The following is a 57,671-nucleotide window of genomic DNA, read 5'->3' on the forward strand; positions in this document are numbered from 1 at the left end:
AACTTACGCATCAGGTAACGATGGATTTTAGATGGCAGTCCCCATGGCTTGAGTGTGGAAGGCTTTAAGATATTAACCTGATGTGTCATATAGATGGATTTCACTGTTTTACTTCTGCAACTAAAACGGTTATCAGAAAAAACAACCCGAACGTTATGTCCCTTTATGAATGTCCTGATTCTGGATGCATCGCTAGCATAAACACGAATAAAGTGTGGCAGTTGCCATAATAGTCTTAAAACCTGTGATCCGCTGCGTGAATATGTAGGTTCATATGGCAAAAGACTAAGCAGTTCAACATCAGGTAACTCCTTGCTTAAATACGAATTAAACAAATAGGGACTGGTTGCAATCGTTACTTTACAGCCTTTCTTAAGGAGCATTTCTATTAATGGTATTGATCTTGCAGCATGCCCAAGTCCCCAGTCAAGGACACAAAATAATATGTGTTTCTGGTCTGACATCAGGCTATCTCAAACGCAATATTATTTTCTGCCAGACGCTTCCCAATTTCTAATAATTCATCTTTACTTACCTTTTTAATTGAATTTATGGGCGTATCTCTCGAAATAGAGTATATCATTACATACTCAGGATTAATCGCCCTGAGTGCTACTATCCATTCCGTAAGTTCTGATTCGGTTGTATTATCAAAATGTTTTCCATTCACCTCGCCCCTGCAAAATAAAGTCTGAATGATAAGTTTCCCCTTAAAAACCTTAAGCTGTTCAATACAATCCGTTATATTAAAACTGCCATTGGGATCATTTATTAATTTTACTGTTTCTTCAACAGCAGAATCCAGTTTCAGAATATTCATATCTACCAGGTTCAGTGCGTCAATAACATCCTTATTCCATATCCGGGTTGAATTGGAAAGCACTGAGACTTTAGCACCGGGACAATACGCATTTCTGGCAGAAATGGTATTTTTAATAATCTTAAGAAAATCCGGATGCAACGTTGGTTCACCATTTCCTGCAAAGGTTATGACATCCGGTTCATTATTTTCATGCATCAACGTCTCAAGCTTTAACCGGAGTTCTGCATCAATCTCTCTGGCAGCAGGTAATCGTTTTCTATCTGGTTTGCGCTCTTCATTCAAACCACATTCACAATATATGCAGTTAAATGAACAGATTTTACCTGATGTCGGTAACAAATTTATACCAAGTGAAGTACCTAAGCGCCGGCTTTTAACCGGGCCGAATACAATTGAATCAAAAAGAAAAGTTGCCATCGTACAAATGAATTACTGCAAAAGTAAAAAAGTAATCGATTGAAGATAGCAATTTACAACTCATTAACCAATGGGAATTTCGCGCTTAAATCTTTGTTCCAGTGAAATGAATGTTTCTGTGGCGGAGATGCCTTTTATGGCCTGAAGTTTTTCGTTCAGTACATGCTTCAGATCTTCATTGTCTTTGGCAAAGACCTTTGCAAAAATACCATACTGACCAGTAGTGTAATGACATTCAACAATTTCAGGAATCTTACTGAGCTCTTCAGCGACTTCTTCGTACATCCAGCCTTTTTCAAGAAAGATACCAATATAGGTACAGGTTCTGTAGTTTAATTTTTTGGCATCTACGTTATATCCTGATCCGGTTATAACTCCCATGTCAATTAAGCGCTGAACTCTCTGATGTATTGCAGCTCTGGATACACCGCACTGAGCTGCAACGTCTTTAAACGGGATTCTTGCATTTTTTGTTATAATGCTAAGTATCTTTTTATCAAGAGAATCTATTTTTCCTTCCATGATTCAAAAGTAATAATGAATAAAATACCAATTTGTAAACAAAAGTAGGATATATTATCCAAAATGACAAAACCATATTTGTAAAATAAGAATCAATTTGATATATTTGCAACGGCATTGCAAGACATTTGAATATATTTTTGACATTTTTCAATCATATTGCACATTATAATTCAAATTGTCAATGTTTTTTGAAATTTTTCGGGTCTTTTTAAGCCAATGTCTTGCAAAATGTCAAAACTGGGAAAACAAATATTAATAATAATCAAAACTTATCATGAGCAAAATTAAACAACGTTGGCTTGTCATATTCCTGTTGCTTGTTGTTTCCGCAATTTTAGGAGTAGTTTTCAACTTTGATTTTCCGCACACAAAGAGTGCAGATCTCAACACAGGTGATATCGCCTGGATGCTTACTTCAACAGCTCTCGTTCTTTTAATGACACCCGGGCTTGCGTTTTTTTACGGTGGCATGATTCACGCCAAACACATTATCTCGACCATGCTTCAGAGCTTTATTGCAATGGGCATCGTAAGTGTAATCTGGATCATCTTCGGTTTCAGTCTGGCCTTCGGGGACAGTATTGGCTGGGAAGGATTTGGTTTATTTGGCAACCCGGGAACGTTTTTCATGTTCCGTAATGTTGGCGGCGACCCTGACGGCACACTGGTCACAACAATTCCGCTCGCGCTGTTTGCCATGTTCCAGTTGAAATTTGCAATAATTACACCGGCACTTATAACAGGCTCTTTTGCAGGGAGAGTCAGGTTTGCAGCATACATGCTTTTTCTCACATTGTTTACCATATTTATATACGCACCGCTGGCCCACTGGACCTGGCATCCAAATGGGTTTCTGCGCAACTGGGGTGTACTGGACTTTGCAGGTGGTACGGTCGTTCATATGTCTGCGGGTTTTGCAGCACTGGCAGGTGCACTTTTCCTCGGAAGAAGAAAAGATGCCAACAAACCCATACAACCTTCCAACATACCATTTGTACTGTTAGGTGCAGGAATGCTCTGGTTTGGATGGTTTGGTTTCAATGCAGGATCAGCCCTGGGCGCAAATTCGGACGCTGTTCTGGCACTTGTCAATACCAATACGGCCTCAGCAGCGGCCATGCTTACATACATCTTCTATGATGGAATAATGGGACGAAAACCTTCAGCAATGGGTGCAGCCGTTGGACTTGTTGTAGGTCTGGTTGCCATTACACCGGCAGCCGGTTTTGTTAATATTGGCTCCAGTATAGCCATTGGGGTGATTGCCTCTATTGTTAGTAACTATGCTATTCATCGTAAAGAAAGAACAAACGTAGATGATACGCTGGACGTTTTCCCGGCTCATGGTATGGGCGGTATTTCAGGTATGATACTAACTGCCGTATTCGCCAGAAATGTTGGACTGGTATATGGTGAGTTCACAACATTTCTGTATCACCTCCTCGCTTTGGTAATAGTTGGTATTTTCACCTTTGGTGGTTCGTATCTCTTATACTGGATTACGGACAAGATTGTCCCGATGCGCGTTGACGAATACAGTGAGAAACAAGGTTTGGACATCAGTCAGCATGACGAACAATACGCATTTGAATACAAGAATTCAGACGATTAATTTTTAGTTATAGCTATCAAAGCCCGGCATTTTGTCGGGCTTTTTTTGTCTATCTTTGTAACGATGAATATTGAAGAAATCAGACTATACTGCCTGTCACTTCATCCTTCGGTAACTGAAGACTTTCCGTTTGGTGAAGCTACACTGACATTCAGAATCGGGAATAAAATTTTTGCTTTATTATCTCTCGATGAAGTACCTCCCACTATAAATCTAAAATGCGAACCGGAAAAAGCTATTTCGTTAAGAGAACATAACGACCTTATTATACCGGGATTTCACATGAATAAAACACACTGGAACACGATAACCGACACAACTGAAATTGACAGTTCCCTGTTAAAATCAATGATATCGGATTCTTACGTTCTAATAAAAAATTCTCTACCTAAAAAGATTAAAGACAGTTTGTAATGCTCTATACGTCAAAAGCGATCGTCTTAAAGAAAATCAGATATTCTGACAATTCATTTATCACGCATATGTTTACAGAAGAACATGGGCATCAGACATTTTTAATATCAAAAGGTTCAGGCAAAAACAAAAAAGCTTCTGCATTGCTTTTCCCCCTGACCATACTTGAAATATCTTCAGACCTGAATCCCAAAAGAGATATTCAACGGATCAAATCCATGCATATTGATATTCCATTTCAAACAGTTCCTTTTGACCACAGAAAGAGTGCCATAGCACAATTCCTTTCCGAGGTATATTTTGAATGCATCAAAACCGATATAGAAAACAGACAACTCTTTAACTTTTTGAAAACATCTATTGAAATACTGGACATTATAGAACATAATATTGACCTGTTCCATCTTAAGAATATGCTGGAATTATCAAGGCAAATGGGATTCTTTCCAACAAATAATTACTCAGATTCTCATCCGTATTTTAATGTTGCGAACGGAAAGTTCACCAACAGAAAAGAAATGGGGTCTGCAAACAAGGATGTTTCTTTACAGTTATCCCTACTGGACACTTTTTCAGACATTGAAAATTTCAGGCCGGAAATAAAATTTGAGGTTGGAGAAATTCTGAATGTGCTTGTAAACTATTTTGAAATTCATCTGGAGAGTTTTAAAAAGCCAAAGTCAATGGATGTTTTCAGAATGCTGATCTGATTTAAATAAACGCTTTATTGAAACCTGCATTTCTTTTGTACTTTCAGCTTAGCAAAAACTACTAAGTGGAAATGCTTTTAAAAAAGACAGCTATTTGTTTTTAAATCCAAATAGATTACTTTTGCCGGCAGGTTTTAGATTAACCTGAAATACTACAGGGCCTCGTAGTTCAATGGATAGAATAGCGGTTTCCTAAACCGTAGATCCAGGTTCGATTCCTGGCGGGGCTACAAATTAAAATAAATCTGAAATATTACTTTTCCAATTTTAATCGTTTGTTAACTATTTTGTGATTATCAAAGAAATAACTCCGTATTTGCCGGATATTTTACACGAAAATGGATGGACTGAAATGTTAAAAAACAGGTTTTATGTAAATTTCATGAAACTATATTGTTTATATAACAAATAATTTACGTAATTTTAACACCTGAAAAATAAAAATTTTCAGGCATAAAGAATAATTTAAAACTAAAATCGTTTCATTTGTAGTCACAAAAACAAGGAGCATAAAATAAGAAATGCAATTTAAAACCGGACTACAGTAGTGATACATTATAATATAGGTAAGCAAATATTAAACAGGGTAAAAAATGGCAGTGAAAACTACATTCTGAATAGCATCATATTCGCTGCATTTATATTCTTTTTTAACTTACAGAATACAAATGCGCAGATGGATCCGCAATTCAGTTCAAACATGTTTAATATCTTATCTTCAAATCCTGCAGCGGCAGGTCGAAATGGTCAAATGAATGTATTTGGTCTCACAAGGCAGCAATGGGTTGGTTTTATCAATAATCCGCAGACATCGGTCTTTAATTTTGATACTAACCTGAGGCTATTCAAACAGGAAAGTGGAGTGGGACTCTCTATAATTGATGATAATTTAGGTTTGTTTAACAATTTATCAATTAATTTTATATATTCGTACCGTAAAAGAATTTGGAATGGTGTTCTGGGAGCGGGAATTAACACTGGCTTTATAAATCTAACCTGGAGTGGTGAAATTTATATCCCGGATAAGGGCAAGGAAACAGATTATATGACAGCCGTTGAGAGCAGCACCAATGATTTAACACAGAAATCGTCAGACACCAAGTTCGACATCGGTTTTGGAGCGTTCTTTGATCATGAAAAATTTTATGCCGGTGTATCAGTCAGCAGATTAACACGGCCTGAGCTGGAACTCTCAAGCACATCGAATGGTGTGTATTTCTTTTTCAACAGAGTTTATTATGCAACAGCCGGTTACAATTTTGTTTTAGCTGATAAACCTAAATATGAAATTAAGCCATCCGTATTTTTTAAATCGGACGGTATTATTTCGCAGGCAGATCTCAATTGCAATATCTGGTACAACAAAAGATATTACGGAGGTTTAAGCTACAGGCTGCAGGAAGGATTTGTTTTTCTTGCCGGTATAAATTTAAAAAACGGTCTTAATATTGGTTATGCATTCGACCTCACTACCTCCCGTATGAAGTACGGAACCTACGGTTCACAGGAAGTTTATGTGAGTTATTCATTTGAGGTCAATATGAATAAACAATTAAGCAAACATAAAAGCGTTAGATTTTTATAAAGATGACATATAAGCCACATTTAGATATGAAAAGACTATTTGGTTTTACAGTTGCGGCAATTTTAATTTTGAATCTCTCCGGTTGTAAAAACAACGGAAATGGTGAATTAGTTGGTATTAATCAGAAATACTGGAGCGAACCAAATCCCTACGGAATGTTGTTCATTGAAAAAGGTTCATTTATTATGGGACCAAATGATCAGGATGCATTCTGGGGATTTAACTCACAAAACAAAAATACCACAGTCGAGTCTTTCTGGATGGATGAGACTGAAATCACCAATAGTGAGTACAAACAGTTTGTTTACTGGGTTAAAGACTCGGTGGTCAAAAACTTTATATTTGATCGCATCAAGGATCCGGCAACTGCATCATCCTATACACAGTTAAAAAGCACCCTGAACATAAACGGAATGTCGGGTGGTGGTATAATGTCTAATGATGACATTAAGCTTATTGAAGACATCCTTGACCTTTATGGCGTGGTTAGTACAAAAAGCAGAAATGTTTTCCTTAAAACCAGGGGTATCAAAAGGATTCCTGTCATTAACTGGACTAATCCGTTCAGCGAAGAAAAATTCAGAACATATCTTACAAGTCATATCCTCGACAGTCTGGATCAGATGGCAGGTGCCGGTTCAGGTAATCCTCCTTCAACTGTAATTCATGAAGTTATTATTCCTTACTACAAGAAATTTTACCGAGAAGATCCGCTAACCGGTCTAGAAATTCAGCCGGATTATTTTATCGGTTCTGAATTCAAAAGCGAATTACTTACGTATACTTATAACTGGCTGGATTACAGTCAGGCTTCTCTTGAAATCAACAAGTTTAATCCACTTACAGGCAAATTCAATGATCCTGCTCAAGAATTTGAAAAGAAATTTGGCAGACCATTGACAGACAGGGATACAGCAGATTTTCCGGAGTATTTTATCCGCCAGCAGGTTTCTGTGGTTGATAAGAATACCGGTGAGATTAAAAACGTTTCAAAATATAAGCGCCTTACTGACAGGAATGATTTCCAGATGAGTAAAACGATACAGATTTATCCTGATACCTTAGCCATTATGAGTGACTTTTCATACTACTCATATAATGAGCCAATTGCCAAAATGTACTTTTCACATCCAGGCTATCAGAACTATCCTGTAGTTGGTGTTACCTGGGAACAGGCAAACGCGTTTTGTAACTGGAGAACAAATCTTAAAAATTCATTCCAGTCAACAACGGGAGAACCTAAAGTACAGGATTACAGATTACCTACAGAAGCAGAGTGGGAATATGCAGCAAGGGGTGGAAAGCGTGCTGCCATGTATCCATGGGGAGGCTATTATACCAGGAAAGCCAATGGTTGTTTCATGGCAAACTTTAAAACAGGTCGTGGCGAATATGTTGATGACAATTTTATTTATCCTGCTGAAGTGATGAGTTATCCACCAAACGATTTTGGTCTTTTTGATATGGCCGGGAATGTAGCTGAGTGGACACGATCAGCATATAAAGAAAATGCGTTATCATTTGTTCATGACTTAAATCCTGATTATAATTTTAACGCAACAGCATCTGACCCTGAAACTTTAAGACGTAAAGTGGTTAAGGGCGGATCATGGAAAGACATCGGATTTTTCCTGCAGTGCGGTCAACGTACATTTGAATTGCAGGATCAGGCCAGATCATACATCGGTTTCAGATGTGTAAGACAATTTATCGGACCTTATTAAAGTTTTATATCAGAAAAATTAATGCAGTAATATCATGGGAATATTTAGTAAAATCTATAGTGGTGTACAGAATGCAATCTCAACTGATCAGGGAAAGGTTATTACGGGATTCGCATACGGTATCGGAGCATCTATTGTAATTATCGGTGCATTATTTAAGATTCTTCACCTTCAGGGTGCGGAGGAAATGCTGATGCTGGGTATGGGTACTGAAGCTTTTCTTTTTGCCCTCGGTGCATTTGAAGCGCCACACAAGGAACACGACTGGTCACTGGTTTATCCTGAACTGGCTTATGGACATGGTGATGCACATACTCCCGTTGAAACTAAAACAGCACCTGTTACTCAAAGTAACGCCGGACCATCTGTTGGTGCCGTTGGTGAAATCAGTGGTCTTTCAACAGAAGATATTGAGAAACTAAAAGAAGGCTTAAGCAAATTAAGCAAAACAGCCTCTCAGATGAATGATATATCCGGAGCAAGCATTGCGACTGAAAATTACATTAAAAATATTGAAAAAGCTGCTTCATCAGCTGACCATTTCGCAGATGTGCAGAATAAAGGTATTGAGTCAATTTCCACAGCTTCAAACCAGTTGATGACTGCGTATACAAATTCGGCTCAGTCACTTGAGAAAAGTATAACAGATTTAGGTAAAGATTCCGCACAGATTTCATCCACTTTGACTTCCGTCAGCGGCAATCTAACAAAAATTAATTCTGTGTATGAGCTGCAACTACAAACCATTAATCAGCAATTGGAAGAAGCGAAGGCAGAGCTTACAGAAGCTAAGAAAATCAGTGCAAATCTTGGTGAAATATCCAAAAATTATTCTGATTCCATTGCAGATGTGGAAGCCTATAAGAATGAGGCAGCAAAACTTAAAAAACAAATTTCAGATTTGAATGCCGTTTATGGCAATATGCTTAATGCACTGAATATTGAATCTTAATATAACAATACCTCTGGTTAAAGAAAAGAAGTAGATTATGGGTTCTAAGAATTGTTCCGAAACGCCGCGACAGAAGATGATAGGTATGATGTACCTGTTTTTGACTGCTATGTTAGCGCTGAACGTTTCCAGTGAGGTATTGAATGGTTTTACAAGGGTAGATGAAAGTCTCCGCAGTAGTGCCAAAAATATTGGAGAAAGAAACAGTGCAATACTGGAGGACTTCAAAAATAAAGAGGAAATGAATCCATTGAAAGTTGCTCAATGGCGTGAAAAAGCTCAGATCGTAAAATCACTGAGTGATTCCCTTTATGAAAAAATTGATGAATACAAACTGGAGATTGTCCGCGATGTTGATGGACCTACAGGTAATCCCGACAGTATCAATGCAAAAGATAACCTTGATGCTCCTGAAAGAGTAATGTTACTGGGAGGTAAAAACAGTAAAGGGGTACAACTGAAAGAAGGAATCAACTATTATCGCGAGTCCCTTATTGATATTATGGAAGATGCCATTAAGATCAATAATGGAACACTGGATACATCAATTGTTAATTCTTTAAACGGTTCCTTATCTACGCCGAGAATGAAAGACAGAGACGGAGAAGAGAAGGAGTGGGAACAGGTATACTTCTCATGGATGCCGGTTGCAGCATCAGTTGCATTGATGTCTAAGTTACAAAATGACGTCAGGGATGCAGAATCGCAGGTTATCCAGTTTCTGTTAAGACAAATTGATGCAAAAGACTTTAAAGTGAATAAAGTTGAAGCGCATATCATTCCAAAATCCACGACCATTATCCGGGGAGGAACATTCTCTGCTCAGATGTTACTGGCAGGTAGAGACACAACCAATAATCCGGTATATTATGTGAATGGGCAGGCTCTTAATCCTTCAAACAGGGGCGTTTACACTAAAGTTTGTGATCAGACCGGTGTGTTTACACTCAAAGGACAAATCGTAAGAAAAGATGATGAAGGAAATGAAATAAAACATGAACTTGATGAGTTGAAATATGAAGTTGTAGATCCGTTTGCAACCGTATCTGCAACAAAAATGAATGTGTTATACGCGGGGGTGGAGAATCCTGTAAGCATATCTGCACCTGGCATCGCAGCAAGTGATTTAAGACCTTCCTCGTCTAACGGTACTTTAAAACCTGCATCAGATGGGCAGAGTTATATTGCCATACCAAAAGATTTTAACAAAGATGCTGTTATAACAGTTGATGCTATTATTGAAGGTAAAACACAACATATAGCAGACTATCCGTTCAGGGTTAAACTTTTACCTGACCCTCTATCATTTATTGCCTATCAGGAAGTTTCGGCTGATGCCAGTGGCAGTATTAAACGTATTGACAAAACAACTAATGATTCCAAGATAGATTTCAGATTGTTGAAATATTTTAAGGGCATTAAAGCAATGTTGCCCGGATCTGACTTTGAAGTGAATTATGATGTACTGAGTTTCAGAATTCTTATGAATAACAGCAATGGTAATGTGAAAGCAGAACCGACGCAGGGATCGGAATTTAACCCTGCTACGCTTGAATTTTTAAAAGAATTCCATGGAACCATTACAATAACCGAAGTTAAGGCCAAAGGACCTGATGGTATAACAAGAACGTTACCGCCAATCGTTGCCGAAGTAAATTAACAATAGAAAATAAATCATATTCTTATGAATAAGAAAATAATCATCTTACTAACAGCTGTCCTCACAGCATCACCATTCATTCAGGCACAGGAAGAATCTGATTCTCCTCTAAAGGGTGATAAGCCTATTGAATATATGTCAACCAAAGAGGGGGATGTTGATTTATATTACGAATATAAGCTGTGGAGAACTTTAAATCTGGAAGAGACGCCGAATCAACCTTTGGCATTGCCAAAAACGCCTGTCAAAAACAGAAAAAATTTAGGAACGGTGATTCTTGAAAGTATTGGAAATGATGAATTCCCAATTCCGGTTTACAAATACAGCGACCAGGAGATGGAAGAAGAACCACAGGAAGCCACAAGTGTATACAATGCATTTAACCTTCAGAAAAAAGTGGAAGACAGATGTTTCCTTTTCCAGCCAACCGGCGATGAATTTACCATTATTGTCGCTGATGGAGACCCAAAGATTACTATACCTCAGGATAGTTTGTTTGCGTATCTACCAAAGATATTCTCCCAGGACAGGGTAAATACGATTATGACAGAATTAAGCAACCAGATTTATAAATATGATCTTTACGAGGTATGGTTTTTTAATAAACGATATTCAACATTCCGATCGGAAGTGAGAGCGATTTGTCCTTATATAAAAGATCCCGTTTCCCAGTCAGCGATTTCAATCGGATGGATGCCATTTGATCAACTCAGAAAATACCTGGTACAGGTACCGATCAAATTATCCGATTTTAATGCTACCGTTGGAATGAACCAGTATAGCATGGATGCTTATTTCACATCAAGGTTGTATTCAGGAGAAATTGTACAGGCAGAGAATCTGCAGGGTAAAAAATTCATCGATTATAATCTTACACCCGATCAGATTGCAAAACAACGTCAGGAAATAGAAACACGACTTATCAATCTTGAAGAAGATATATGGGCTTACTAGAATGTTTGGTCCTAAAATAAGAAAGCCGGTTTGCAAACCGGCTTTCTTATTTTATATAACTCCTGTTAGTCGGATCAGTCTGTACCCAACTCCAGTTTAACATCATTTACAAAGTGTTTAATTCTCTGCTCCTCCGACATCTTGCAAATTAATAATGTATCATCAGATTCCACAACAATAAAATCCTCAAGACCCTGCAGGACCACAATCTTATCTTCCGGAACATTAATCAGATTATTCTTTGCATCGTACATGAAAACTTTTTTATTCGAAGCATTAGCGTTATCATCCTTTGGCAACTGATCATACAATGATCCCCAGGTGCCTAAATCGGACCAACCAAAATCAGCACATAAGACAAATACATTATCAGCCTTTTCCATTATGCCATAATCAATGGAAATATTTTTACAACTCGGATATGCTTCTTCGATAAAGGACTGTTCCCCGGGAGTATAGTATATAGCATTACCATCAGCAAATTTTTGTGCTACGTCTATCAGATGCAGATTAAAGGCTTTAAGTATTGTATCTCCTTTCCACAAAAAAATACCTGAATTCCAGTAGAAATCGCCACTTTCAAGAAAGACTTTTGCCAGTTCAAGATCGGGCTTCTCAGTGAAGGTTTTCACTTCATTAAAAATTGAATCCACCCCATCTTCGTTCGCTTTGATCTGAATATAACCGTATCCCGTTTCCGGCCTTGAAGGTTTGATCCCAAGCGTAAGAAGGTTCCCGCTCTCACTTGTAAAGTTTAAACCGTCTGAGATGTTACGGATGAATTCTTCCTCTTTCAATATAAGATGATCGGAAGGCGCGACCACAAAGTTCGCATCCGGATCTCTGGACATTATCTTATAGGTAGCATACGCAATACAAGGGGCAGTATTCCTCATTGCCGGTTCAAGCAGTACCTGTTCTTCTGTCAGTTCAGGTAACTGTTCCAGAATAATATCTTTATAAATTTTATTGGATACAACATATATATTTTCTGCAGGCATTAATTTATTAAACCTGTCGAATGTTTGTTGAATCAACGTTCTTCCCGTTCCTAAAATATCGAGGAATTGTTTAGGTTTCTGTGTTTTACTAAGGGGCCAAAACCGGCTTCCGATGCCACCGGCCATAATCACACAATAAGCATTCTTCATTTTATATACACTTTTGATGTTTCCCAAATTAACACTTTTTTATTGGTATATCAAATGTAAAACGCTAAAGAAAAGTTAATAAAAAAGCCATCCGTTGGTGAACGGATGGCTTTCCTGTATTGAAGTTTAATTATTACTTCACTCTTTTATAACCGTAAACGGCGCTGTCTCCAAGTTCTTCTTCAATACGAAGCAACTGGTTGTATTTAGCCATCCTGTCTGATCTGCTTAAAGAACCGGTTTTAATCTGACCACTGTTTGTCGCAACAGCAATGTCAGCGATGGTTGCATCTTCTGTTTCGCCGGAACGATGTGATGTAACAGAAGTGTATCCATGTCTGTGAGCCATTTCAATAGCATCCAACGTTTCTGTTAATGTACCGATCTGATTTACTTTAATCAGAATTGAGTTAGCACAACCCAGTTCAATACCTTTTCTCAGGAATTCAACATTTGTTACGAATAAATCGTCACCTACCAGCTGTACTTTGTCGCCAAGTTTATCTGTAAGAATCTTCCATCCTTCCCAGTCGTTTTCATCACAACCATCCTCAACAGAGTCGATTGGATACTTTGCGATCAGTTCAGCCAGATAGTCTGCCTGTTCAGTGGAATTACGTTTTGCTCCGTTTGGACCTTCAAATTTAGAATAATCATAAACGCCATCTTTGAAGAATTCTGAAGATGCACAATCAAGTGCTATTGTAACATCTTTACCAGGTTCATAACCGGCTTTTTTGATGGCTTCAATCACACTGTCAAGTGCTTCTTCTGTACCGCCGGAGAAGTTAGGCGCAAATCCACCTTCATCACCAACAGCTGTACTCAGCCCTTTACCTTTAATGATTGATTTAAGTGCATGGAATACTTCTGCTCCCATTCTTAAACCTTCTTTGAATGTTGGTGCACCAACCGGACGAATCATAAATTCCTGGAAGGCAATAGGTGCATCCGAATGAGAACCACCATTGATGATATTCATCATTGGAACAGGCAGCACTGTAGTGTTGGTTCCACCAATATAACGGTATAATGGCATGCCTAACAAATCAGCAGCAGCTTTTGCAACAGCCAGTGATACACCCAACATTGCATTTGCTCCAAGTTTGCTTTTCGTTTTTGTACCATCAAGTGCAAGCATTGCTTTATCAATACCAACCTGATCCGTAACATCCATGCCAATAATTTCTTCTGCAATAACAGAATTTACATTTTCAACAGCTTTTAAAACACCTTTACCAAGGTAACGGCTCTTATCACCATCACGCAATTCGAGTGCTTCATTCTCGCCCGTTGATGCCCCTGACGGAACAGCAGCACGACCTGTTGCCCCACTGGCAGTTAAAACTTCTACTTCTAGAGTCGGATTACCACGTGAATCGAGTATTTCACGTGCATGAATACTTATAATCTCTGACATAATCTAATGATTTATATTAAAACTATTATTAATTTCTGATTTTTCATGCCCAAATTTTGAGCACCCCAAAGTTACTTATTTAGAAATTATTACTCAACTTAAAAAATGAAAAAACATTAAAAAAGGGATGCAAAATTTGCATCCCTTTATTCCTTAATTCGGGTAGTTTATAACTACTCTTCTTTTTTCTTTTCTTCGTCATCCGAAGCTTCTTCAGCAGGAGTATCAGCTTTCGCCTCAGGCGCTTTACTTTCCTCTTTTGCTTCGGTTTCAGGTTCTGCTTTTACCTCTTTTTCCTCTACCACTGCATCTTTAACTTCTTCCTTCACTTCAGTTTCAGCTTTTACTTCTGCTGCAGGTGATGATTCAGTTTTTTTCTTAGATGAAGATCTTCTTCTTCGTGTAGATTTTTTGGTTGAAGCAGATTCCAGCATATTCTCATTGAAATCAACCAACTCGATAAAACACATTTCTGCATTGTCACCAATACGGTTTCCTGTTTTCAGAATCCTGGTATACCCTCCTGGCCTCTGAGCTACTTTTTCTGATACTTCCCTAAACAGAATTGAAACAGCTTCCTTATCTTTCAGATAACTGAATGCAGTTCTTCTGGAGTGTGTTGTATCCTCCTTACTTTTAGTGATGAGCGGCTCAATAAAAACCTTCAATGCTTTAGCCTTGGCTAATGTTGTATGAATTCTTTTATGTTTTATCAAAGAAACAGCCATGTTCGATAACATTGCCTTTCTGTGAGATGTTGTTCTTCCTAAATGATTGAACTTCTTCCTGTGTCTCATTTTAATTACTCTTTGTCAAGTTTGTACTTACTGATATCCATACCGAATGTCAAACTCAGGGAAACCAGCAATTCTTCCAGCTCGGTCAGAGATTTCTTACCGAAGTTTCTGAATTTTAACAAGTCATTTTTATTGAAAACAACTAAATCTCCAAGTGTTTCCACATCGGCTGCTTTAAGACAATTAAGTGCTCTGACAGAAAGATCCATGTCAGTTAATTTTGTCTTCAGAAGCTGACGCATATGCAATACTTCTTCATCAAATTCTTCTGCGCCGTTTTTCTCGTCTGTATCGAGCGTAATACGCTCATCGGAAAAGAGCATGAAATGATAAATCAGGATTTTTGCCGCCTCTTTTAAAGCATCTTTCGGATGTATTGATCCATCTGAAGTAATCTCAAGAACCAGCTTTTCGTAGTCCGTTTTCTGTTCTACCCTGTAGTTCTCAATATAATACTTCACATTTTTAATTGGCGTGTAAATAGAATCAATTGGAATTAAACCGAATTCTTCTGTTGAAGGGGTATTTTCCACTGCCGGCACATAACCACGTCCTTTGTTGATTGTGATGTCAACGGAAAGATTAACACCTTCATCCATTCTGCAAATTACCAATTCTGGATTCAGCACTTCAAATCCGGTAAGAAATTTACTGATATCACCAGCTTTAAACTCTTTTGAACCGGTTACATTTACAGTGACTTTTTCACTTTCTACTTCATCAACCAAGCGACGAAGGCGAACCTGTTTGAAGTTAAGTACTATCTCAACAACATCTTCCATAACACCAGGAATGGTTGAGAATTCGTGTTCAACACCTTCAATTTTTATAGAGGTAATAGCAAATCCTTCGAGTGATGAAAGTAAAATACGCCTTAAAGCGTTACCTATGGTAATTCCATAACCTGGCTCTAATGGACGAAATTCGAATTTACCGAATTTATCATCCGACTCAAGCATGATTACCTTATCGGGTTTTTGAAATGCTAATATAGCCATATACTAAATTTTTATTTAGAGTACAATTCAACGATCAATTGTTCTTTAATATTTTCGGGTATGTCTTCTCGTGCAGGTATATTCATAAATTTACCACTCAAAGAATTCTCATCCCATTCCAGCCAGGAATATTTAGAGTGATTTTCACCCCTCAACGATTCCGTGATTACCAAAAGAGATTTAGACCTTTCGCGAACACCTATAACCTGACCCGGCTTAACCTGGTACGAAGGAATATTCACAACTTTACCATCTACAACAATATGACGATGTCCTACCAGCTGTCTGGCACCTGCTCTTGTTGGAGCAATACCTAAGCGGTAAACCACATTGTCAAGTCTGCTTTCAAGCATCTGAAGCAAAATTTCACCGGTAATACCTTTCTTACGATGAGCTTTCTGGAACGTATTACGGAATTGTTTTTCCAATACGCCATAGGTGTATTTTGCTTTCTGTTTTTCTTTCAACTGATCACCATATTCAGTTGTTTTTCTTCTCCTGTTGTTACCATGTTGTCCAGGAGGATAGTTTCTTTTATTTAAAACTTTGTCTGGTCCGAAGATTGGTTCTCCAAACTTCCTTGCAATTTTAGACTTTGGTCCGATATACTTTGCCATTGTATTACTTTTTTGCTTTGATTTTAAATTTTGATTTTAGATTATGAATTATGCATTGCAGCCGCGATTACAGAGAGGAAGAATCATGCAATCAATTCATTATTCAAAACATAAAACCTAAAACAACTTATTAATTATACTCTCCTTCTTTTAGGAGGACGACATCCGTTATGTGGAATTGGTGTAACGTCAACAATTTCTGACACTTCAATACCACTGCTGTGGATGGTACGGATAGCAGATTCTCTTCCGTTACCTGGTCCTTTTACAAAAACTCTCACTTTTCTAAGACCCAGATCATATGCTACTTTTGAGCAATCCTGTGCTGCAACCTGAGCTGCATAAGGGGTGTTCTTTTTAGAACCTCTGAATCCCATTTTTCCGGCTGATGACCATGAAATAACCTGACCGTCACTATTGGTTAACGATACAATTATGTTATTAAAGGAAGAATGGATGTGAGCCTGACCTGTAGCCTCAACTTTAACTTTTCTCTTTCTTTGAGTTCCTGACTTTTTTGCCATAACCTTATCTAAATGTTACTGTTTACTTTTTCTTATTTGCTACAGTCTTACGTTTTCCTTTACGTGTACGTGCGTTATTTTTAGTAGACTGACCACGAACAGGAAGCCCGATACGATGACGAATTCCTCTGTAACAACCAATGTCCATTAAACGTTTAATGTTTAACTGAATTTCTGATCTCAACTCACCTTCAACCTTTGTAGTTTCGGCGATAGCTTTTCTTACACCTGCTATCTGATCGTCTGTCCACTCTTCTACCTTAATATCACGATCAACACCAGCTAATTCCAGAATCTGCTGAGCTTTGCTTCTGCCAATTCCGAATATGTAGGTAAGAGCAATCTCACCTCTTTTGTTTTGCGGAAGGTCAACACCAACTATACGTATAGCCATTTCTTAAAATTTTTGCAAAATTAGTTAATTATCCCTGACGTTGTTTAAACTTGGGATTCTTTTTATTAATTACATACAGACGCCCTTTTCTCCTAACGATCTTACATTCGGGTGAGCGTTTCTTAACTGATGCTCTAACTTTCATCTTCCTCTATCTTTTTAAAATTATTTATATCTGAATGTTATTCTCCCTTTTGTTAAATCGTAGGGAGACATTTCAACTTTTACTTTGTCACCAGGCAGGATTCTGATATAGTGCATCCGCATTTTACCAGAAATATGAGCCGTGATCACATGACCATTTTCAAGCTCAACCCGGAACATTGCATTAGACAATGCTTCAATAATTGTACCATCTTGCTCTATAGAAGCCTGTTTGGACATAAATTTATAATTTTATATTTCGTTCGTTTAATACTTCTTCAATATAATCAAAGGTTGATAAAATATCAGCTTTACCCTTCCTGATGGCCACCGTGTGTTCAAAGTGGGCGGCGGGCTGATGATCTTTGGTCCGGATTGTCCAGTTATCTTTTTCAAGGTAAATGTCTTTTTTACCCATATTGATCATTGGTTCAATCGCTATAACCATTCCCGATTTCAGTAAAACCCCTCTACCCTGCTGACCATAATTTGGCACTTCAGGCTTTTCATGCAGGTTCCTGCCAATACCATGTCCTACCATTTCCCTGACTACCGAATATCCATTCTTTTCACAATACTTCTGTATCGTATATCCAAGATCTCCCAACCTGTTTCCGGAAACTGCCATTTCGATGCCTTTATAAAGTGCTTCTTTTGTTACTCTTAATAGCTTTCTTACGGATTCATCAACGTTTCCCACTGTAAAGGTATAAGCTGAATCACCGTAATAACCATTTTTAAGAACACCACAGTCAACTGAAACAATATCTCCATCCTTTAATCTGTAGTCTGAAGGTATGCCATGCACAACCATATCATTAACGGACATACACAAGGTATTCGGGAAACCGCCATAACCCAAAAATGCTGGTTCAGCGTGGTGATCCCTGATAAATTCCTCTGCGATCCTGTCTAGTTCCAGCGTTGAGATTCCGGGTTCAATATGCTTTGCAACTTCTGCATGCGTTTTTGAAACCAAAAGATTGCTTTCCCTCAGGAGTTCTATTTCCTCGTCCGTTTTTAAATAAATCATTAAAAGAACGTTTTAGAAGGCTGCCGCACCACCGGTACGACCTTTAATCCTTCCTGACTTCATCAAACCATCATAATGCCTCATCAACAAATGACTTTCAATTTGCTGAAGGGTATCAAGCACAACTCCAACCATAATAAGCAAAGATGTTCCTCCGTAGAAATATGCGAATTGCTGTGTAACACCTGCCATCATGGCAAAAGCCGGCAGTATGGCAACAAATGCAAGGAAGAATGAACCCGGTAATGTAATTTTTGACATCACAGAATCCAGAAAATCAGCCGTCTTTTTACCCGGTTTAACCCCTGGTATAAAACCACCGTTTCTCTTCATATCCTCAGCCATCTGGTTTGGATTAATTGTTATGGCAGTATAGAAATAAGTAAATGCAATAATCAAAATTGCCTGTGTTAAGTTATATACCCATCCCAACGGGTTAGCAAAGGCCGTAGCAAAAGCGGTCATGCTCTCACTTTGTGAAAACCCTGCAATTGTAACGGGCAAAAACATAATAGCCTGAGCAAAAATGATAGGCATTACACCGGCTGCATTAACCTTCAGCGGAATGTATTGTCTTACACCACCATATTGTTTATTTCCTACTATCCTTTTAGCATATTGTACAGGTACTTTCCTGGTTCCCTGAACCAATAGAATAGAAGCACCAATTACAGCGAGCAGCACAACAAGTTCGATTAATAACATAACCAAACCACCGCCTGCAGTTTCCGTAAAACGTGAACCAACCTCACCTACAAAAGCAAATGGTAAACGGGCAATAATACCTATCATAATGATAAGGGATATACCGTTTCCAATACCTTTATCTGTAATTCTTTCTCCTAACCACATGATAAACATGGTTCCGGCAGTAAGGATTATTGTAGATGATATTTTAAACCACGTATTATTCATTGCAAATGCCTCAGCCGGGAGCTGACTGTATAAGTTCACAAGATATGAAGGAGCCTGTACAACAAGAATAATAACTGTAAGGTACCGTGTAATCTGATTGATTTTTCTTCTTCCACTTTCACCTTCACGTTGTAACCTTTGGAAATAAGGTACTGCAATACCTAATAACTGGATTACAATTGAAGCCGAGATATAAGGCATAATACCTAACGCAAAAACGGATGCATTGGAGAAAGCACCTCCGGAAAACATATCCAGAATACCTAATACACCGGTTGCGGTCTGGCTTTTTAACGCTTCAAGATGGGCTGGATCTATTCCCGGTAAAACCACGAATGATCCGAACCTGTAAATAAGTAAGAAACCTAAAGTGGAAATAATCCGAGCTCTCAGATCCTCGATACTCCAGATATTCTTTAATGTCTGAATTAGCTTCTTCATGAAATTAAAGTTTTACAACAGTTCCGCCTGCAGCTTCAATAAGTTCTGCAGCCTTTTTAGAAAATGCATGTGCAGTTACTTCGACTTTTAACGAGATTGCACCATTACCAAGAATCTTCACAAGATCGTTCTTGGCAACCAGTCCGGCGTCATGCAAAGCCTGGATATCAATTTTATCCAGTTTTTTGGCTTCAGCCAACTTCTGCAGTGTATCTACATTAATACCTTTGTATTCTACACGATTGATGTTTTTAAATCCAAACTTAGGAACGCGGCGCTGTAAAGGCATCTGACCACCTTCAAAACCGATTTTTTTAGAATAACCGGAACGGGATTTGGCTCCTTTGTGACCACGTGTAGAAGTACCTCCATGTCCGGAACCCTGTCCGCGACCGATACGTTTACGTGATTTGGTTGAACCATTTGCCGGTTTTAAATTACTTAAATCCATTTTTATATTCTGTTAAAGGATTATCAATTAATTTACTACTTCAACCAGGTGTTTTACTTTATCCACCATACCGAGAATTTCCGGTGTGGCATCTTTCTCAACAACCTGGTGCAATTTACGAATTCCCAAAGCCCTCAAAATTCTGATCTGTTTTTCAGGGCAATCAATTCCACTATTGACTTGCTTAATTCTGATCTTTTTTGTTTTAGCCATCTTACCAGGTTATTATCCGTTAAACACTTTATCGAGTGAAACACTGCGCAACTTGGCAACGGTTTCAGCATCTCTCAGTTCCTTTAAAGCTTCGATTGTAGCCTTTACCAGGTTGTGAGGGTTAGAAGAACCTTTTGATTTTGCCAGTACGTCCTTTACACCAACACTCTCAAGTACGGCACGCATCGCACCACCGGCTTTTACTCCGGTACCATGAGAAGCAGGTTTCATAAACACTGTAGCTCCACCGTACTTGGCAATTTGTTCGTGAGGTATAGTGCCGTTTTTAACCGGTACTTTAATCAGGTTTTTCTTTGCAGCTTCAACACCCTTTGAAATGGCCGTTGTTACTTCATTTGCCTTACCTAATCCCCATCCAACAATTCCGTTTTCATCTCCTACAACAACAATGGCAGAAAAACTGAAGGTACGTCCACCTTTCGTTACTTTGGTAACCCTGTTGATTGCTACAAGTCTGTCTTTTAAATCAAGATCGCTTGTTGTTTTTACTTTTTGTACTAATCCTGCCATAGTTATTAGAAATTAAGTCCTCCTTTACGAGCACCATCTGCCAGGCTTTTTACCCTTCCGTGGTACAAATATCCGTTTCTGTCGAACACACATGAAGCTATTCCTGCTTTTGTGGCACGCTGAGCAAGTAACTCACCTACAGCTGCAGCTTCTTCAATCTTATTCTTGAACTCTTTCCCAGACAGTTCCTTGTCTACTGATGACGCAGCAGCTAATGTTTTACCTGCTAAATCGTCAACAACCTGAACATAAATCTGTTTATTGCTTCTGAAGACCGTAATACGAGGTCTTTCCGCTGTACCGGAAACGATCTTTCTTACACGTCTTTTAATTCTTTCTCTTCTTTTAACTTTATCAAATGACATAGTTTCCTAATTTAACGGTTACACTTTAGCAGACTTACCAGCCTTACGACGAATGTGCTCACCTTTAAACCTGATACCCTTACCTTTATAAGGTTCCGGTTTACGGAATGAACGAATCTTGGCTGCTACTTGTCCTATAAGTTGTTTATCACAGCTTTCCAGAGTTATTAAAGGATTCTGATTCCTTTCACTCTTAGTCTCTAACTTAACTTCACCCGGAAGTTCGAGGTAGATGTTGTGAGAATAACCTAATGATAATTCCAGAAGCTGTCCCTGGTTTGATGCTCTGTAACCTACACCAACCAGTTCGAGTTCTTTCTTATAACCTTCAGAAACTCCAACAATCATATTATTGATAAGAGATCTTGATAAACCATGCAATGCTTTATCCTGTTTCTCTTCTGTTGCTCTCTCAATCACAACCTGATTACCTTCAACTTTAACGCTGATAGTTGGCTTAACGGTTTGTGACAATTCTCCTTTAGGGCCTTTTACAGTAATGTCGTTGTCTTTAACTGTTACTGTAACGCCTGCTGGTATATCTATCGGTGCTTTTCCTATTCTTGACATTGAAAATCCTCCTTAATTAATATACATAGCATAAGACTTCACCACCTATGCGCTTTGCACGGGCTTCCTTGTCAGTTACTACACCCTGCGATGTTGATAATATCGCAATTCCCAAACCATTTAACACCCGTGGTACTTCACGGTAACCAGTGTACTTACGTAAACCGGGACGGCTAACACGCTTAATTGCTTTAATCGCGTTTACCTTTGTTTCCGGATCGTATTTGAGGGCGATTTTAATTACACCCTGCAAACCATCATCTATAAACTTGTAGTTTAAGATGTAACCTTTGTCGTATAAAATCTTGGTCATCTCCCTCTTCAGGTTAGATCCCGGGATTTCTACAACCCTGTGTTTTGCGTTAATCGCATTCCTGATTCTTGTCAGGAAATCTGCTATTGAATCTGTCATACTACATTAAATTAAATTGATCCCAATCTATCAGGACAATATTTAACTAACTCTCATTTCTTATTTTACCAGCTTGCTTTTTTAACTCCCGGAATAAGTCCTGCGGCTGCCATTTCACGGAACTGAATCCTTGAAATACCAAACTGACGCATGTAACCTTTTGGACGTCCTGTCAATTTGCATCTGTTATGTAATCTTACGGGCGATGAATTTTTGGGAAGTTTCTGTAACCCCACATAATCGCCTTCGGCTTTAAGTCTTTCACGTTTTGCGGCATACTTTGCATTCATTTTTGCGCGTTTCACCTCACGTGCTTTCATTGATTCCTTAGCCATTGATCTGTCTCTTTATTATTTTTTCTTAAATGGTAAACCAAACTCTTTCAGTAAAGCAAATGCTTCCTCATCTGTTGCGGCGGAAGTCACAAAAGTAATATTCATACCGAGAATTTTGCTTATACTGTCGATATTAATTTCCGGAAAGATAATCTGTTCCTCGATACCGAGTGTATAATTACCTCTTCCGTCGAGTTTACTTTTAATACCCTGGAAGTCACGAATACGTGGTAAAGCCACGCGGATCAGTCTCTCCAGGAATTCATACATCTTTTCGCGACGTAAAGTTACCCTTACACCAATAGGCATCTTTTTCCTTAATTTAAAGTTAGAGATGTCCTTTGTTGAATAGGTAGGAACTGCTTTCTGACCGGTAATGGTGGTTAACTCAGCTACAGCAACATCAATAAGTTTTTTGTCGGCAATAGCTGCTCCCATCCCCATATTGATCACGATTTTCTCCAATTTAGGTACCTGCATAACGCTTTTGTACCCAAACTCTTCTTTTAATGCCGGTGTAATACGTTCGGCATAATCCTTTTTAAGTGCTACAGTATAGCTCATTACTTAATTTCCTCCCCAGATTTTTTAGAATAACGCACTAGTTTACCTTTGTCATTCAGACGGCGACCGATTCTGGTTGGATTACCTGAAGGATCTACGACATTAAGTTTGGAAATATTGACCGGGGCTTCTTTTTTAATGATTCCACCCTGAGGACTTTCGGCGTTTGGTTTTGTATGCTTTGAAACCATGTTCACACCTTCAACGATGGCACGGCCTTCTTTTACATTAACCTCAAGCACACGTCCTTTTTTTCCTTTATCTTCTCCAGAATTTACAAAAACTGTGTCGCCTTTTTTGATATGTAATTTCTTAGACATTGTCTTGCATTTAAATATTAAAGTACTTCAGGTGCCAGAGAAACAATTTTCATGTTTTTAGCTCTCACTTCACGGGCTACAGGGCCGAAAATACGACTCCCTCTCATTTCACCTGCATTATTAAGCAATACACATGCATTATCATCGAAGCGAATATATGAACCATCCTGACGACGCACCTCTTTTTTGGTTCTTACAATAATGGCTTTGCTTACTGTACCTTTTTTAAGGTCACTTGAAGGGATGGCACTTTTTACTGTAACAACAATGGTATCACCTACTGTGGCATAACGTTTTCCGGTTCCACCGAGAACGCGGATACAAAGCGCTTCCTTTGCACCACTGTTATCGGCTACTGTAAGTCTGCTTTCTTGCTGTATCATGATTACTTAGCTCTTTCGATTATTTCTACTAATCTCCATTTCTTTGTCTTACTCAATGGCCTGGTTTCCATAATTCTTACAGTGTCACCAATACCACAGGTATTTTCTTCGTCGTGTGCATGGTATTTTTTTGTTTTATTCACAAATTTACCATAGATGGGGTGTTTTTCTTTCCATTTTACAGCTACTACAACGGTCTTATCCATCTTGTCGCTAACAACAACACCAACACGCTCTTTTCGGATATTTCTTTTAACTTCTTCCATCAGTTAAACTATTTTACTTCGTTAATTTCACGCAGACGAAGCTCGGTCTTAATACGGGCTATGGTCTTGCGACTTTCTTTAATTTGTGATGGATTATCTAAAGGAGAAATGCTGTGGTTAATCTTCATTTTAGCAAGATTATCCACCTCTGTATCCAGTCGTTCCTGTAACTCCTTTGAATCTAGTTCTTTTAATTCCCTCGCTTTCATTTCTAACTAGTCATTTAATTTTGAACATAATCGCGGCGAACCACAAATTTTGTTGTAACAGGAAGCTTCTGAGCTGCAAGACGCAATGCCTCTTTAGCTACATCAAAAGGTACACCTTCAACTTCAATGATAATTCTACCTGGAGTAACCGGTGCAACAAAACCTTCCGGAGAACCCTTACCTTTACCCATCCTAACCTCTGCAGGCTTTTTAGTAATGGGTTTATCGGGGAATACACGTATCCATATCTGACCTTGTCTTTGCATGTAACGTGTAACAGCTACCCTTGCTGCTTCTATCTGACGTCCAGTAAGCCATTTTGATTGTAATGATTTGATTCCGAAAGAACCAAATGCCAGTTGGTTTCCCCTCTGGGCATTACCTTTCATCTTGCCTTTCTGCTGTCTTCTAAACTTTGTCTTTTTTGGTTGTAACATCGTTTTCTGATTTCAATAGTTAACGATTACTTTCTTTTTTTACGGAATTTACGTCCTCCGGTATTCTCTTTTGCCACAGTGAAATTTGGAGAAAGGTCTCTCTTACCATAAACTTCACCTTTACAGATCCATACCTTAATACCGATTAATCCCGTTTTAGTTAACGCTTCTGCCTGAGCAAAATCGACGTCAGCCCTGAAAGTATGCAAAGGTATACGGCCCTCCTTGTATGTTTCAGAGCGTGCCATCTCTGCACCATTTAAACGTCCTGAGATCTGAACTTTAATTCCTTCAGCGCCCATACGCATTGCTGATGCAATAGCCATTTTAATGGCACGACGATAAGCGATCCTTCCTTCGAGCTGGCGAGCTATGTTGTTTCCAACAATAATAGCATCTAATTCCGGACGCTTAACTTCAAATATATTAATCTGAACTTCTTTATCAGTAATTTTCTTAAGCTCCTCCTTCAGTTTATCAACTTCCTGACCACCTTTACCGATAATGATACCCGGACGGGCAGTACATACAGTTATCGTGATGAGCTTAAGGGTTCTTTCAATGACAATTTTTGAAACACTTGCCTTTGCCAGACGAGCATTGAGGTATTTACGGAGTTTTGTATCCTCTACAATCTTGTCACCGTAATCATTACCTCCGAACCAGTTTGAGTCCCAGCCTCTGATGATTCCTAACCTGTTACTTATCGGATTTACTTTCTGTCCCATTTGGCAATTAATTTTGTGTTTCTTTACTGTCGACTACTAAGGTAACGTGGTTTGAACGCTTCCTGATGCGGTAAGCTCTTCCCTGAGGAGCAGGACGCAGTCTTTTTAAAACTCTTCCTGAATCAACCATAACCTCTTTTACAAAAAGATTACTGTCCTCAACACGAACACCTTCATTTTTCTGTTCCCAGTTTGCGATAGCGGAACGGAGTAACTTCTCCATTCTGTTGGAAGCTTCTTTCGGTGAAAACCGCAGTACATCCAAAGCTTTGTTTACTTCCATACCACGGATCATATCGGCTACCAGCCTCATTTTCCTTGGAGAAGTAGGAACGTTGTTAAGCTTGGCAAAACTGACCTGCTTTTTCGCTTCCTTTATTTTTTCGGCTCTTATTCTTTTTCGTGCACCCATTTTCTCTGATTTTTACTAGTTATTGCGCTTACCTTTTTTTCTTATCAGCGCCATGACCTCTAAATGTACGAGTTGGAGCAAATTCTCCAAGTTTATGACCTACCATGTTTTCTGTAATATAAACCGGGATGAATTTATTACCGTTATGTACGGCAACTGTATGCCCTACAAAATCAGGAGATATCATCGAAGCACGTGCCCATGTTTTTACCACGGATTTTTTTCCGCTTTCGTTCATAGCCAGTACTTTTTTCTCCAGCTTATAATTAATATATGGTCCTTTTTTTAACGATCGGCTCATAACAAATTAATTAACTCTTTATTTTTTCCTTCTTTCAACAATATACTTCTCAGATGCCTTTTTCTTATCGCGGGTTTTATAACCTTTGGCAAGTACACCTTTTCTGGAACGTGGATGTCCTCCTGAGGAACGACCTTCACCACCACCCATCGGGTGATCTACAGGGTTCATTACAACACCACGTACTCTTGGTCTTCTTCCCTGCCAACGCGAACGACCCGCTTTTCCGGATCTTTCAAGTGCATGGTCTGAATTTCCAACGCTACCGATTGTAGCTTTACATGTTGTAAGGATCATTCTGGATTCTCCTGACGGCAGTTTAACAATTGCGTATTCACCATCTCTTGAGGTGAGCTGAGCAAATGTACCTGCTGAGCGAACTAATGCAGCTCCCTGGCCCGGACGCAACTCGATGTTATGAACTACGGTTCCCAAAGGAATTTTAGCAAGTGGCAAGGCATTACCGATTTCCGGCGCTGCATTTTCACCTGAGTTAAGAACCTGACCAACTTCAAGGCCATTGGGTGCAACAATATATCTTTTTTCACCATCGGCATAATACAGTAATGCAATACGAGCAGATCTGTTCGGATCGTACTCAATTGATTTTACTGTTGCCGGAACACCGTCTTTTTCTCTTTTGAAATCGATCACCCGGTATTTTCTCTTGTGTCCTCCTCCGATATAACGCATGGTCATTTTGCCGGTAGCATTACGACCACCCGATTTTGATATACCGGATACAAGAGATTTTTCTGGAACACTCGCGGTAATCGTATCGAATGCACCAATAATCTTATGTCTTTGCCCCGGTGTTACGGGCTTTAATTTACGTACAGCCATTTTATTTAAATATTGCTATAAAAATCAATTGTATCTCCATCTTTCAATGTAACCACTGCCTTTTTAAAAGCATTGGTTTTTCCTGATATTATGCCAGACTTGGTATAACGGCTTTTAAACTTACCGTTATAGTTCATTGTATTTACGTCAGTAACGGTAACGTCATACAATTCCTCGACAGCATCTTTTATCTGAAGCTTATTCGCTTTTTTATCGACCATAAACGCAAACCTGTTGAGTTTCTCACCAAGCTGCGTCATTTTTTCTGTAACGATAGGTTTTACAATAATTCCCATTTTTTTTTCTCCTATTCGTTAAACATTTTACCTATTTCTTCTACTACCGAAGCTGTCAACATTAAACATTTGCAATTCATAATACCGTAAGTATTTAACCCTGAAATAGTTGCAACTTTGGAATCCTGTAAATTGCGAGCCGACAAATATACATTTTTATTTACTTCAGGCAAAACCAGAAGTGACTTTTTATCAGCTACTTTGAGGTTTTCTTTCAATTCAATAAAGCTTTTTGTTTTAGGGGCTTCAAAAGCGAAGTCTTCCAAAACAATAATTTCATTGTTCTTAGCTTTATAAGTAAGTGCCGATTTACGGGCTAACCTCTTAAGTTTTTTGTTTAATTTGAACGCGTAGTCACGTGGCTGTGGACCGAATACTCTACCACCACCAACAAACACCGGTGATTTAATGCTACCTGCACGCGCTGTACCGGTACCTTTCTGGCGTTTGATTTTACGTGTACTTCCGGTTATTTCACCTCTCTCTTTCGATTTGTGTGTACCCTGACGCTGGTTTGCCAAATACTGTTTAACATCCAGATAGATGGCATGATCGTTAGGTTCAACACCGAAAACCGAATCAGCAAGTTCTATTTTCTTGCCAGTATCTTCACCTTTAATATTATATACTGCGAGTTTCATTACTGATCAATTATTACAAATGAACCTTTAGCACCTGGTAAAGAACCTTTCACTACAATAAGATTCTTTTCCGGGATAACTTTTAACACTCTCAGGTTTTGAATGGTTACTGCATCACTACCTTTCTGACCAGCCATGCGCATACCTTTAAAAACACGTGACGGGTAAGATGAAGCACCAATAGAACCCGGAGCTCTCAGCCTGTTATGCTGACCGTGAGTGGACTGTCCCACACCGCCGAATCCATGACGCTTAACAACTCCCTGGAAACCTTTTCCTTTAGAGGTTCCGGTAACATCAACCCAACTGTTTTCCTGAAATACGTCAACAGTAATTACATCACCCAAATTTATATCCCCGTTGAATGTCTTAAATTCATGATAGGTTTTCTTTGGCGACGTTTTGGCTTTTTTCACATGTCCGAGTTCCGGTTTTGTAGCCGACTTTTCCTTTTTGTCGGCAAAACCCAGCTGGATTGCTTTATAGCCATCATTCTCAACTGTCTTTACTTGTGTTACGACACAAGGGCCAGCTTCGATAACAGTGCATGGAATATTTTTTCCCTCGGCACTGAAAACGGAAGTCATTCCGATTTTTTTTCCAATAATTCCTGGCATTGTAAAAACTTTTTAATTTATCACACTTTAATTTCAACCTCAACACCACTTGGCAACTCAAGTTTCATGAGTGCGTCAATAGTTTTGGCCGTTGAGCTGTAAATATCAATAAGCCTTTTGTATGAGCTTAATTGAAACTGTTCACGCGACTTTTTGTTAACGAAAGTCGAGCGTAAAACTGTAAATACTTTTTTGTGCGTTGGAAGTGGAATTGGACCACTCACAACTGCACCTGTTGTTTTTACAGTTTTAACGATCTTTTCAGCAGACTTGTCCACCAGATTGTGATCGTAAGATTTCAGTTTGATCCTGATTTTCTGACTCATGGTTATGTTTTATTATAATAACTCTACTTTTCCTTTTGCTTCAGCCACAACTTCTTTTGCAATAGAAGCAGACACTGTTTCATAATGTGAGAATTCCATTGTAGAAGTTGCTCTACCCGATGAAATGGTACGCAATGCAGTTACATAACCGAACATTTCAGCCAAAGGAACTTTAGCTTTTACAACACGTGCACCGGAACGGTTAGACTCCATACCTTCCACCTGACCCCTTCTCTTGTTGAGGTCACCAATGATATCACCCATATATTCTTCAGGTGTAACAACTTCGATCTTCATGACCGGTTCCAGCAATACCGGTTTTGCTTTAGCACTGGCATGTTTGAATGCCTGAACGCCGCAAATTTCAAACGATAACTGGTCTGAATCCACAGGGTGGAATGAACCATCATAAAGAACAACCTTAATTCTTTCTACAGGGAATCCGGCTAATACACCATTTGACATGGCTGTTTTAAACCCTTTTTCCACAGATGGAATGAATTCTTTAGGAATGTTACCTCCTTTTATCTCATCTACAAACTGTAATGAACCCTCAAAATCAGGATCGGCAGGTCCTACTTTCACCAAAATATCGGCAAACTTACCACGACCACCTGACTGCTTTTTAAATACTTCTCTGATATCAACAGTCTGTGAAATATTTTCTTTGTATGCAACCTGAGGTTTACCCTGGTTACACTCCACTTTAAATTCGCGTCTTAAACGGTCGATGATAATTTCCAGATGTAATTCACCCATACCGGAAATTACAGTCTGACCTGAATCCTCGTCAGTTTTCACACGGAATGTCGGATCTTCTTCTGCCAGTTTAGCCAAACCGGTAGATAACCGGTCAAGGTCTTTCTGCGATTTCGGTTCAACCGCTATACCAATTACCGGCTCTGGGAACTCCATAGATTCCAGGGCGATCTTATGTTTTTCATCACATAATGTATCACCGGTTCTGATATCCTTAAATCCTACGCCGGCACCGATATCACCTGCAGCAATTTCTTCACGTGGATTTTGCTTATTAGAGTGCATCTGGTAAAGACGAGAGATCCTTTCCTTCTTGCCTGAACGTGAGTTGTAAATGTAAGAACCTGCATCAATTTTTCCGGAGTATACACGGAAAAAGCACAGACGACCTACATATGGGTCTGTTGCAATTTTAAATGCCAGAGCAGCAGTCGGTTCTGTTACATCCGGCTGACGAACGAGTGTTTTTTCCGGATCATCAGGATCTGTTCCTGTAGCACTACCATTGTCAAGCGGACTTGGAAGGTATGCGATAACAGCATCCAGTAAACGCTGAACACCTTTGTTTTTAAAGGCTGATCCGCAAAGCATCGGAACAATGGTCATATCGATGGTTGCTTTACGTATTACGCCCAGCAGTTCATCCTTACCAATTGAATCCGGATCTTCGAAGAATCTTTCGAGCAGTGCATCATCGTATTCCGCAACTGCCTCAATCAGCTTTTCGCGCCATTCTGCAGCTTCGTCGAGCATATCTGCAGGAATATCCTGCAGCTCATAACGGGCTCCAAGTGCCTCATCGTCGAACCATACAATTGCTTTATTCTCGATAAGGTCAATTACACCTTTAAAGTTTTCTTCAGCTCCGATTGGAATCTGTAACGGTACCGGATTTGCACCCAGCACTTCACGGACCTGAGTTACGACTTCGTAAAAATCAGCACCTGAACGGTCCATCTTATTTACGAAACCAATTCTTGGAACGTGATATTTATCAGCCTGACGCCATACGGTTTCAGACTGTGGTTCAACACCTCCAACAGCACAAAACAATGCCACTGCACCGTCAAGTACCCTTAAAGAACGTTCAACCTCAACGGTGAAGTCAACGTGCCCCGGGGTGTCAATAATATTAATTTTGTATTCTTCGTTATCGTACTTCCAGAAACAGGTAGTCGCAGCAGATGTAATGGTAATACCTCTCTCCTGCTCCTGCTCCATCCAGTCCATTGTAGCGGCACCATCATGCACCTCTCCAATCTTATGGGTTATACCGGTATAAAAAAGAATACGCTCGGTAGTAGTTGTTTTACCGGCGTCGATATGCGCCATGATACCGATATTCCTTCTGTATTTCAAATCTCCTTGTGCCATTTCTTTTTAATTGTTAACCGTTTCTTATCGTTTATAATTAAAATCTAAAGAACGCAAATGCACGGTTAGCTTCTGCCATTTTATGAGTATCCTCTTTCTTTTTAAATGCTCCACCTTCCTCGTTATATGCAGCAACAATTTCTGCAGCCATTTTTTCGGCCATAGATCTCCCGCTCCTTTTCTGTGAAAAAAGGATCAGATTTTTCATTGCTATAGAAAGTTTTCTGTCTGGACGAATTTCGGTTGGAACCTGGAATGTTGCACCACCAACACGGCGGCTTTTCACCTCTACCTGAGGTGTAATGTTTTCGAGGGCTTGCTTCCAGATATCGAGAGGAGATTTCTCTTCGTTGGAAAGTTTTTCTTTTACTGTATCAAGTGCAGAATAGAAGATTTTATAGGCTACACTTTTTTTACCATCCTTCATGAGGTTGTTAACAAAGCGGGTTACCATAACATCGCCGTATACCGGATCAGGTAACAGCACCCTTTTTTTAGGTTTTGCTTTTCTCATTTTCCTCTAAATTAATTTCAATTTAAATTGGGTTGCCTTGTGAGTCAGTCTTCAACAGTTTCGTTAAACTATTTACTCAACCAAGCTAAAATTTACTAAATCCTATTTTTTAGGTTTTTTAGTACCATATTTTGAACGTCTCTGATTACGGCCTTCTACTCCAGCTGTATCAAGAGCACCTCTGATAAGGTGATACCTAACACCCGGTAAGTCTTTAACCCTACCACCACGCACAAGAACAATAGAGTGTTCCTGTAAATTGTGTCCTTCTCCTGGAATATATGCGTTAACCTCTTTTCCGTTTGTTAACCTTACCCTTGCAACTTTACGCATCGCTGAGTTTGGTTTCTTTGGAGTAGTGGTATATACCCTAACGCAAACACCCCTTCTTTGAGGACAGGAATCAAGCGCACGCGACTTGCTTTTCTCCTCAATCTGAGTACGTCCTTTTCTTACTAATTGTTGAATTGTAGGCATTTATACACTAATTTTAATATTATACGTCTATAAAACGGGCTGCAAAGATAGAGTTTTTTTAGAAAAAACAATAATCTCATTCTTCTTTTTTACCCATTAATTTTTCAGCCGGGCAAAAGTAATAATTAAACTCTAATGTACAAGCGTTTATTGAATTAAAGATTTAAGTTATAGAACACAAGATTAAAGACGTAAGATAAAAGATGTAAAATGGGGGTATTAGTGACCGATAATGTAAAAAACGACCAGAAAAATGAAGTCTGTCAATAGGTTTCAAAGAATCCTCCACCCCAATAATTCCGATAGCTACCAGAAGGGACACCTCCTTTTTCAAAGCAGGACCTGTCTTGATTCCTGTGTCTTGATTCCTGTGTCTTGAATCTTGTGTCTGATAATTAAAACTTATCCTTATCGTAGTCGTATTTATGAAGAATATGTCCCATTCTGTCCCGCTTGGTTTTCATGTAAAACTCGTTGTATTTATTGGGTTTGACTTCCAGCGGAATGTTTTCAACGATCTCAAGTCCGAACGCCTGAAGTCCAATGCGTTTTACGGGATTATTTGTCATCAGTTTCATCTTTCTCACACCGAGGTCGCGCAGAATCTGTGCTCCCACGCCATAATCCCTCTCATCGGGATCAAATCCCAGATGGACATTGGCTTCTACCGTGTCCAGGCCTTGTTCCTGAAGCTTATAGGCTTTGATTTTATTCATCAGCCCTATGCCACGTCCTTCCTGGTTCATGTACACAAGAATTCCCTTCCCGGCTCTTTCAATGGTCTGCATGGCAATATGCAGCTGCTCTCCGCATTCACACCGAAGGGATCCAAAAATATCTCCGGTTACGCATGAAGAATGCACCCTGACAAGCACCGGTTCATCTTCGGTCCATTCACCCTTAATCAGCGCAATATGCTCCTGCCCGTTCGACTTCTGCATAAAGGGGATGAGTTTAAAAATGCCGTAATTTGTCGGCATCTGTACTTCCTCTCCACGTTCAATCAGACATTCATTCTGCAAGCGAAATGCAATCAGATCTTTGATGGATATCAGCTTCAGATCGAACTTTTCAGCAACCTTTACCAGATCCGGAAGACGTGCCATTGTACCGTCGTCGTTCATTATTTCAACCAAAACCCCAGCAGGCTGGAGTCCCGCCATTCTGGTCAGATCAACGGCTGCCTCGGTGTGACCTGCCCTGCGAAGCACACCTTTGGTTTTGGCACGAAGTGGAAATATATGTCCTGGTCTTGCCAGTTCTTCAGGTCTTGTAGCGGGTGATGCCAAAGCAGCAATCGTTTTGGCCCGATCAGATGCTGAGATGCCGGTGGTACATCCATCTCCAATTTTATCTACCGACACGGTAAAAGCTGTTTCATGTATGGCATTACTTTTACCCACCATCATATCCAGGTTCAAATCATTACATCTTTCTTCGGGCAGTGCCACACAAATAAGCCCCCTGCCATGAATGGTCATGAAATTTACAATTTCAGGCGTAATCTTATCTGCTGCGCAGATAAAGTCGCCTTCATTCTCCCTGTCCTCATCATCCACAACGATCACAAGTTTTCCCTCACGAATTGCCGCAACGGCATCTTCAATCGGATCCAACCTGAAAGTATCCTCGCTCATTTTTTATTTTTTTTAAAAATCTTCTTAATGAATAAATAGTAGTTCTCCACATTCATAATAACTGAATCGCTGGTAGCCTGCCGGGTAAGAAATATGCCGATAGGCAGCAATATCATTGTACTCAGCCAGGCACCAAGATAAGCTGAGTGCCCTCCGTTCACCGTTAAATGACGCCCAAAATTATCAATGATATAATAGAGTACAAAGAAAAATACCGATAAAACAACGGGCAGTCCCAATCCACCCTTCCGGACAATAGCCCCCAGGGGCGCTCCGATAAAAAACATGATAAGACTAAGTAAGGCCAGCGAAAGCCTGTTATTCAGCTCAAAAAGATGCCTTCGTGTGTTATACATAATATTCTCCTCCTCCCTGTCGCGTTCCATGATATCATTCTTGACTTTTCTGGCAGATTGTAAGGCAAAATTTATCGTACTTTCCTGTTCCCTTTTCCCCATCATCACAAACAGGCTATCCAGATTATAACTGGTATTATTGCCATGCGGATTAATAATGTTTTTAGCCCTGTTATCCGGAATATTCTTATGGTATGCAAACTTAATCTTTGATTTATAAAACAATTCTGCACGCTCATTGTCCATATTAACCAATGAATCGTAGGACTCAGCCAGTTGCGAATAGTTTTTACTGAAATACTGGTTCTTGGCGGCATCTTCACTGCTTTTTTTGAAATTTTCATCGATTTCAAACAGAACCGTTTGTTTCTGGAATGTATCCCGCCTGAACGGAGCAGGGTATTCGTCGTTTTTAGAACGCTTGTTTTTTTCCTGACGTACTTCACCATAGGTCTTACCGTCAAAAAGAGTGAGAATTAAATGGCGTTTATCATCTGTTGTTTCCATTAATCCGGAATCGGCCCTGGTAACCGTTGGTTCATTATTATCCCTCTGGTCGTAGATCATAACATTATGAAGCATGCCGGTTTTTATATCTTTATCACCGATCCTGACAGTCAAACCCGGAATATCGGTATTAAAAACTTCATTTTTGAATGATAACTCCGGCTTCGCTCTCTTAATATCATAAATCAGCACCCGCATTTTCCGGAATGCCTCAGGATAAACATCGTTGTTAAAATACAACATGGCCACACTGATAAAAGTAACCAGTATAATGACCGGGGTCATTGCACGAAACAAAGATACTCCAGCCGCTTTTATAGAGAGTAGTTCCAGCTTTTCCCCCATACTTCCAAAGGTCATTAAAGAAGCAAGCAGAACCGAAAGGGGTACGCTTCTGGGTAATAGGGTCAGAATAGCCTGAAATACAAATTCAAGCACCACCATTGTATCAAGTCCTTTTCCTACAAGATCATCAACATACAGCCACAGGAACTGCATGAATAACACAAAAATAGACACAAAGAATGTGGCAATAAGTGGTCCGAAGAATTTTTTAAGAATATAGACGTAAAGCCTTTTCATTATTCCAAATTTCAGAGCGCAAAATTAATAATTAAAGCGGTGTAAAAAAACAAGCAGGCTCATCTAAGACGAACCTGCCTGTTAAATATTGTGTACTAATGTATTATATTCCTAAATTATGCTTTAGTTTATCGACCTGTGTATCCCAAAGTTCTTTGGCATCACTCACTTCTTCCTTCTCCGCAAAGTCTGTAATTACCAGGGCTACTTCATTGGTAAGTTCATCTGTTGTCAGCTTGAATTCAAAGTAGGTTTTGGGATCTTCATCCTCTGTCCACTTAAAACGGGCAAAAACATTGGTTCGTTTGGCGATGAGCTCGGCCACCTGTTCGGCACCGTCCCAGAAAAATGTATATGTTTTACCATTAATATTAACGTCGTCAGCAAACCAGTCTGACAATCCGCTTGGAGTACTTAGCATGGGGTAAATGACGCTAATTGACGCATTAACTATGTATTCCTGCTCAAATCTTACTTTTTGTTCCATTAATAATTAATTAATCAGTGGCGGAATATAGAACTTTTTTTTCAGTAAACAAAACACATGAAAGTTTTACAGAACGGGAAGGGCCTAAATAAATCACATGTTTTATAACAATGTTTTTAAATACATCGCCCTCAAATTATAATTCCTTGGATTTGAATGAAATATTGAATAATTTGCCGGCTGCTTGAAAAAGTACATGTAAAATTTCTAATCTATAAATTCACTATCCCATGAAAGTTTATAAATCGGATGAAATTAAAAACTTCTCTTTGCTGGGCAATTCCGGCTCTGGGAAAACCACCCTTGCAGAAGCCATGCTGTATGAGGGTGGAGTAATTAAACGCAGAGGCACAATAGCAGGAAAGAATACCGTTTCGGATTATTTTCCTGTGGAGCACGACTATGAATACTCGGTGTTCTCAACGGTTCTGTACACAGAATGGCAAAACATGAAATTGAATTTCATTGACTGTCCCGGCTCTGATGATTTTATTGGTGGAGTCGTTACGTCTCTTAATGTAACTGATACTGCATTAATGGTTATTAATGCACAAAATGGTGTGGAAGTTGGTACAGAAAACCACTTCAGATACACGCAGGAAGAAAAAAAACCTGTGATCTTTGTTGTAAATCAGCTTGATCATGAAAAAGCGGATTTTGACAAGACCCTGGATTCCCTTAAAACACAGTTCGGTTCAAAAGTTGTGGTAGTACAATATCCTGTAGCTACAGGCACAGGATTTAACGCCCTTGTTGACGTACTGAAAATGAAAATGTACAAATGGGGTCCTGACGGAGGGACACCTGAGATTCTTGATGTACCGGACGATCAGAAAGCCAGGGCCGAAGAACTACACAATACGCTGGTAGAAGCAGCAGCTGAAAATGATGAGGCTTTGATGGAGTTGTATTTCGAAGAAGGCTCTCTTAACGAGGATCAGATGAGGGAAGGCATACATAAAGGGCTCATCATGCGTGATATTTTTCCGGTATTCTGCGTTTCGGCAGGAAAAGATATGGGAACCCGACGCTTATTGGAATTCCTGAGGAATGTTGTCCCTCTGGTGTCAGAAATGCCAAAACCCCAGACCAGTAAGGGCGAAGATATCAATTGTGATGTTAACGGACCTACTTCACTTTTTGTATTTAAAACATCAATTGAACCGCACCTTGGTGAAGTTTCCTATTTCAAGGTCCTTTCCGGAAAAGTAGCTGAAGGTGACGACCTGATAAATGTTAACAGAGGTTCAAAAGAACGCCTTTCACAGCTGTATTGTGTTGCCGGTCAGACCAGAAACAAAGTCAGCGAACTACAGGCTGGTGATATAGGTGCTACCGTAAAACTGAAAGAAACAAGAACCAATCATACCCTCAATGCCAAAGGAACTGAAATTAAACTCAGTGCCATCCATTATCCCAATCCCAAATACAGGGTTGCAGTAAAGGCAGAGAATGAATCGGATGATGAAAAACTGGGTGAAATTCTGCAACGGATGCATGAGGAAGACCCAACCATCGTTATTGAATACTCCAAGGAACTGAAACAGGTTATCATCCACGGTCAGGGTGAGTTCCATCTGAAAACACTGAAATGGCGAATTGAAAATAACGATAAACTGATCATCAGGTTTATCGACCCGAAAATTCCTTACAGAGAAACCATTACCAAAGCTTCACGTGCAGATTACCGACACAAGAAGCAGTCAGGTGGTGCCGGACAGTTTGGCGAAGTACATTTAATTATTGAACCATACGAAGAAGGCATGCCGGAACCAACCATGTATAAGTTTAACGGTCAGGAATTCAAACTCAACGTCAGGGATAAGAATGAAATCCCGCTGGCCTGGGGTGGTAAACTGGTATTCTATAACTGTATTGTAGGTGGTGCCATTGACGCCCGTTTCCTTCCTGCCATCCTAAAGGGAATCATGGAACGTATGGAGACCGGACCGTTGACAGGTTCTTATGCAAGGGATATCCGGGTTTGTATTTACGATGGTAAAATGCACCCGGTTGACTCGAACGAAATATCATTTAAACTGGCCGGAAGAAATGCCTTCAGCATGGCATTTAAAAATGCAGGACCAAAAATTCTTGAGCCTGTTTATGATGTTACTGTGTGGGTTCCTTCTGACAGAATGGGAGATGTAATGAGTGACCTTCAGGGACGTCGTGGTATGATCATGGGCATGGAAAGTGAAAAAGGGTTTGAAAAGCTCAGTGCAAAAGTACCGTTAAAGGAAATGAACTCATACTCAACGTCTTTAAGCTCAAATTCAGGTGGCCGCGCACGCTACACCATGGAATTTGCAAGCTATGAAAAGGTACCTCCTGAGGTACAGGATATTCTTCTCAAGGAATATGAAGAATCAGAAGACGAAGATTAATCTGCTTAATTTTTTATTGTCACAAAGAGCTTCCCATGCCGGGAAGCTCTTTGTCGTAAATAGATCATTATTTGTTTGTTAATTATTATAAAAAACCTTTGGCACAGACAATAATATATATGTATAAAAGTTGTTTTTTAAGATTAAATATTACTTTTGCAGGAGCATAAAAAACTGCAAAAAGTATAGTAAAAACAGACAAATGAACAGGTTGATTTTTGTAATAATTGTTTGGATATCTTTTTGCAGTATTGGTTTTGGGCAGTACAGGTTGGCTGTAGGTGGTGCCTATGGAGGTAATTTTTATCTGGGTGACGGAAATCCCAGTTATCCTTTTTTGCAGGTGCAGGATCAGTACGGAGGTTTGGTACGGATTCTTCTGACACCGCGTTATGCACTTAAGGTGAATGGTTACTACGGCACCTTAAATGGGTCAACAAAATACTCATCCAACTATTTACCGCACGATGCCAGTTATGCATTTTCAAAGAAATTCTGGGATATGGGACTTAACCTGGAGTATAATTTCTTTCCTTTGAGCAGTGCCAAAGGTGAAACCAATTATGACTTCACACCATATATCTTTACAGGATTTGGCATGACCCTTTTGACGGGCGGTAATAACGGAATGGTTGTTGCACCGCACCTGCCGTTTGGCGGAGGTGTAAAGTGGAAGGTTTTGGAAAACCTTACTCTGGGAGCGGAGATAGGAATGCGAAAAATGTTTACAGACGAATTAGATACATACAGTACCGGTGATGTTTTAAATGATCCGTATAATCTTAACGGATCTTCTGTTATAAACAACGATTATTACACCTGTTTTGGCATTTTTGCCACAATAAGTATCTTTAAACACAAATGGCGTTGTGGCAGTGGTTCATATAACTAAACATGAAAAAGGAAGAATCATACAAAGACAAAATTAACCTGGACAATCTACCCAGACACATTGCAATCATAATGGATGGTAATGGTCGCTGGGCAAAAAAGAACGGTACAGACAGAATTTTCGGACATAAAGAAGGGTTGGAGAGTGTAAAAACCATTACGGAAGCCGCCGCGGAACTTAATCTGGGTTACCTCACCCTGTATGCTTTTTCAACAGAAAACTGGGGAAGACCTTCGGATGAAGTGAATGCACTGATGGAACTGCTGGTAAACGGTATTGATACAGAAATTGAAAATTTAGTCAAAAATAACATAAAACTTTCTACTATCGGGTGTAACGAAATGCTCCCTCAGCACGTTTACAAGAAAGTAGAAAATGCTTTGAAAGCAACATCAAAAAATACCGGATTGGTTTTAACCATTGCGCTGAGCTATAGTTCAAGGTGGGAAATCGTGCACGCCACGCAGAAACTGGTTAAAGATGCACTGGATGGTAAATTCAGTGCAGAACAGATCGATGATACGCTTTTGGAAAGTTATCTCACAACAAATGGCATGCCTGATCCCGAGCTTCTGATCAGGACAAGTGGAGAACTGCGGGTAAGTAACTTTTTACTTTGGCAGGTTGCCTATTCCGAATTCTACTTCACTGATATCAACTGGCCTGATTTCAAAAAAGAGGAGTTTTACAAGGCTATCTATGAATACCAGAAAAGAGAAAGACGATTTGGAAAAACCAGTGAACAAATAGCTCAAGGAAACACAAAGTAGATTATGATTAAACGCACTATACTGTTATCACTTGCATTTTTATGTATTATTTCAGGTTTGTTTGCCCAGACATCGGTTAAACCTGAAATTTATTACTCAGCTCCCCGGAAATACACCATTGGAGGGATCACCGTTACCGGAATTAAACATTACGAGGAAAATCTTCTTATTGCTTATTCCGGACTGTCCGTAGGAAGTGAAGTATCCATTCCGGGTGATGACATTACTTCTGCCATTAAAAAATTCTGGAAACAGGGCCTTTTTTCAGATGTCACAATAACTGCTGACAGTATTGTAAATGATAAAGTTTACCTTAATATCCAGCTTCAGGAACGCCCAAGGCTATCGGTTATCAATTACCACGGTTTGAAGAAAAGTGAAATTACCGACCTGGAAGAAAAAATCAGCATGATAAAAGGTGCCCAGGTGACACCAAACCTTATCAACAACACCCAAAAAGTAATAAAGAACCATTTCGTTGAAAAAGGATTTCACAACACGACCGTCACCATTCATCAGAAGGATGACCTGAACGCTGAAAACCAGGTGATCATTGACATCTTTGTCGACAAAAAGGAAAAAGTGAAGATCGCTAATTTTATTGTTGATGGAAACGAAGCCATGACCTTCAATAAGATTAACCGTGTAATGAAGAAGACCAATGAAAAGAATAAACTGAGAAACTTCTTCAGAACCAAAAAATTTATCACTGAACAGTATGATGAGGATAAAGTAAAACTCATTGATAAATATAATGAACTGGGTTACCGCGATGCGATTATAGACGTAGACAGCATTTATCCCGGTGAGGAAGAAAATACAGTTAACGTATATATTAAGGTGGATGAAGGTGACAAGTACTATTTCAGAAATCTGTCATGGGTGGGAAATACGAAATACACATCCGAACAGCTGGCACAACAGCTTCGTATTAAAAAAGGTGATGTGTATAATCAGAAACTGCTGAATGAACGCCTGAATACTGACGATGACGCGATCAGTAACTTATACCTCGATAACGGCTATCTGTTTTTTAACCTTACACCTGTGGAAGTGATGGTTGATAATGATTCCATTGACCTTGAGTTCAGGATGATGGAGGGTACCCAGGCTACTGTAAACAAGGTCATCATCAATGGAAATGACAGAACACACGAACAGGTTGCCCGACGTGAATTAAGGGTTAAACCGGGACAGTTGTTTTCAAAAGACAATATTATCCGTTCGGTAAGGGAACTGGCTCAAATTGGGCAGTTTGACCCGGAACGCATTGAACCGATTCCAAAGCCAAACCCGGAAGACGGTACGGTTGATATCGTATTTAACCTGACTGAAAAGGCAACCGACCAGGTTGAATTAAGCGGTGGTTGGGGAGCCGGAATGTTTGTGGGAACACTCGGACTCTCTTTTAACAACTTCTCTATCAGAAACATTTTCAATAAAGAGACATATCATCCGTTACCATCCGGAGATGGACAGACCTTAAGTTTAAGAGCTCAAACAAACGGAAGAATATATCAGTCCTACAGTTTGTCGTTTAACGAACCATGGCTGGGCGGTAAGAAACCAAATTCCTTATCCGTTTCGATGTATCACTCGGTTCAAACCGACCTGAGTGCAGCTTACAGCGCTTACAGCAATCCATACTATGGCGGATATGGCAGTTATGGCTACGGATCATCCTATTACGGAGGCTACGGCGGATATGGTTATGGAAATACAGATTACGGAGGGTACAGTACACTTGAGGACTATTTCCGTAACTCGGAAGCATCAAAACATATGTATGTAACCGGTGCATCTGCTGGTTTAGGCCGAAGGTTAAACTGGCCTGACGACTTCTTTACCCTGTACAATGAATTATCGTATCAGCGTTACGATATTAAAGACTGGTATTACAGTTCATTCGGATTTAAAAACGGAATTTCAAATGTTCTGAGTTTCAATACGACATTATCCAGAAACTCCATTGATAATCCTATATTTACCAGAACAGGATCACAGTATTCGTTTTCTGTTCAGTTAACACCACCCTATTCACTGTTTTCAAATACAGACTTTAAAGCAGTATCGGATCTGGCAAATGGTGTTACAACAGACGATCCTGCAGTACTGGAAGCCAATGCACAGATACTTAACAGGTATGTTGAATACCATAAATGGAAATTCAAAGGAGCCAATTTTACGCCACTTACAAAAGACATGAAACTGATTCTTATGGCTAAGGCAGAATTCGGATATCTTGGTTATTACAACAAATACAAGACATCGCCATTTGAAAAATTCCGGGTTGGTGGAGATGGCATGTCCGGTTACAGTTTATATGGCTCAGAAACCATAGCCCTGCGAGGTTATGAAAACGGCTCACTCACACCGATTGAATATTATTCTTCAGGAAGTGCAAAAGAAAACGGAAATATGTACGTAAAATATACTGCAGAATTAAGATATCCGTTAGTACTGGAAACATCATCCACCATTTTTGCACTGGCTTTTCTTGAAGCAGGTAATGCTTGGAGCGACTGGAAGAATTTTAATCCTTTCACCGTAAAACGATCGGCAGGTGTTGGTGTTCGTATATTCCTCCCGATGTTTGGATTGATGGGTATTGACTGGGGATACGGTTTCGACAATGATGCAAGCGGACAAAAGGGTGCCAGTCAGTTCCATTTCGTTATAGGACAGCAGTTTTAGAGTTTGGCAGGGTTTTTGTTTTGAACCAGAGAAAACAGATGATTATGAAAAAAATAACAGTAGCAATTTTTGCAATACTTTTAACAGCAGCTTCAGCATCTGCTCAAAAGTTTGCGTTCATCGACAGCGAATATATACTGAAAAATATTCCGGCGTATGAATCGGCACAGGACCAGTTGGATCAGGCTTCAACAAAATGGCAACAGGAAGTGGAAACCATGATGAATGAAGTTAAAACCATGTATCAGAATTACCAGAATGAACTGGTGTTTCTTTCTGAGGAAATGAAGGTAAAACGTGAAAATGAAATTATAGAGCGTGAAAAAGAATCTCAGGAACTGAAGCGTAAGTATTTCGGCCCCGAAGGTGAACTCTTTAAAAAACGCGAAAGCCTTATCAAGCCAATTCAGGATGAGCTTTACAATGCCGTAAAAGAGGTGGCTGATGAACGCGGTTATGATGCTATATTTGATAAATCAACAAGCAATAACCTGATCTATTCCAACTCCAAAAACGACATCAGTGATATCGTACTGGATAAACTAGGTTATTCCAAATAATTTGTTACTTTTGCCACGTTAAATTAAAAAGAATCATATGAAACGATTGACTTCAATCTTATTTGCTTTAACCATATTATTATCCACTACAGCTTTTGCTCAGGATTTTAAATTCGGACATATAAACTCTCAGGAACTGCTTGCTCAGCTACCGGACAGAAATGCAGCACAGACTGAGATTGAAGCATACGCCTCGAAACTGGAAGAACAGCAGAAATCCATGGAAGATGAGCTGAACAATAAATATGAAGACTATCTTGCAAAAAGAGATACTTATACTGATCTGATAAAAGCCACAAAGGAAAAGGAGCTGCAACAACTTCAGCAACAGATTACAACCTTTAACCAGGTAGCTATGCAGGACCTTCAGCAGAAAGAAGCAGATTTGATTAAACCAATTATTGATAAAGTGCAGAAAGCCATTGATGAAGTTGGAAAAGAAAACGGTTTTACTTACATTTTCGATTTATCAAACAGAACAGTTCTTTATCATTCTACACAAAGTGTAGATGTTACACCTCTTGTGAAAAAGAAACTTGGTGTAGTGCAGTAAATTTTAATGAAAAAATATGCAAAGGTGCTTTTTTAAAGCACCTTTTTTATTACATTTGCATCCGCATTTAAGAAAATCTGAGTCGTCAGATTTTAACTAAAAGCCCGGATGGCGCCCCGAAGTATCGGGAGGTAGACACGCCGGAAAGAAAATATAAATGCCCAGATGGCGAAATCGGTAGACGCGCTAGTTTCAGGGACTAGTGTTCGCAAGGACGTGCAGGTTCGAGTCCTGTTCTGGGCACAAAGAAGCTCTCACATTAGTGGGGGCTTTTTTTATGTGGATACTTGAACAGGACGAGAAGTGAAGCGTAGCGGAATCCCGATGAACGGAGTGACGTCGGGAAGTCCTGTTCCGGTGACAAGAAGCTCTCACATTAGTGGGGGCTTTTTTTATGTGGATACTTGAACAGGACGAGAAGTGAAGCGTAGCGGAATCCCGATGAACGGAGTGACGTCGGGAAGTCCTTTTCCAGGCACTAAGAAGCTCTCACATTTGTGAGGGCTTTTTTTATGTGGATACTTGAACAGGACGAGAAGTGAAGCGTAGCGAAATCCCGATGAACGGAGTGACGTCGGGAAGTTCTGTTCCGGGCACAAAGAAGCTCTCACATTAGTGGGGGCTTTTTTTATGTGTATACTTGGACAGGACGAGAAGTGAAGCGTAGCGGAATCCCGATGGACGGAGTGACGTCAGGAAGTCCTGTTCCGGGCACAAAGAAGCTCTCACATTAGTGGGGGCTTTTTTATGTACATACTGAACAGGACGAGAAGTGAAGCGTAGCGGAATCCCGATGAACGGAGTGACGTCGGGAAGTCCTTTTCCAGGCACTAAGAAGCTCTCACATTTGTGAGGGCTTTTTTTATGTGGATACTTGAACAGGACGAGAAGTGAAGCGTAGCGAAATCCCGATGAACGGAGTGACGTCGGGAAGTTCTGTCCCGGTGACAAATAAGCTCTCACATTAGTGGGGGCTTTTTTTATGTGGATACTTGAAAAGGAGAATCATAAAGGCAATCGTAGAGACGCGATGAATCGCGTCTCTACGACAATAGCTGCAATTCAGATTCTATAAAATAAAACAGGGAATATGTCTTGCAAGCCTGTTAGTTCATTTATCCTTACTTCACCTCTGTTAAACTTTTTATTAAATCAATCTCCTGCTGACTATACACGGAACCATCCTTCCGGAATATATCATGAAACCATACCTCAGGTTCACTGCCATCGGGAACCGGCGTGTTCCACGCATAGATTGTATTTGTTTTTCCGGACACTAATCCCCAGTTAATAGCACCAATATTCTGCTCTTTTAATTCAGGCATCACATCAATAAAATTGCTTCCATTGGTACGTGCCATATATTCTGTGCATATCAATGGTCTGCCATAAGTTTTAAGCGTATCAATCGCGGCCTGATGCTTGTCCATAGTTTCGTAGTTATGGTAGGTTATAATATCACTGTGCTCAACCTGAAACTTATTCAGCTCCTTTAAGCTATAGAGCCATACGCCGGCTGTTAAGGGCTGCGATGGATTGACTTCACGTCCCCATTCAAAAACTTTCTCCAGAAGATTCATAGATCGGTTGCCCCAACCACTGTTACCCGGTTCGTTGTACAAATCCCAGGCCAGCACCCTTTTATCATCCTTATATGTACCAAGAATATCTTTTACGTAGGCTTCCAGCGCAATTAAAATGGATGGATCACGATGAATGATTGCACCGGGGTCCTGTACCCAACCTGAGTTATGTGTTCCAATTACAGGTACAGGTTGTTTACCTACTGAATACTCCGGGTTCCATACATCGTCGAAGATTACAAACAGAGTTTTTATGCCATGCTTATCGGCAATACTGAGGTATTCATTCAAACGATTTTTAAAACCCTCCTGATCGGCTCCCCATGCAGCATGGTGAAGGTAAACACGCATCAGGTTCATGCCAATGGAAGCGGCCCAGCCTAATTCACGATCCATCGTTTCAGGATCAAATGTTTCCGCCTGAAACATCTCCAATTGGTTAATGGCCGTACTGGGTTGAAAGTTACAGCCCCTCAGCCAACCCTGTTCTGCATACCATTCCTTTGCCTTTTGTTCACTCCATCGCTCACCTTTTGCAATCGATACAACTGTTTTATCATTTGCGCAGCTTGCCAGAAACAATCCCAATACTGCAATGATTAATACATTCTTCATGTCTCTATTATTATGGTTTGTTATTTAATGTATGGTTTATTGTTACGCCAGAATACAGGAACATAAGAAATGAACCATGTTTTACCGCTGTCGTTATTTCCCTGGTAAAAAAGATAAGTTTTACCATCCACGTCTTCAAAAATATGTGGATGCCCTGATTCACTTGAATTCCATGAGCCGGGATCGCCGTTACAAAGAAATGGTTTACTGGAGAGTTTCTCCCATTTAAAACCGTCCCTGCTCCGTGCTACACCAATTTGCTGAGGTTGATTATTATATGCCCCGGCGTAAAACATGTACAGATCGTCTCCTTTTTGTATAACCGAGGCTCCTTCGGTACAAAATCCTTCCCACGGATATTCCGGTTTTAATATTGGCTGAGCACACTGCTGAGACCAGGTTTCCCTTTTAAACCGGCCGTTTAACGGAGATGTAGCCACGCCCATAAACTGTGTTTTCATGGATGGATCGCGGGTTGCAAAATAGAGATAATACCGGTTATTAAACCGGTATACTTCCGCATCAATGGCCCTGCCACAGTTCCATTCTCCTGTCGGTCGGAAAACAGGATTCGTTTCATTGCGCGTAAAATGCAGTCCATCCGTTGACCAGGCATGGCAGATTGCATCCTCTTTCCAGTTTCCATAGGTCTGATAAAAGAGATGAACCGTATCATTCACCACCAATGCACAGGGTGCGCAAATTCCTTTTTGCTCCAATGTACCTACCGGATCAATCTCCCCTAGCTTAACCCAGTCGATCAAATTATTACTTTCAGCAACACCTATTCCCCAACCTTTCATTTCCGACCCGGATGTAACTCCGGGAGCACTGGTGTACATGAGGTATCGTCCCTGAAATTTTATGACATGCGGATCCTTGGAAAACGGAACACCCAGCCTGGAATCATCACCATAATGCATTTCCGGCTGAGAAAAAACCGTTTGAACCGAACAACTTATCAACAGTATTGCCAAAAATGTTTTCATAGTCCTAATACTTTCTTCTGATCTCAATGGCATTCAACACCGCCTGTCCTTTAACGGGATCAAACCGAACTGTTATACCTTCTTTCTGAACCATTACCGGCATTTTAAAATCAACTGCGGTGGCTGTTCCATACTGCTCTGCCAGGTTCAGATTCTCAAGCACCAGCATATCGTTTACATACACATTAAATATACGCTGTCCTGCGTTTTCATCTTTCTTATCATCCATATCAATTTCATAAGCCATGGCCTTGCGGTCTTCTGACGATGTTAACTCTGCAAACAGCAGGGTGATTTCATATTCCCCTGCAGGAACATCGGCTTTAAATTCCTCCACATTAGTAATCTGCGTCTGATAAATCGGATCGTTTTCTGTCCCTGATATAGCCCAGTCACTACCATAACTCTTTCCATAGTCCGGTTCGTAAGTTTTTCCACCAATACTACCCCAACTTCCCTTAACATATTTCTTCGAGGGAATCCAAACGGCGTTGGTAAGATCATCCCAGAATTCGCGTTTATCGCCGAAAGATACTCTTAACACCTGATCAACGTCAAAACCGGCAGTTTGTCGGGGCTGAATTGTGAAGTTAACTACCTGACCGTCTTTAAAAATATCCGGTGTTACCGCCTCAAGCTGATTATTACCCTGTATAAACGGTACATCCCAGCTGGCCTTGTAGTCCTTAACCTTCTTTACGCCAAGTGAAATTCCATTATGCATCAATTCCACCTCTGGCTGATTACTAAACACATTTATTTTTTGTGTAGAAACACTATTGCTGTTTTCATCTGCAAGTCCCGACCGGTAGAGACTTATCCCGGAGCCTATGGCAATAAACGGTTCTTTTAGAAGTGCCGCCTGATAAAAATAATAGCTGTCCTTGGGACGGCGATCATAGCTGACCAAACCTTTATTGTTAATGTGCGGTACCGCATCGATACGAAATTCGGAACTAAAATCGGCCAGATTCCAGACATTTGATCCGGCAACATAATCACGTTTCAATATTTCCTGTAAATAATGCTGATGATAATACTGCTGATATTCCAGGGTAAAGTCAAAACGTTCCGGTTCTGATGAACGCAGTCTCGGATCAGCTCCGGCACCGTATTCGGTAATTATCATGGGCATATCAGGCAAAACCCGGTGATGTCTCTCCAGAAAATCCTCAAATCCATGAATATTATTCCCATACCAACCCGGATATAGATTCCAGCCCGCAATCATCGGAATATCAGTAAATCCGTTGTCATGGTATTTATTAAAATCGCCGTGAAACGGAATCATGGTGTAGCGCTCCTTATCCATGGCCCTGGAAATGGAGTCCAGTTGAGATGCCAGATGGTGCAGGTTTTTAATATACACCTTTCTTCTCTCCGGCTGATCCCGGTAAAGATCGTGAATAAATACTTCGTTCATGTAGGCCCAGATGATAACAGATGGATGGTTGTAACTCTGATGTATCATCTCTTTCATCATGGTTTTACAGTTGTTGTAAAATGCTTCTGATTCCGTGATGTAATTTACGACAGGGATTTCAACCGATGCCACAATTCCGAGTTTATCACAGGTCTCCAGCACCCTGGGATCCTGAGGATAATGCGCTACACGTAAAAAATTACCACCCATTTCCTTTAACAATCGTACATCGTTTTCATGCAGTTTATCCGGCAAGGCATTGGCAAGATCTTTAAAATCCTGATGCCGGTTGACCCCAATCAGTTTACAGTGTTCGCCGTTGAGGAAAAATCCTTTTTCTGCATCAAACTTATACCAGCGCAATCCAAGCGGAGAGGAAGCCATATCTACAACCTCATTCTTCCTGGTTTTTAAGGAGCATTCTACCCTGTAGAGGTAAGGATCATCAACAGACCATAGTCTGGGATCGTTAACCTCCGGCATATCCATCATAACACTTCTGCTTTCTCCAGCCTTTAATTTTATACTTTGCTGAAAGCTGCTTACCACAACTCCGTTGTGATCTTTAATGACTACATCCAGAGTCATTTTTTGAGTTTGAGTTGTTTCATTTTTCAGCAGAGCCTCAACGTTCACCTGAGCCTGTTCCTTTGTAACGGCTGGTGTTCTGACATATATTCCTGAAGTACTATTCTGAACCAGATCAAAATGAACTGCTGATGTAGCGATCAAATGCACATCGCGATAAATGCCTCCCATGAAACTAAAATCAGCACCTAAAGTTGGAATATCTTTGTTGAACCGGTTATTCACTTTTACCGTAACACTATTAATGCTATCCTCCTTTACAAGTGATGAAATGGGAACCGTAAACGCCGTGTAACCACCTTCATGTCTGGCGGCAAATTGATTATTTATATAAACCTCTGCTTCCTGGTTAACCCCCTCAAAATGGAGGAAATAATACGAATCCCCCGAAGGAATATACAACTCTTTCCGGTACCACGCTTCACCACGATAATATCCTTTTTCGTCGTCGTAAATATCTTCGCTGTTAAAAGAGTGAGGCAGATTTATGGTTTCCCATTCAGTTGTTGCATTTACTTTTATTTCATCCCGTTCTCCCTTGAAAAAAAGCCAGTTGCTGTTTATAGTTCTGTCGCTTGCTGCGAAAGCAGTAACAGTTGTCAAAACGAATAAGATGCCGGCTATCAATATTTTAATCTTAGTCATTATAATATTTTTAGATCATATTGTTTTGATGCTTAAAACGCCGGAAGACTAATAAACCCTCTAATGTCTTACTAATCGTTATTTGCATCATCGTATTTTCACTATGCTTGAATTTAAATATGCTTCCTAACCTTTTGAAGGATTTAAATTTAACATTATATGCAGTTTCTATTACAAAATACACTTTAAACTTTTAGCTGCAACATGAACCTGACCTTGTCCCGATCATTTAAACCTGTACGAATTGAATACTAATACCGAAAATTTCCACTCTGTAACGCTACGTTAATCACATACCGGAAATTCTGAAATTCGCAGTGTTGTACAACCATAAGGAACCAGAACAATATCTTCTTCCTTCTCTCCGGTCTTTCTTGCCGGGCTTGAAGGGGATGGAATTTTCCCTGCCGAAGCCCTCTCCATGGTCCACATGGGCAATCGTTTCCCTTTTGTTTTCACCATAATCGGTGCATTTTCGAGGTTCCAGGGATTGGAGGAAATCTCGTCAGACACTTCAGCTTTTAATTTTTTACCATAAATTTCATCTTTAACCAGTGCAAAGTTCCATGGCGATTTTGGCAAAACTTCCCAGAATGTATCATCATAGCCTTCTTTCTCCAGTTCTTTCCATTCTTCATCTATCCGAAGTGCATAAACCAGTGGTCCGCGCTCAATACCCACTGAATTTTCATACCAGTTGCTAATACGAAAGTCCATATTGAGTTTAAGTACCACTTCGTCCCCGGAAGACCATTCCCTGTTTATAATGATTATATTATGAATTGATTTAGTATCAATTAATGCTCCGTTCAGTTTCACTTCAGCCTGCTGACACCACTCAGGAATGCGCAGATGAAAAGGAAATTCAACTTTCCCTGAAGTTTTTAGGGTAAACCTGATATCCTCTTTAAACGGATATGCTGTTGATTCGGTAATAGTTACCTCCTGCCCATCCCCGACTTTAGCAGTCACTTCAGAGGGTCCGTAAACGAGGGCTGCCAGTCCGTTTTCAGCTGTAGCGTACCACAGATTCTGTACAAACTTAGGCCATCCCTGGTGCATATTTGTGAGACAGCAAGGATATCCGCTGGTTGTACCAAATACAATTCTGCCGTTCCCGTCATTAAAGAAATTCCTATCCTCATCAGTCACACAAATCTGATTGGCCTGCTGAAAATACTGCTTCCGCATGTAATCATCTGTGCTTTGAGAAGGCAACACATTATATGCAATTTTTTCAAGGTAATCGGCATAATGCACATCACCTGTAACAGGGAGAATGTTTTCAAAACTAAACATCATTTCCACTGCAGAACAAAGTTCAGATCCCTGTGTCGGGTCGTTTCCGTGCAATCGTTCGTCTCCGCCATACATGCCGTTAACAAACCCATGACTATCCTGCAGAGCCGATAAACCGGATTTTACCGCATCAAGGTATTTTTGCTCGGGATGCTGCTGGTAAAACATGACCGGTTCCTTTAATCCCTGAGCCACATTAACACAATGTAAATCGGGAACCGGATTTAGACGGCGAATAGTATTATCCGAATACACTGTTGTCCAGTCAAACGTTTGCTGATGAATAATGTCAGCCAGTTCAAGCAGGAATTTATCACCTGTGATATTATATAACCAGTGAACAACGGCCAGATTATCACCTCCACGGCGATTAGCCCAGAATGTGACATAACCCAGTTCATTTTCCGGAAGCATTTTCAACTGGTAACGAAAATAGTTGGTCATCAATGTGATGACGCGTTTGTCACCCGTTGCCATATAATATTGCTGGAGCACCTTAAGCATCACCATTTTAGGCCACCAGTCCTCGCGCATTCCCTGTTGTGTTCCCGGAATGTGTTCATATCCTTCAGGGAGCGGACGAGGACCGAAATAGCCATCATCCTGCTGATTCTCAATGCTCCATTCGATCCATTTCTGTGCTTTGGCTTTTAAATCATCATCATCCAGAATATACGCCAGTGGTACAAGGCCATCCAGCCAGTAAGGTCCACGCTCCCAACCATCCCCGGTTCCACCAAGCCATCCGTTATCCGGACCACAAACCACGCTGTAAATACTGTCCAGATGACCAGTCAGACCATCACGCTGAAGTTCCAGCATTTTCAAAAGCATTCCCTGTGGCCTTATTGCACCAAGGGGCAAAGATGTGTAAGGCTGTGCCACCAAAGGTGCCTGATTTGTAATATAAAGGGTGTTGCGCCTATCCTTAGCATTTGTAATTGGAAACAGGAAAACAACAACAAAAATTATCAGTATAAACTTCTTCATTTTTTTGTCTGCAAATGGTTAGTAAAAAAGATAGTCAGGAAATTTATCCGGGTCGGCAGTCACCTTTACACCAAAAATATGGCCGGTCTTCATCCCCTCAGGAGCCTTAAACTTCACAGTTACTTTATCCTTTACCCCGGTCATTTCAGGGCTAAGTTCATAAACTTCTTCATAATATGTTAAAGGCCACCTTTCATAAAGGTTCTCCGTTTTAACAGGCTTATTGTTAACGTACAGTTCAACGGCCTGGTTCCGGGATGCACCTCCCCAGTAAGTAACAACAAGATAATTTGGGGTGAATCCGGGATTGATTTTCAGATCATAGGAGAACCAGCCATCTTCTTCAGCATAGCGGCCAATGCGATTGTTTTCCCAGAAATGACGGTCATCTTTAATTGCTGACCTTATCATTCTCTCGCCCTTAAGGTTGTGTGATTTTTCATCATTTTCCGATGACGGGTTCACCTCATCCTGAACCACCTTTTTGCGGAAAGTCATTTCATCAGAAGAATAGATTTTCCAATATACAGAATAGCGCTGATGGTGCATTTTGTAATATGGGATAAGGCTTATCTCTTTGGAGCCACCATTTAATTGACCTGCATTATGGGTTATAAATTTTAACGGATCCCTTTTATCCTGTTTAATCCAGTTCGTTAAATCAATTTTATCGGCTACAAACACCGGGATATCTGCTGTTTCTGTGATCCAGTCGTTATAATGCAATGCCCTGCTGACCAAATCGCTTCCCGGCATTTTATCTTTTCCAAGTTCACCGGCTAAAACAAGCGGGCCATAAAATATGCTGCTCAGATACGGGTCATCGTTGGAATTTTCAAGATACAGATCCATGGGCATCTCAATCTTGATTACATCATCTGCTTTCCAATTGTGTGTCAGGCGGATATAGCTACCCTGCACGGCTTCAAATGCTACCGGTTCATTATTGATCCGGATTTTGGGTAAGCGTTTTGACCAGGCAGGATAACGGAGATAAACCTGGTGATGAAAAGATTGGTTCTCATCTATCTTAATTGTTATGATATCATCTTCAGGGAAAGCTGTTTCCATGGTACATTTCAACCCTTTTTCTTCCCAGTTCAGTTGAGACGGGATAAACAGGTTCACGTACAAATCCCTGTTATTATGTAAAAATATAGCCTCCCCGTATTTGGAATGATTCTCCATCCCCGTTCCGACACAGCACCAGATCCCTTCCAGATCGAAACCATTGCTGTACGATTTAAAAGAACCCGGCTTCAATGCGGTGTAATACGTTACGCCACCGCTTTCAGGGTCCTGTGATGCCAGAATATGATTGTAAAGGGTCCGTTCGAAGTAATCCATGTAACGCAAATCACCCGTGGACTCAAAATAATTCAGCGATACTTTCAGCATGTTGTACGAATTGCAGGTTTCGCAGGAGGTAAATCCCAGACGTTCTGTAATCTCTCCCGGTCGCCCAAACCTTTCGTAACAGCTGTTTCCACCAATGCTGGTGGTATGATCGCGATAGACCATATCGAGAAAATTTTCAGTAGCTTTGCGGCTAACCTCATCACCGGTTAACTGGTACTGCCTTGCTGTGCCAACAAATATCGGTATCTGTGCATTAGCATGCCGGCCATAAAGGATATCCTTCCCATTGGCAATATTCAGTACTACCTTTTGATGATTAAATTTCATGGAAACATCCATATAACGTCTTTCTCCGGTAAGGGCGTACAGGTCGGCAAATACTTCATTCATTCCTCCATGCTCCAGATCAAGCATCCCATCAAACAAATCCGGGTTGGCCTTTAATACAAAATCTGCAATTTCGTCTGCCTCTTCTCTGTATAGTTTCAGCGCTTTTTCATTTCCGGTATAGAGATAAGCATCCCGGAAAGCGGCCAGTTCCTTGTGTGTGCCATACCAGAAATTCCCTGACGTTCCTCCCCATGGATAGCCCAGTTCATCCGGAGCATCCAGTGTAAGTTTCCCACTCAATACAGTATTGAAAGCCTTCGTCCTCCAGGGGCGGAGATCCTTATTTTCGTCATGCATTTTCTCGTGGCACTGATCAATTACATCAATCATATAAGTGACACGCTCTAAAAAGCGTGCATCACCCGTCTGTGCATACATGAGCGAAATGCCGGACAGATAATGCTCCCAGTAGGCTGGACGCGTTCCTTCCGGTTGATTAGATCCCGGATATGGTCCTTTCTTTTCAAGGCCTGCCTGTCTGCGCTGGCGGTTAAGCATAAGGTCAACATCTGCATCGAGCAAATACTGCTGCGAGATTTTCATTGCAGTAAAAAATGGACTTTCCGGAAGCAGGCGAACATCTGACAAAGCAAAGGTTTGCCAAAGCTTAGGCCTGGCCGGAAAAACGACAGCTTTGTCATCAAGTTCATTCGCATGCACAGCCTGAACCGTTAGCATGATGGCCATCACCAGAACACTTAGCTTAATATAGATTGTATTGATACTAAATCTTTCCATTACAAAAAACATTCTATCATGTATGTATTACCAGGATTACTAATTCAGATTAACCATGAACTTAGATACATAAATATTGTCCTCATTTGTACATCGGACCAGATAAACACCGGAACGAAGATTTAAATCTATGGTATGAAAGCTGCTTTTAACCACTTCAGACAGAATCTGCCTTCCATTGACATCGATAACCTGAAACTTGTATCCCTCTGCATTTTTTATGGTCAGCTGTTGTTTTGCATACCATGTTATAATATGATTTGCAGAAGATTCAAAAGTTTCATTCAAATCCGTATGAGGATCGTCTCCGGTTTTTGTTTTAACAATATCGTCAGTAGTCGTTATCTTAACACCATAAAGTGATAAAAGTCCACCCTTAAAAGTTATCTCCACAGCCTTTTTACCGTTTGTGAGATTTTTGGGAATCGGATAATACCGCACTGCAAAATCCAGTGGAGCAAGACGGGTAATACTTCCCTGTTGTGCAAACTCAACATTATCGGCATACATACTAAAGTTACCGTAACCGGACGGTTCCTGTCCAAAGTACGTAAGCTGAAGGTAATATTGTGTATCGGGATGCAATTCAGGATCAAGCAGGTCAAGCTTATAAGCTATAAAACCATCAGCCTGTGCATCGCGAAACCGGTGGTAGGAGTTTCCCCAGAACGGAAACACACCATAACCTGCCCCTGAAGCACTGTGACGTACATTATGATTCGCTTCACTAACTGCATTACCGGTCAGCACACGATCCGGAATAATGAGTTTTTCCATTTCCGCATCACTGCTGTCAGCTATTTTCCAGTAAAGCGTATATCGTCTGTGATGCGTATCATAAAATGGTTTTAACACATAGTTTTTTTCCAGTCCGTAAGTTTCAAATTCAAACTTACCTTCTGTTTTTCTCAGCCATGAACCTATACTGTCTCTTCTTCCGTTTAACTCCGGAAAATAATCCGGTAGATTCGGATTTGTAATATCCTGTTGAGGAGCACTGGAGCCTACGTCAGTCTGCCCCACTGCTCCCATGTCTCCTGCCAGCAGTACCGGACCATAAAACAGTGCAGACACATTGTAATCATCCGGTAAGTCTTCCATATGAAAATTGCATGGCAATACTATCCTTATTTCATCTCCGGACGACCAGTTTCCGGAAATTGTTATTTTTTCACCCGGTTCTGCCAATATGGTCTCCTGGTTACCGTTGATAAAAATCTTCATGCTCTCTTTTTCTGCCCATGAAGGATAGCGGATGAAAAATGATTTGTTGAAAGAACCGGCATCATTGATTGTTATATTAATCTCATCAGAAGCCGGGAAATCTGTTTTCATTTCCAGCTTTAAACCTGACTCTGAATCTGAGAGCGTTGAAGGAATAAACAGGTTTAGCAGTATGCCATCATCATTTTTAAAATAGATGGCATCAACGTATTTTACATGACTTTCCATACCAGTTCCAACGCAACACCAGAAATTATTGTAGAGGTTATCGTACATTTTGAACTGGCCCGGTAACATTCCTGTATAGTAAGTTATCCCCTCGCCTTCCACCGGAGATAAACAGGCCAGAATATGGTTGTAGAGTGTTTTTTCGTAGTAATCAAGATATTCATCTTTCCCTTCAAGTGTAAAAAGTCGTTTTGCAAGCTTCAGCATATTGTACGACGAGCAGGTTTCGCTGCTTCTTGTACCAAGCCGGTAGGTCAGCTGGTCCGGAATTCCAAATCGTTCGTTATTTCCGTTACCGCCGTCACACAAGGTATGGTGATCCAGCACCATATTAAAAAAGTTGTGCCCGGTTTTTCTGCTTGTTTCATTTCCACTGTATAAATAATTTACGGTAGAACCCAGGGCCATAGGCACATGAAAATTGGAATGTCTACCGGAAAGATCATCGACGTTATTACTCATACTTGTGGCAAAATTTTGCCTGGTAAAACGCAAAGCACCATCAAGGTATTTGGTATGGCCACTTAATGCATAAGCATCCGTAAGGGTTTCAACATATCCTCCATGTTCCGCCTCAAGTATTTTCTGCATATTGGCTTCATCAAAATTCTGCATCCACATTAAGAGCCAGTCGCTGAATTTTAAGAAGGCAATTCTCGCTTTTTCATTGTATGTGTACAAGTAAGCATCTCTGAGGGCAGCAAATATTTTATGATGTGCATAAAGGAAAATACCAACACCGTTAATATCCCACGGGTGCCCGTTCTCATCCCAACCACCAAGGGACACTTTTTTTTCTTTAGCCGTCTTATCAAAAGCCCATGTGGTACCATCGGCAAATGAAAAGAATCCATCTCCCATGACATCCTGAGCATCAGAAATGATATCAACACATTGATTAGCCCTGTTAAGTAATTCATTATCACCGGTTGCAGCATAACCCATTGATACCGCAGACAGATAATGAGCAAATGAACAGCCGTAACCGCCATCTTCCCAACCTCCGTAGTTGGAATACGTATTGATGCCTTTATTATATTTCAGGGTATTGGCAAACAGCCTGTTTACAACCAATGTTTTCAGATACCTTATTTCTTTATCCTGGGCCTGTTTAATTCTGCTGTTTGTTAACCGGACTTCCTGATAATCGTACGAATTCCATAAGGTTTCGATTGCCGGATCAACAGGAGATCCAAAATCCACCTTCTGTGATATGTATAAATCAGCTTTTCGTGGCACTTTACCCGGAAAGTCATTTCCAATATTTCCCAAAGCAAAGATATCCGGCTTATTATCTCCGTTAAAATCGTCTACAATGTATTGTCCCCCGCTCAAAGGCGCCAGTGATGACATATCGGGACTGTATCCTTCCGGCGTTGATTTAATGTACTGCATGAAACCACCCTCGCCGTCACCCAGAAGAACATAGGCTTTTTTGGTAATGCTTCCGTTTGGTTCAGATAGTTTATCTTTATTGTTTTCTCCGGCGTATATAATATCCTGGTTCCCATCCTGATTCATATCCGCTACTGCAACTGCGGCCTGCTCAACGCCCATAAAACCATTCGCTTCCTGTTCTGTAAAATGACCAGCACCATCAGAAAAGAAAAGAGCAACAGCATAACTTCCCGTGAAGGAAGAGTAATCAAAAGCGACCAGATCAATATGCTGGTCATTATTGAAATCTCCAAATTCAAATCGGGGTTTTGATTTAAAGCTGTAAACCGATTCCACTTTTGAGGCATTAAAACTCAAATCACCATTATTGATATAAACATATAATCCGTTCTGTTCATCAATTGAAACTATATCCAGTAAACCATCATTATTCAGATCCACGGTCTTTGTTTTCCCCTTTACTGTTCCTTTTAGTCCACTGACTTCTGTAGTTAAGGCAAAAGCGTTATTACCGTCATTCAAATATGTGTAAACTTTTTTAGGTCCACCAAATTGTACCAGATCATTGTGCCCATCATTATTGATATCAAGAAACATGATATCACCATCATATAATCCGTAGT

At 40.1% G+C, this 57,671-nt stretch carries 61 protein-coding genes and 2 tRNA genes (2 of these 63 cut by a window edge); 16 read left to right on the plus strand and 47 right to left on the minus strand.

The features are described from left to right. From ACE1EF_RS18035 to ACE1EF_RS18045, 3 genes are all read right to left on the minus strand, one after another. A protein-coding gene (locus ACE1EF_RS18035) for a glycosyltransferase (protein WP_375722098.1) crosses the window boundary here: on the minus strand, positions 1-464 show its 5' portion. Its footprint begins 589 nt before the window's first position; the window shows 464 of its 1,053 coding nt (coding positions 1-464); the start codon lies at positions 462-464; the stop codon falls past the left edge of the window. Further along, entirely contained in the window at positions 464-1,240 is a 777-nt protein-coding gene (locus tag ACE1EF_RS18040) for a radical SAM protein (RefSeq protein ID WP_375722099.1), read from the minus strand. Before ACE1EF_RS18040 ends, ACE1EF_RS18035 begins: the two co-directional genes overlap by 1 nt. Positions 1,241-1,303: 63 nt before the next feature. Then, positions 1,304-1,762 carry an Lrp/AsnC family transcriptional regulator gene (locus tag ACE1EF_RS18045; protein WP_375722100.1) on the minus strand — a complete coding sequence of 153 codons (459 nt, stop codon included), beginning with the start codon at positions 1,760-1,762 and terminating at the stop codon, positions 1,304-1,306. 277 nt (positions 1,763-2,039) lie between these two features. Here ACE1EF_RS18045 and ACE1EF_RS18050 point away from each other — a divergent pair, with 277 nt between their 5' ends. The 9 genes from ACE1EF_RS18050 (at position 2,040) to porN (ending at position 11,376) form a co-directional block, all read left to right on the plus strand. Next, a complete protein-coding gene (locus tag ACE1EF_RS18050) occupies positions 2,040-3,377 on the plus strand; it encodes an ammonium transporter (RefSeq protein ID WP_375722101.1) in 1,338 nt (445 codons plus the stop codon). 63 nt (positions 3,378-3,440) lie between these two features. Then, on the plus strand, positions 3,441-3,791 hold the full coding sequence (locus ACE1EF_RS18055; protein ID WP_375722102.1) for an MmcQ/YjbR family DNA-binding protein: 351 nt from the start codon (positions 3,441-3,443) through the stop codon (positions 3,789-3,791). After that, positions 3,791-4,501: a DNA repair protein RecO gene (gene recO / locus ACE1EF_RS18060; RefSeq protein ID WP_375722103.1), complete on the plus strand. Its 711-nt coding sequence runs from the start codon at positions 3,791-3,793 to the stop codon at positions 4,499-4,501. Before ACE1EF_RS18055 ends, recO begins: the two co-directional genes overlap by 1 nt. Before the next feature lie 158 nt (positions 4,502-4,659). Next, a tRNA-Arg gene (locus tag ACE1EF_RS18065) sits at positions 4,660-4,731 on the plus strand. A gap of 317 nt (positions 4,732-5,048) precedes the next feature. Next, positions 5,049-6,086, plus strand: a complete 1,038-nt coding sequence (locus ACE1EF_RS18070; protein ID WP_375722104.1) for a PorP/SprF family type IX secretion system membrane protein — start codon at positions 5,049-5,051, stop codon at positions 6,084-6,086. A 26-nt stretch (positions 6,087-6,112) separates the two neighbouring features. Next, entirely contained in the window at positions 6,113-7,810 is a 1,698-nt protein-coding gene (porK, locus tag ACE1EF_RS18075; protein WP_375722105.1) for a T9SS ring complex lipoprotein PorK/GldK, read from the plus strand. Positions 7,811-7,844: 34 nt separating this feature from the next. Next, positions 7,845-8,762 carry a type IX secretion system motor protein PorL/GldL gene (gene porL, locus ACE1EF_RS18080; protein ID WP_375722106.1) on the plus strand — a complete coding sequence of 306 codons (918 nt, stop codon included), beginning with the start codon at positions 7,845-7,847 and terminating at the stop codon, positions 8,760-8,762. A gap of 37 nt (positions 8,763-8,799) precedes the next feature. Beyond that, positions 8,800-10,422: a type IX secretion system motor protein PorM/GldM gene (gene porM / locus ACE1EF_RS18085; protein WP_375722107.1), complete on the plus strand. Its 1,623-nt coding sequence runs from the start codon at positions 8,800-8,802 to the stop codon at positions 10,420-10,422. 24 nt (positions 10,423-10,446) lie between these two features. Continuing rightward, positions 10,447-11,376 carry a type IX secretion system ring subunit PorN/GldN gene (gene porN / locus ACE1EF_RS18090; protein WP_375722108.1) on the plus strand — a complete coding sequence of 310 codons (930 nt, stop codon included), beginning with the start codon at positions 10,447-10,449 and terminating at the stop codon, positions 11,374-11,376. A gap of 74 nt (positions 11,377-11,450) precedes the next feature. Here the strand turns inward: porN and ACE1EF_RS18095 are convergent, their stop codons facing one another. The 38 genes from ACE1EF_RS18095 to ACE1EF_RS18280 all read right to left on the minus strand — a co-directional run bounded on the left by ACE1EF_RS18095 (position 11,451) and on the right by ACE1EF_RS18280 (position 35,723). After that, positions 11,451-12,554, minus strand: coding sequence for a mannose-1-phosphate guanylyltransferase (locus ACE1EF_RS18095; protein WP_375722109.1), 1,104 nt, complete (start codon positions 12,552-12,554; stop codon positions 11,451-11,453). 106 nt (positions 12,555-12,660) lie between these two features. After that, complete coding sequence (gene eno, locus ACE1EF_RS18100) at positions 12,661-13,947, minus strand: phosphopyruvate hydratase (protein ID WP_375722110.1); 1,287 nt, start codon at positions 13,945-13,947, stop codon at positions 12,661-12,663. 173 nt (positions 13,948-14,120) lie between these two features. After that, complete coding sequence (rplQ, locus tag ACE1EF_RS20105; protein WP_473774516.1) at positions 14,121-14,744, minus strand: 50S ribosomal protein L17; 624 nt, start codon at positions 14,742-14,744, stop codon at positions 14,121-14,123. A gap of 5 nt (positions 14,745-14,749) precedes the next feature. Beyond that, the gene (locus ACE1EF_RS18110; RefSeq protein WP_375722111.1) at positions 14,750-15,742 is read right to left on the minus strand and encodes a DNA-directed RNA polymerase subunit alpha; all 993 of its coding nucleotides are present in this window, start codon (positions 15,740-15,742) and stop codon (positions 14,750-14,752) included. An 11-nt stretch (positions 15,743-15,753) separates the two neighbouring features. Then, positions 15,754-16,359, minus strand: coding sequence for a 30S ribosomal protein S4 (gene rpsD / locus ACE1EF_RS18115; protein WP_375722112.1), 606 nt, complete (start codon positions 16,357-16,359; stop codon positions 15,754-15,756). Positions 16,360-16,493: 134 nt separating this feature from the next. After that, positions 16,494-16,883 carry a 30S ribosomal protein S11 gene (rpsK, locus tag ACE1EF_RS18120; RefSeq protein WP_375722113.1) on the minus strand — a complete coding sequence of 130 codons (390 nt, stop codon included), beginning with the start codon at positions 16,881-16,883 and terminating at the stop codon, positions 16,494-16,496. Between the two features lie 22 nt (positions 16,884-16,905). Beyond that, on the minus strand, positions 16,906-17,277 hold the full coding sequence (gene rpsM / locus ACE1EF_RS18125) for a 30S ribosomal protein S13 (protein WP_375722114.1): 372 nt from the start codon (positions 17,275-17,277) through the stop codon (positions 16,906-16,908). A gap of 28 nt (positions 17,278-17,305) precedes the next feature. Further along, on the minus strand, positions 17,306-17,422 hold the full coding sequence (gene ykgO, locus ACE1EF_RS18130) for a type B 50S ribosomal protein L36 (RefSeq protein WP_375722115.1): 117 nt from the start codon (positions 17,420-17,422) through the stop codon (positions 17,306-17,308). A gap of 20 nt (positions 17,423-17,442) precedes the next feature. Then, positions 17,443-17,661, minus strand: a complete 219-nt coding sequence (infA, locus tag ACE1EF_RS18135; RefSeq protein ID WP_375722116.1) for a translation initiation factor IF-1 — start codon at positions 17,659-17,661, stop codon at positions 17,443-17,445. A 4-nt stretch (positions 17,662-17,665) separates the two neighbouring features. Then, complete coding sequence (gene map, locus ACE1EF_RS18140; protein WP_375722117.1) at positions 17,666-18,454, minus strand: type I methionyl aminopeptidase; 789 nt, start codon at positions 18,452-18,454, stop codon at positions 17,666-17,668. Positions 18,455-18,466: 12 nt separating this feature from the next. Continuing rightward, positions 18,467-19,810, minus strand: coding sequence for a preprotein translocase subunit SecY (gene secY, locus ACE1EF_RS18145; RefSeq protein ID WP_375722118.1), 1,344 nt, complete (start codon positions 19,808-19,810; stop codon positions 18,467-18,469). Between the two features lie 4 nt (positions 19,811-19,814). Further along, on the minus strand, positions 19,815-20,261 hold the full coding sequence (rplO, locus tag ACE1EF_RS18150; RefSeq protein WP_375722119.1) for a 50S ribosomal protein L15: 447 nt from the start codon (positions 20,259-20,261) through the stop codon (positions 19,815-19,817). A 27-nt stretch (positions 20,262-20,288) separates the two neighbouring features. Beyond that, positions 20,289-20,474: a 50S ribosomal protein L30 gene (rpmD, locus tag ACE1EF_RS18155; RefSeq protein ID WP_375722120.1), complete on the minus strand. Its 186-nt coding sequence runs from the start codon at positions 20,472-20,474 to the stop codon at positions 20,289-20,291. Positions 20,475-20,486: 12 nt separating this feature from the next. Beyond that, positions 20,487-21,005, minus strand: a complete 519-nt coding sequence (gene rpsE, locus ACE1EF_RS18160; RefSeq protein ID WP_375722121.1) for a 30S ribosomal protein S5 — start codon at positions 21,003-21,005, stop codon at positions 20,487-20,489. Positions 21,006-21,010: 5 nt separating this feature from the next. Further along, a complete protein-coding gene (gene rplR, locus ACE1EF_RS18165; RefSeq protein WP_375722122.1) occupies positions 21,011-21,370 on the minus strand; it encodes a 50S ribosomal protein L18 in 360 nt (119 codons plus the stop codon). An 18-nt stretch (positions 21,371-21,388) separates the two neighbouring features. Further along, the gene (gene rplF / locus ACE1EF_RS18170; protein ID WP_375722123.1) at positions 21,389-21,940 is read right to left on the minus strand and encodes a 50S ribosomal protein L6; all 552 of its coding nucleotides are present in this window, start codon (positions 21,938-21,940) and stop codon (positions 21,389-21,391) included. 16 nt (positions 21,941-21,956) lie between these two features. Next, complete coding sequence (rpsH, locus tag ACE1EF_RS18175) at positions 21,957-22,352, minus strand: 30S ribosomal protein S8 (protein WP_375722124.1); 396 nt, start codon at positions 22,350-22,352, stop codon at positions 21,957-21,959. 65 nt (positions 22,353-22,417) lie between these two features. Next, positions 22,418-22,687, minus strand: a complete 270-nt coding sequence (gene rpsN / locus ACE1EF_RS18180) for a 30S ribosomal protein S14 (RefSeq protein ID WP_375722125.1) — start codon at positions 22,685-22,687, stop codon at positions 22,418-22,420. 15 nt (positions 22,688-22,702) lie between these two features. Further along, complete coding sequence (gene rplE, locus ACE1EF_RS18185; RefSeq protein WP_375722126.1) at positions 22,703-23,251, minus strand: 50S ribosomal protein L5; 549 nt, start codon at positions 23,249-23,251, stop codon at positions 22,703-22,705. After that, positions 23,251-23,571 (minus strand): 50S ribosomal protein L24, encoded by a 321-nt coding sequence (gene rplX, locus ACE1EF_RS18190; protein ID WP_375722127.1) that lies wholly within the window; start codon positions 23,569-23,571, stop codon positions 23,251-23,253. Before rplX ends, rplE begins: the two co-directional genes overlap by 1 nt. Positions 23,572-23,588: 17 nt before the next feature. After that, positions 23,589-23,954: a 50S ribosomal protein L14 gene (gene rplN, locus ACE1EF_RS18195; protein ID WP_375722128.1), complete on the minus strand. Its 366-nt coding sequence runs from the start codon at positions 23,952-23,954 to the stop codon at positions 23,589-23,591. Between the two features lie 2 nt (positions 23,955-23,956). Further along, positions 23,957-24,220 carry a 30S ribosomal protein S17 gene (gene rpsQ, locus ACE1EF_RS18200; RefSeq protein ID WP_375722129.1) on the minus strand — a complete coding sequence of 88 codons (264 nt, stop codon included), beginning with the start codon at positions 24,218-24,220 and terminating at the stop codon, positions 23,957-23,959. A gap of 8 nt (positions 24,221-24,228) precedes the next feature. Further along, positions 24,229-24,429, minus strand: coding sequence for a 50S ribosomal protein L29 (rpmC, locus tag ACE1EF_RS18205; protein ID WP_375722130.1), 201 nt, complete (start codon positions 24,427-24,429; stop codon positions 24,229-24,231). A 14-nt stretch (positions 24,430-24,443) separates the two neighbouring features. Further along, positions 24,444-24,866, minus strand: coding sequence for a 50S ribosomal protein L16 (gene rplP, locus ACE1EF_RS18210; protein WP_375722131.1), 423 nt, complete (start codon positions 24,864-24,866; stop codon positions 24,444-24,446). Between the two features lie 26 nt (positions 24,867-24,892). Next, positions 24,893-25,594, minus strand: a complete 702-nt coding sequence (gene rpsC / locus ACE1EF_RS18215; RefSeq protein ID WP_375722132.1) for a 30S ribosomal protein S3 — start codon at positions 25,592-25,594, stop codon at positions 24,893-24,895. Between the two features lie 7 nt (positions 25,595-25,601). Beyond that, the gene (gene rplV, locus ACE1EF_RS18220) at positions 25,602-26,006 is read right to left on the minus strand and encodes a 50S ribosomal protein L22 (RefSeq protein WP_375722133.1); all 405 of its coding nucleotides are present in this window, start codon (positions 26,004-26,006) and stop codon (positions 25,602-25,604) included. Between the two features lie 28 nt (positions 26,007-26,034). Further along, a complete protein-coding gene (rpsS, locus tag ACE1EF_RS18225) occupies positions 26,035-26,307 on the minus strand; it encodes a 30S ribosomal protein S19 (protein WP_375722134.1) in 273 nt (90 codons plus the stop codon). Between the two features lie 18 nt (positions 26,308-26,325). Beyond that, positions 26,326-27,150 (minus strand): 50S ribosomal protein L2, encoded by an 825-nt coding sequence (gene rplB, locus ACE1EF_RS18230; RefSeq protein ID WP_375722135.1) that lies wholly within the window; start codon positions 27,148-27,150, stop codon positions 26,326-26,328. Between the two features lie 5 nt (positions 27,151-27,155). After that, a complete protein-coding gene (gene rplW / locus ACE1EF_RS18235; protein WP_375722136.1) occupies positions 27,156-27,446 on the minus strand; it encodes a 50S ribosomal protein L23 in 291 nt (96 codons plus the stop codon). Positions 27,447-27,457: 11 nt separating this feature from the next. Next, positions 27,458-28,087, minus strand: a complete 630-nt coding sequence (gene rplD, locus ACE1EF_RS18240; RefSeq protein ID WP_375722137.1) for a 50S ribosomal protein L4 — start codon at positions 28,085-28,087, stop codon at positions 27,458-27,460. Continuing rightward, positions 28,087-28,704 carry a 50S ribosomal protein L3 gene (gene rplC, locus ACE1EF_RS18245; protein ID WP_375722138.1) on the minus strand — a complete coding sequence of 206 codons (618 nt, stop codon included), beginning with the start codon at positions 28,702-28,704 and terminating at the stop codon, positions 28,087-28,089. The genes rplD and rplC overlap by 1 nt, the downstream gene beginning before the upstream one ends. Before the next feature lie 20 nt (positions 28,705-28,724). Further along, positions 28,725-29,030 carry a 30S ribosomal protein S10 gene (gene rpsJ, locus ACE1EF_RS18250; RefSeq protein ID WP_375722139.1) on the minus strand — a complete coding sequence of 102 codons (306 nt, stop codon included), beginning with the start codon at positions 29,028-29,030 and terminating at the stop codon, positions 28,725-28,727. A 12-nt stretch (positions 29,031-29,042) separates the two neighbouring features. After that, a complete protein-coding gene (fusA, locus tag ACE1EF_RS18255; protein WP_375722140.1) occupies positions 29,043-31,163 on the minus strand; it encodes an elongation factor G in 2,121 nt (706 codons plus the stop codon). 37 nt (positions 31,164-31,200) lie between these two features. Then, entirely contained in the window at positions 31,201-31,677 is a 477-nt protein-coding gene (gene rpsG / locus ACE1EF_RS18260) for a 30S ribosomal protein S7 (RefSeq protein WP_375722141.1), read from the minus strand. Between the two features lie 102 nt (positions 31,678-31,779). Continuing rightward, positions 31,780-32,154, minus strand: coding sequence for a 30S ribosomal protein S12 (gene rpsL / locus ACE1EF_RS18265; protein ID WP_375722142.1), 375 nt, complete (start codon positions 32,152-32,154; stop codon positions 31,780-31,782). 395 nt (positions 32,155-32,549) lie between these two features. Further along, positions 32,550-33,791 carry a bifunctional 3,4-dihydroxy-2-butanone-4-phosphate synthase/GTP cyclohydrolase II gene (locus ACE1EF_RS18270; protein ID WP_375722143.1) on the minus strand — a complete coding sequence of 414 codons (1,242 nt, stop codon included), beginning with the start codon at positions 33,789-33,791 and terminating at the stop codon, positions 32,550-32,552. Continuing rightward, positions 33,788-35,236 carry an LptF/LptG family permease gene (locus tag ACE1EF_RS18275; protein WP_375722144.1) on the minus strand — a complete coding sequence of 483 codons (1,449 nt, stop codon included), beginning with the start codon at positions 35,234-35,236 and terminating at the stop codon, positions 33,788-33,790. The genes ACE1EF_RS18270 and ACE1EF_RS18275 overlap by 4 nt, the downstream gene beginning before the upstream one ends. A 103-nt stretch (positions 35,237-35,339) precedes the next feature. Beyond that, entirely contained in the window at positions 35,340-35,723 is a 384-nt protein-coding gene (locus ACE1EF_RS18280) for an START-like domain-containing protein (protein ID WP_375722145.1), read from the minus strand. A 230-nt stretch (positions 35,724-35,953) separates the two neighbouring features. Between ACE1EF_RS18280 and ACE1EF_RS18285 the strand changes: the two genes are divergently transcribed. The 7 genes from ACE1EF_RS18285 (at position 35,954) to ACE1EF_RS18315 (ending at position 43,822) form a co-directional block, all read left to right on the plus strand. Further along, positions 35,954-38,110 carry an elongation factor G gene (locus ACE1EF_RS18285; RefSeq protein ID WP_375722146.1) on the plus strand — a complete coding sequence of 719 codons (2,157 nt, stop codon included), beginning with the start codon at positions 35,954-35,956 and terminating at the stop codon, positions 38,108-38,110. A gap of 202 nt (positions 38,111-38,312) precedes the next feature. Further along, on the plus strand, positions 38,313-39,002 hold the full coding sequence (gene porG / locus ACE1EF_RS18290; RefSeq protein WP_375722147.1) for a type IX secretion system protein PorG: 690 nt from the start codon (positions 38,313-38,315) through the stop codon (positions 39,000-39,002). A gap of 2 nt (positions 39,003-39,004) precedes the next feature. Further along, the gene (locus tag ACE1EF_RS18295; protein WP_375722148.1) at positions 39,005-39,772 is read left to right on the plus strand and encodes an isoprenyl transferase; all 768 of its coding nucleotides are present in this window, start codon (positions 39,005-39,007) and stop codon (positions 39,770-39,772) included. 3 nt (positions 39,773-39,775) lie between these two features. Then, positions 39,776-42,466 (plus strand): BamA/OMP85 family outer membrane protein, encoded by a 2,691-nt coding sequence (locus ACE1EF_RS18300; protein WP_375722149.1) that lies wholly within the window; start codon positions 39,776-39,778, stop codon positions 42,464-42,466. Positions 42,467-42,510: 44 nt separating this feature from the next. Beyond that, positions 42,511-43,026, plus strand: coding sequence for an OmpH/Skp family outer membrane protein (locus tag ACE1EF_RS18305; protein ID WP_375722150.1), 516 nt, complete (start codon positions 42,511-42,513; stop codon positions 43,024-43,026). A gap of 37 nt (positions 43,027-43,063) precedes the next feature. Next, on the plus strand, positions 43,064-43,579 hold the full coding sequence (locus tag ACE1EF_RS18310; RefSeq protein WP_375722151.1) for an OmpH/Skp family outer membrane protein: 516 nt from the start codon (positions 43,064-43,066) through the stop codon (positions 43,577-43,579). Positions 43,580-43,738: 159 nt separating this feature from the next. Beyond that, positions 43,739-43,822: transfer RNA gene (locus ACE1EF_RS18315), tRNA-Leu, on the plus strand. Positions 43,823-44,700: 878 nt separating this feature from the next. On the opposite strand, the gene ACE1EF_RS18320 is transcribed toward ACE1EF_RS18315, so the two are convergent. The 6 genes from ACE1EF_RS18320 to ACE1EF_RS18345 form a co-directional block, all read right to left on the minus strand. Further along, a complete protein-coding gene (locus tag ACE1EF_RS18320) occupies positions 44,701-45,777 on the minus strand; it encodes a cellulase family glycosylhydrolase (RefSeq protein WP_375722152.1) in 1,077 nt (358 codons plus the stop codon). 20 nt (positions 45,778-45,797) lie between these two features. Beyond that, complete coding sequence (locus ACE1EF_RS18325) at positions 45,798-46,766, minus strand: family 43 glycosylhydrolase (protein WP_375722153.1); 969 nt, start codon at positions 46,764-46,766, stop codon at positions 45,798-45,800. Between the two features lie 4 nt (positions 46,767-46,770). Continuing rightward, the gene (locus ACE1EF_RS18330) at positions 46,771-49,422 is read right to left on the minus strand and encodes a glycoside hydrolase family 2 TIM barrel-domain containing protein (RefSeq protein ID WP_375722154.1); all 2,652 of its coding nucleotides are present in this window, start codon (positions 49,420-49,422) and stop codon (positions 46,771-46,773) included. A gap of 285 nt (positions 49,423-49,707) precedes the next feature. After that, complete coding sequence (locus tag ACE1EF_RS18335; RefSeq protein ID WP_375722155.1) at positions 49,708-51,711, minus strand: beta-L-arabinofuranosidase domain-containing protein; 2,004 nt, start codon at positions 51,709-51,711, stop codon at positions 49,708-49,710. A gap of 18 nt (positions 51,712-51,729) precedes the next feature. After that, positions 51,730-54,198 (minus strand): glycoside hydrolase family 127 protein, encoded by a 2,469-nt coding sequence (locus tag ACE1EF_RS18340; RefSeq protein WP_375722156.1) that lies wholly within the window; start codon positions 54,196-54,198, stop codon positions 51,730-51,732. 39 nt (positions 54,199-54,237) lie between these two features. Further along, a protein-coding gene (locus tag ACE1EF_RS18345) for a beta-L-arabinofuranosidase domain-containing protein (protein WP_375722157.1) crosses the window boundary here: on the minus strand, positions 54,238-57,671 show its 3' portion. 457 nt of this gene lie beyond the right edge of the window; 3,434 of the gene's 3,891 nt are visible here — the last part of the coding sequence; its start codon lies off the right edge, out of view — the gene reads right to left on this strand; it ends in the stop codon at positions 54,238-54,240.

This window comes from Quyinboa sediminis (genome assembly GCF_042219855.1).
Classification (GTDB): domain Bacteria; phylum Bacteroidota; class Bacteroidia; order Bacteroidales; family UBA5342; genus JBHJHP01.

Bases quoted from the DNA above. Each gene is read 5' to 3' on its own strand.
- ACE1EF_RS18040 (WP_375722099.1), bottom strand. From the start codon at position 1,240: ATGGCAACTTTTCTTTTTGATTCAATTGTATTCGGCCCGGTTAAAAGC.
- ACE1EF_RS18045 (WP_375722100.1), bottom strand. From the start codon at position 1,762: ATGGAAGGAAAAATAGATTCTCTTGATAAAAAGATACTTAGCATTATA.
- ACE1EF_RS18050 (WP_375722101.1), top strand. From the start codon at position 2,040: ATGAGCAAAATTAAACAACGTTGGCTTGTCATATTCCTGTTGCTTGTT.
- ACE1EF_RS18055 (WP_375722102.1), top strand. From the start codon at position 3,441: ATGAATATTGAAGAAATCAGACTATACTGCCTGTCACTTCATCCTTCG.
- recO (WP_375722103.1), top strand. From the start codon at position 3,791: ATGCTCTATACGTCAAAAGCGATCGTCTTAAAGAAAATCAGATATTCT.
- porK (WP_375722105.1), top strand. From the start codon at position 6,113: ATGAAAAGACTATTTGGTTTTACAGTTGCGGCAATTTTAATTTTGAAT.
- porL (WP_375722106.1), top strand. From the start codon at position 7,845: ATGGGAATATTTAGTAAAATCTATAGTGGTGTACAGAATGCAATCTCA.
- porM (WP_375722107.1), top strand. From the start codon at position 8,800: ATGGGTTCTAAGAATTGTTCCGAAACGCCGCGACAGAAGATGATAGGT.
- porN (WP_375722108.1), top strand. From the start codon at position 10,447: ATGAATAAGAAAATAATCATCTTACTAACAGCTGTCCTCACAGCATCA.
- eno (WP_375722110.1), bottom strand. From the start codon at position 13,947: ATGTCAGAGATTATAAGTATTCATGCACGTGAAATACTCGATTCACGT.
- rplQ (WP_473774516.1), bottom strand. From the start codon at position 14,744: ATGAGACACAGGAAGAAGTTCAATCATTTAGGAAGAACAACATCTCAC.
- ACE1EF_RS18110 (WP_375722111.1), bottom strand. From the start codon at position 15,742: ATGGCTATATTAGCATTTCAAAAACCCGATAAGGTAATCATGCTTGAG.
- rpsD (WP_375722112.1), bottom strand. From the start codon at position 16,359: ATGGCAAAGTATATCGGACCAAAGTCTAAAATTGCAAGGAAGTTTGGA.
- rpsK (WP_375722113.1), bottom strand. From the start codon at position 16,883: ATGGCAAAAAAGTCAGGAACTCAAAGAAAGAGAAAAGTTAAAGTTGAG.
- rpsM (WP_375722114.1), bottom strand. From the start codon at position 17,277: ATGGCTATACGTATAGTTGGTGTTGACCTTCCGCAAAACAAAAGAGGT.
- ykgO (WP_375722115.1), bottom strand. From the start codon at position 17,422: ATGAAAGTTAGAGCATCAGTTAAGAAACGCTCACCCGAATGTAAGATC.
- infA (WP_375722116.1), bottom strand. From the start codon at position 17,661: ATGTCCAAACAGGCTTCTATAGAGCAAGATGGTACAATTATTGAAGCA.
- map (WP_375722117.1), bottom strand. From the start codon at position 18,454: ATGATTTATTTAAAAACGGACGAGGAAATAGAACTCCTGAGGGAAAGC.
- secY (WP_375722118.1), bottom strand. From the start codon at position 19,810: ATGAAGAAGCTAATTCAGACATTAAAGAATATCTGGAGTATCGAGGAT.
- rplO (WP_375722119.1), bottom strand. From the start codon at position 20,261: ATGGATTTAAGTAATTTAAAACCGGCAAATGGTTCAACCAAATCACGT.
- rpmD (WP_375722120.1), bottom strand. From the start codon at position 20,474: ATGGCTAAAACAAAAAAGATCAGAATTAAGCAAGTCAATAGTGGAATT.
- rpsE (WP_375722121.1), bottom strand. From the start codon at position 21,005: ATGGCAGGATTAGTACAAAAAGTAAAAACAACAAGCGATCTTGATTTA.
- rplR (WP_375722122.1), bottom strand. From the start codon at position 21,370: ATGTCATTTGATAAAGTTAAAAGAAGAGAAAGAATTAAAAGACGTGTA.
- rplF (WP_375722123.1), bottom strand. From the start codon at position 21,940: ATGTCAAGAATAGGAAAAGCACCGATAGATATACCAGCAGGCGTTACA.
- rpsH (WP_375722124.1), bottom strand. From the start codon at position 22,352: ATGACAGATTCAATAGCAGATTTCCTGACAAGAATCAGGAATGCGATT.
- rpsN (WP_375722125.1), bottom strand. From the start codon at position 22,687: ATGGCTAAGGAATCAATGAAAGCACGTGAGGTGAAACGCGCAAAAATG.
- rplE (WP_375722126.1), bottom strand. From the start codon at position 23,251: ATGAGCTATACTGTAGCACTTAAAAAGGATTATGCCGAACGTATTACA.
- rplX (WP_375722127.1), bottom strand. From the start codon at position 23,571: ATGTCTAAGAAATTACATATCAAAAAAGGCGACACAGTTTTTGTAAAT.
- rplN (WP_375722128.1), bottom strand. From the start codon at position 23,954: ATGATACAGCAAGAAAGCAGACTTACAGTAGCCGATAACAGTGGTGCA.
- rpsQ (WP_375722129.1), bottom strand. From the start codon at position 24,220: ATGGAAGAAGTTAAAAGAAATATCCGAAAAGAGCGTGTTGGTGTTGTT.
- rpmC (WP_375722130.1), bottom strand. From the start codon at position 24,429: ATGAAAGCGAGGGAATTAAAAGAACTAGATTCAAAGGAGTTACAGGAA.
- rplP (WP_375722131.1), bottom strand. From the start codon at position 24,866: ATGTTACAACCAAAAAAGACAAAGTTTAGAAGACAGCAGAAAGGCAAG.
- rpsC (WP_375722132.1), bottom strand. From the start codon at position 25,594: ATGGGACAGAAAGTAAATCCGATAAGTAACAGGTTAGGAATCATCAGA.
- rplV (WP_375722133.1), bottom strand. From the start codon at position 26,006: ATGGGTGCACGAAAAAGAATAAGAGCCGAAAAAATAAAGGAAGCGAAA.
- rpsS (WP_375722134.1), bottom strand. From the start codon at position 26,307: ATGAGCCGATCGTTAAAAAAAGGACCATATATTAATTATAAGCTGGAG.
- rplB (WP_375722135.1), bottom strand. From the start codon at position 27,150: ATGGCTGTACGTAAATTAAAGCCCGTAACACCGGGGCAAAGACATAAG.
- rplW (WP_375722136.1), bottom strand. From the start codon at position 27,446: ATGGGAATTATTGTAAAACCTATCGTTACAGAAAAAATGACGCAGCTT.
- rplD (WP_375722137.1), bottom strand. From the start codon at position 28,087: ATGAAACTCGCAGTATATAATATTAAAGGTGAAGATACTGGCAAGAAA.
- rplC (WP_375722138.1), bottom strand. From the start codon at position 28,704: ATGCCAGGAATTATTGGAAAAAAAATCGGAATGACTTCCGTTTTCAGT.
- rpsJ (WP_375722139.1), bottom strand. From the start codon at position 29,030: ATGAGTCAGAAAATCAGGATCAAACTGAAATCTTACGATCACAATCTG.
- fusA (WP_375722140.1), bottom strand. From the start codon at position 31,163: ATGGCACAAGGAGATTTGAAATACAGAAGGAATATCGGTATCATGGCG.
- rpsG (WP_375722141.1), bottom strand. From the start codon at position 31,677: ATGAGAAAAGCAAAACCTAAAAAAAGGGTGCTGTTACCTGATCCGGTA.
- rpsL (WP_375722142.1), bottom strand. From the start codon at position 32,154: ATGCCTACAATTCAACAATTAGTAAGAAAAGGACGTACTCAGATTGAG.
- ACE1EF_RS18270 (WP_375722143.1), bottom strand. From the start codon at position 33,791: ATGAGCGAGGATACTTTCAGGTTGGATCCGATTGAAGATGCCGTTGCG.
- ACE1EF_RS18275 (WP_375722144.1), bottom strand. From the start codon at position 35,236: ATGAAAAGGCTTTACGTCTATATTCTTAAAAAATTCTTCGGACCACTT.
- ACE1EF_RS18280 (WP_375722145.1), bottom strand. From the start codon at position 35,723: ATGGAACAAAAAGTAAGATTTGAGCAGGAATACATAGTTAATGCGTCA.
- ACE1EF_RS18285 (WP_375722146.1), top strand. From the start codon at position 35,954: ATGAAAGTTTATAAATCGGATGAAATTAAAAACTTCTCTTTGCTGGGC.
- porG (WP_375722147.1), top strand. From the start codon at position 38,313: ATGAACAGGTTGATTTTTGTAATAATTGTTTGGATATCTTTTTGCAGT.
- ACE1EF_RS18295 (WP_375722148.1), top strand. From the start codon at position 39,005: ATGAAAAAGGAAGAATCATACAAAGACAAAATTAACCTGGACAATCTA.
- ACE1EF_RS18300 (WP_375722149.1), top strand. From the start codon at position 39,776: ATGATTAAACGCACTATACTGTTATCACTTGCATTTTTATGTATTATT.
- ACE1EF_RS18305 (WP_375722150.1), top strand. From the start codon at position 42,511: ATGAAAAAAATAACAGTAGCAATTTTTGCAATACTTTTAACAGCAGCT.
- ACE1EF_RS18310 (WP_375722151.1), top strand. From the start codon at position 43,064: ATGAAACGATTGACTTCAATCTTATTTGCTTTAACCATATTATTATCC.
- ACE1EF_RS18320 (WP_375722152.1), bottom strand. From the start codon at position 45,777: ATGAAGAATGTATTAATCATTGCAGTATTGGGATTGTTTCTGGCAAGC.
- ACE1EF_RS18325 (WP_375722153.1), bottom strand. From the start codon at position 46,766: ATGAAAACATTTTTGGCAATACTGTTGATAAGTTGTTCGGTTCAAACG.
- ACE1EF_RS18330 (WP_375722154.1), bottom strand. From the start codon at position 49,422: ATGACTAAGATTAAAATATTGATAGCCGGCATCTTATTCGTTTTGACA.
- ACE1EF_RS18335 (WP_375722155.1), bottom strand. From the start codon at position 51,711: ATGAAGAAGTTTATACTGATAATTTTTGTTGTTGTTTTCCTGTTTCCA.
- ACE1EF_RS18340 (WP_375722156.1), bottom strand. From the start codon at position 54,198: ATGGAAAGATTTAGTATCAATACAATCTATATTAAGCTAAGTGTTCTG.